Source organism: Gemmobacter caeruleus (assembly GCF_008271655.1).
Taxonomy (GTDB): Bacteria; Pseudomonadota; Alphaproteobacteria; order Rhodobacterales; family Rhodobacteraceae; genus Gemmobacter; species Gemmobacter caeruleus.
Genome location: NZ_VKKX01000051.1, coordinates 53,295 through 108,712, shown reverse-complemented (window position 1 = coordinate 108,712; position 55,418 = coordinate 53,295). Strand labels below are relative to the sequence as shown.

At 67.1% G+C, this 55,418-nt stretch carries 58 protein-coding genes (2 of these 58 cut by a window edge); 38 read left to right on the top strand and 20 right to left on the bottom strand.

Annotated features, from left to right (window positions below):
- Positions 1–476: the 3' portion of an ATP-binding protein gene (locus FOA17_RS16095; RefSeq protein ID WP_149142530.1), read on the top strand. The gene continues 370 nt to the left of window position 1, outside the view; only the last 476 of its 846 coding nucleotides appear in the window; its start codon lies beyond the left edge, outside the window; the stop codon is at positions 474–476.
- A gap of 156 nt (positions 477–632) precedes the next feature.
- Here FOA17_RS16095 and FOA17_RS16090 read toward each other — a convergent pair whose 3' ends face one another.
- The 3 genes from FOA17_RS16090 to surE form a co-directional block, all read right to left on the bottom strand.
- Positions 633–1,931 carry a peptidoglycan DD-metalloendopeptidase family protein gene (locus FOA17_RS16090; protein WP_149142529.1) on the bottom strand — a complete coding sequence of 433 codons (1,299 nt, stop codon included), beginning with the start codon at positions 1,929–1,931 and terminating at the stop codon, positions 633–635.
- Between the two features lie 68 nt (positions 1,932–1,999).
- Complete coding sequence (locus FOA17_RS16085) at positions 2,000–2,665, bottom strand: protein-L-isoaspartate(D-aspartate) O-methyltransferase (RefSeq protein ID WP_149142528.1); 666 nt, start codon at positions 2,663–2,665, stop codon at positions 2,000–2,002.
- Positions 2,662–3,450, bottom strand: coding sequence for a 5'/3'-nucleotidase SurE (gene surE, locus FOA17_RS16080; protein ID WP_149142527.1), 789 nt, complete (start codon positions 3,448–3,450; stop codon positions 2,662–2,664). Before surE ends, FOA17_RS16085 begins: the two co-directional genes overlap by 4 nt.
- 219 nt (positions 3,451–3,669) lie before the next feature.
- Here surE and glpD point away from each other — a divergent pair, with 219 nt between their 5' ends.
- From glpD to glpK, 8 genes are all read left to right on the top strand, one after another.
- Entirely contained in the window at positions 3,670–5,265 is a 1,596-nt protein-coding gene (gene glpD / locus FOA17_RS16075) for a glycerol-3-phosphate dehydrogenase (protein WP_149142526.1), read from the top strand.
- Positions 5,266–5,275: 10 nt separating this feature from the next.
- Positions 5,276–6,364, top strand: a complete 1,089-nt coding sequence (locus FOA17_RS16070; protein ID WP_149142525.1) for an ABC transporter ATP-binding protein — start codon at positions 5,276–5,278, stop codon at positions 6,362–6,364.
- 9 nt (positions 6,365–6,373) lie between these two features.
- Positions 6,374–7,471: an ABC transporter ATP-binding protein gene (locus FOA17_RS16065; RefSeq protein WP_149142524.1), complete on the top strand. Its 1,098-nt coding sequence runs from the start codon at positions 6,374–6,376 to the stop codon at positions 7,469–7,471.
- Positions 7,471–8,343: a carbohydrate ABC transporter permease gene (locus FOA17_RS16060; RefSeq protein ID WP_149142523.1), complete on the top strand. Its 873-nt coding sequence runs from the start codon at positions 7,471–7,473 to the stop codon at positions 8,341–8,343. Before FOA17_RS16065 ends, FOA17_RS16060 begins: the two co-directional genes overlap by 1 nt.
- On the top strand, positions 8,343–9,146 hold the full coding sequence (locus FOA17_RS16055; RefSeq protein ID WP_149142522.1) for a carbohydrate ABC transporter permease: 804 nt from the start codon (positions 8,343–8,345) through the stop codon (positions 9,144–9,146). The genes FOA17_RS16060 and FOA17_RS16055 overlap by 1 nt, the downstream gene beginning before the upstream one ends.
- Positions 9,146–9,574 (top strand): DUF2160 domain-containing protein, encoded by a 429-nt coding sequence (locus tag FOA17_RS16050; RefSeq protein WP_162528286.1) that lies wholly within the window; start codon positions 9,146–9,148, stop codon positions 9,572–9,574. Before FOA17_RS16055 ends, FOA17_RS16050 begins: the two co-directional genes overlap by 1 nt.
- An 80-nt stretch (positions 9,575–9,654) precedes the next feature.
- Complete coding sequence (locus FOA17_RS16045) at positions 9,655–11,379, top strand: ABC transporter substrate-binding protein (protein WP_149142521.1); 1,725 nt, start codon at positions 9,655–9,657, stop codon at positions 11,377–11,379.
- Between the two features lie 100 nt (positions 11,380–11,479).
- Entirely contained in the window at positions 11,480–12,964 is a 1,485-nt protein-coding gene (gene glpK, locus FOA17_RS16040) for a glycerol kinase GlpK (RefSeq protein ID WP_149142520.1), read from the top strand.
- Here glpK and FOA17_RS20335 read toward each other — a convergent pair.
- From FOA17_RS20335 to FOA17_RS16015, 7 genes are all read right to left on the bottom strand, one after another.
- On the bottom strand, positions 12,961–13,092 hold the full coding sequence (locus FOA17_RS20335; protein WP_275260157.1) for a hypothetical protein: 132 nt from the start codon (positions 13,090–13,092) through the stop codon (positions 12,961–12,963). The genes glpK and FOA17_RS20335 overlap by 4 nt on opposite strands.
- 14 nt (positions 13,093–13,106) lie before the next feature.
- Positions 13,107–13,277, bottom strand: a complete 171-nt coding sequence (locus tag FOA17_RS19785) for a hypothetical protein (RefSeq protein ID WP_162528285.1) — start codon at positions 13,275–13,277, stop codon at positions 13,107–13,109.
- A 152-nt stretch (positions 13,278–13,429) separates the two neighbouring features.
- Positions 13,430–13,807: a hypothetical protein gene (locus FOA17_RS16035; protein WP_149142519.1), complete on the bottom strand. Its 378-nt coding sequence runs from the start codon at positions 13,805–13,807 to the stop codon at positions 13,430–13,432.
- Between the two features lie 14 nt (positions 13,808–13,821).
- Positions 13,822–14,514, bottom strand: coding sequence for an ABC transporter ATP-binding protein (locus FOA17_RS16030; protein ID WP_149142518.1), 693 nt, complete (start codon positions 14,512–14,514; stop codon positions 13,822–13,824).
- A gap of 3 nt (positions 14,515–14,517) precedes the next feature.
- Positions 14,518–15,651, bottom strand: coding sequence for an ABC transporter permease (locus FOA17_RS16025; protein WP_149142517.1), 1,134 nt, complete (start codon positions 15,649–15,651; stop codon positions 14,518–14,520).
- Complete coding sequence (locus FOA17_RS16020; RefSeq protein ID WP_238991852.1) at positions 15,648–16,730, bottom strand: efflux RND transporter periplasmic adaptor subunit; 1,083 nt, start codon at positions 16,728–16,730, stop codon at positions 15,648–15,650. Before FOA17_RS16020 ends, FOA17_RS16025 begins: the two co-directional genes overlap by 4 nt.
- A gap of 62 nt (positions 16,731–16,792) precedes the next feature.
- Positions 16,793–17,392, bottom strand: a complete 600-nt coding sequence (locus tag FOA17_RS16015) for a TetR/AcrR family transcriptional regulator (RefSeq protein WP_149142515.1) — start codon at positions 17,390–17,392, stop codon at positions 16,793–16,795.
- 12 nt (positions 17,393–17,404) lie between these two features.
- Here FOA17_RS16015 and FOA17_RS16010 point away from each other — a divergent pair, with 12 nt between their 5' ends.
- Both FOA17_RS16010 and dusA read left to right on the top strand, forming a co-directional pair.
- A complete protein-coding gene (locus FOA17_RS16010; RefSeq protein ID WP_162528284.1) occupies positions 17,405–17,578 on the top strand; it encodes a hypothetical protein in 174 nt (57 codons plus the stop codon).
- Positions 17,579–17,796: 218 nt separating this feature from the next.
- Positions 17,797–18,783 carry a tRNA dihydrouridine(20/20a) synthase DusA gene (dusA, locus tag FOA17_RS16005; RefSeq protein WP_149142513.1) on the top strand — a complete coding sequence of 329 codons (987 nt, stop codon included), beginning with the start codon at positions 17,797–17,799 and terminating at the stop codon, positions 18,781–18,783.
- On the opposite strand, the gene FOA17_RS16000 is transcribed toward dusA, so the two are convergent.
- Positions 18,759–19,967: a multidrug effflux MFS transporter gene (locus FOA17_RS16000; protein WP_149142512.1), complete on the bottom strand. Its 1,209-nt coding sequence runs from the start codon at positions 19,965–19,967 to the stop codon at positions 18,759–18,761. The genes dusA and FOA17_RS16000 overlap by 25 nt on opposite strands.
- Before the next feature lie 123 nt (positions 19,968–20,090).
- Here FOA17_RS16000 and FOA17_RS15995 point away from each other — a divergent pair, with 123 nt between their 5' ends.
- Together FOA17_RS15995 and FOA17_RS15990 are read left to right on the top strand one after the other, a co-directional pair.
- Positions 20,091–20,909: a sulfite exporter TauE/SafE family protein gene (locus FOA17_RS15995; RefSeq protein WP_149142511.1), complete on the top strand. Its 819-nt coding sequence runs from the start codon at positions 20,091–20,093 to the stop codon at positions 20,907–20,909.
- On the top strand, positions 20,903–21,646 hold the full coding sequence (locus FOA17_RS15990) for a hypothetical protein (RefSeq protein WP_149142510.1): 744 nt from the start codon (positions 20,903–20,905) through the stop codon (positions 21,644–21,646). The genes FOA17_RS15995 and FOA17_RS15990 overlap by 7 nt, the downstream gene beginning before the upstream one ends.
- 47 nt (positions 21,647–21,693) lie before the next feature.
- Here the strand turns inward: FOA17_RS15990 and FOA17_RS15985 are convergent, their stop codons facing one another.
- Genes FOA17_RS15985 through ccmI form a run of 3 tightly spaced genes read right to left on the bottom strand, consistent with a single transcriptional unit; the run spans position 21,694 to position 23,613 of the window.
- Positions 21,694–21,924, bottom strand: coding sequence for a DUF1289 domain-containing protein (locus tag FOA17_RS15985; RefSeq protein ID WP_149142509.1), 231 nt, complete (start codon positions 21,922–21,924; stop codon positions 21,694–21,696).
- Complete coding sequence (gene ruvX / locus FOA17_RS15980; protein WP_149142508.1) at positions 21,914–22,402, bottom strand: Holliday junction resolvase RuvX; 489 nt, start codon at positions 22,400–22,402, stop codon at positions 21,914–21,916. Before ruvX ends, FOA17_RS15985 begins: the two co-directional genes overlap by 11 nt.
- Complete coding sequence (gene ccmI / locus FOA17_RS15975; RefSeq protein ID WP_149142507.1) at positions 22,399–23,613, bottom strand: c-type cytochrome biogenesis protein CcmI; 1,215 nt, start codon at positions 23,611–23,613, stop codon at positions 22,399–22,401. Before ccmI ends, ruvX begins: the two co-directional genes overlap by 4 nt.
- Before the next feature lie 277 nt (positions 23,614–23,890).
- Here ccmI and FOA17_RS15970 point away from each other — a divergent pair, with 277 nt between their 5' ends.
- The 7 genes from FOA17_RS15970 to rarD all read left to right on the top strand — a co-directional run bounded on the left by FOA17_RS15970 (position 23,891) and on the right by rarD (position 31,266).
- Complete coding sequence (locus tag FOA17_RS15970; RefSeq protein WP_149142506.1) at positions 23,891–25,138, top strand: sarcosine oxidase subunit beta family protein; 1,248 nt, start codon at positions 23,891–23,893, stop codon at positions 25,136–25,138.
- Between the two features lie 81 nt (positions 25,139–25,219).
- Positions 25,220–25,543 (top strand): sarcosine oxidase subunit delta, encoded by a 324-nt coding sequence (locus tag FOA17_RS15965; RefSeq protein ID WP_149142505.1) that lies wholly within the window; start codon positions 25,220–25,222, stop codon positions 25,541–25,543.
- Positions 25,540–28,518, top strand: a complete 2,979-nt coding sequence (locus tag FOA17_RS15960) for a sarcosine oxidase subunit alpha family protein (RefSeq protein WP_149142504.1) — start codon at positions 25,540–25,542, stop codon at positions 28,516–28,518. Before FOA17_RS15965 ends, FOA17_RS15960 begins: the two co-directional genes overlap by 4 nt.
- Positions 28,511–29,062: a sarcosine oxidase subunit gamma gene (locus FOA17_RS15955; RefSeq protein WP_149142503.1), complete on the top strand. Its 552-nt coding sequence runs from the start codon at positions 28,511–28,513 to the stop codon at positions 29,060–29,062. The genes FOA17_RS15960 and FOA17_RS15955 overlap by 8 nt, the downstream gene beginning before the upstream one ends.
- 66 nt (positions 29,063–29,128) lie before the next feature.
- On the top strand, positions 29,129–29,563 hold the full coding sequence (locus FOA17_RS15950; protein WP_203232344.1) for a hypothetical protein: 435 nt from the start codon (positions 29,129–29,131) through the stop codon (positions 29,561–29,563).
- A gap of 99 nt (positions 29,564–29,662) precedes the next feature.
- Positions 29,663–30,265 carry a superoxide dismutase gene (locus FOA17_RS15945; protein ID WP_149142501.1) on the top strand — a complete coding sequence of 201 codons (603 nt, stop codon included), beginning with the start codon at positions 29,663–29,665 and terminating at the stop codon, positions 30,263–30,265.
- 65 nt (positions 30,266–30,330) lie between these two features.
- Positions 30,331–31,266 carry an EamA family transporter RarD gene (rarD, locus tag FOA17_RS15940; protein ID WP_149142500.1) on the top strand — a complete coding sequence of 312 codons (936 nt, stop codon included), beginning with the start codon at positions 30,331–30,333 and terminating at the stop codon, positions 31,264–31,266.
- Here the strand turns inward: rarD and FOA17_RS15935 are convergent.
- Complete coding sequence (locus tag FOA17_RS15935; RefSeq protein WP_149142499.1) at positions 31,203–31,757, bottom strand: LOG family protein; 555 nt, start codon at positions 31,755–31,757, stop codon at positions 31,203–31,205. The genes rarD and FOA17_RS15935 overlap by 64 nt on opposite strands.
- 94 nt (positions 31,758–31,851) lie before the next feature.
- On the opposite strand from FOA17_RS15935, the gene FOA17_RS15930 reads away from it, so the two are divergent.
- A complete protein-coding gene (locus FOA17_RS15930; RefSeq protein ID WP_149142498.1) occupies positions 31,852–33,069 on the top strand; it encodes a LysM peptidoglycan-binding domain-containing protein in 1,218 nt (405 codons plus the stop codon).
- Here the strand turns inward: FOA17_RS15930 and FOA17_RS15925 are convergent, their stop codons facing one another.
- Positions 33,070–33,444 carry an ArsR/SmtB family transcription factor gene (locus FOA17_RS15925; protein ID WP_149142497.1) on the bottom strand — a complete coding sequence of 125 codons (375 nt, stop codon included), beginning with the start codon at positions 33,442–33,444 and terminating at the stop codon, positions 33,070–33,072.
- A 106-nt stretch (positions 33,445–33,550) separates the two neighbouring features.
- Between FOA17_RS15925 and FOA17_RS15920 the strand changes: the two genes are divergently transcribed.
- On the top strand, positions 33,551–35,365 hold the full coding sequence (locus tag FOA17_RS15920) for an ABCB family ABC transporter ATP-binding protein/permease (protein WP_162528292.1): 1,815 nt from the start codon (positions 33,551–33,553) through the stop codon (positions 35,363–35,365).
- 15 nt (positions 35,366–35,380) lie between these two features.
- On the opposite strand, the gene FOA17_RS15915 is transcribed toward FOA17_RS15920, so the two are convergent.
- On the bottom strand, positions 35,381–36,292 hold the full coding sequence (locus FOA17_RS15915; protein WP_162528283.1) for a calcium-binding protein: 912 nt from the start codon (positions 36,290–36,292) through the stop codon (positions 35,381–35,383).
- A 179-nt stretch (positions 36,293–36,471) separates the two neighbouring features.
- Here FOA17_RS15915 and FOA17_RS15910 point away from each other — a divergent pair, with 179 nt between their 5' ends.
- The 3 genes from FOA17_RS15910 to der all read left to right on the top strand — a co-directional run bounded on the left by FOA17_RS15910 (position 36,472) and on the right by der (position 40,106).
- Positions 36,472–37,119 carry a hypothetical protein gene (locus FOA17_RS15910; protein WP_149142494.1) on the top strand — a complete coding sequence of 216 codons (648 nt, stop codon included), beginning with the start codon at positions 36,472–36,474 and terminating at the stop codon, positions 37,117–37,119.
- Between the two features lie 126 nt (positions 37,120–37,245).
- On the top strand, positions 37,246–38,577 hold the full coding sequence (locus FOA17_RS15905; RefSeq protein ID WP_149142493.1) for an outer membrane protein assembly factor BamB family protein: 1,332 nt from the start codon (positions 37,246–37,248) through the stop codon (positions 38,575–38,577).
- A gap of 59 nt (positions 38,578–38,636) precedes the next feature.
- Positions 38,637–40,106: a ribosome biogenesis GTPase Der gene (gene der / locus FOA17_RS15900; RefSeq protein ID WP_149142492.1), complete on the top strand. Its 1,470-nt coding sequence runs from the start codon at positions 38,637–38,639 to the stop codon at positions 40,104–40,106.
- 52 nt (positions 40,107–40,158) lie between these two features.
- Here the strand turns inward: der and FOA17_RS15895 are convergent, their stop codons facing one another.
- Together FOA17_RS15895 and miaA are read right to left on the bottom strand one after the other, a co-directional pair.
- Positions 40,159–40,953, bottom strand: a complete 795-nt coding sequence (locus FOA17_RS15895) for an AraC family transcriptional regulator (protein WP_149142491.1) — start codon at positions 40,951–40,953, stop codon at positions 40,159–40,161.
- Positions 40,954–41,066: 113 nt separating this feature from the next.
- Complete coding sequence (gene miaA / locus FOA17_RS15890; protein ID WP_420841719.1) at positions 41,067–41,990, bottom strand: tRNA (adenosine(37)-N6)-dimethylallyltransferase MiaA; 924 nt, start codon at positions 41,988–41,990, stop codon at positions 41,067–41,069.
- 150 nt (positions 41,991–42,140) lie between these two features.
- Here miaA and pyrH point away from each other — a divergent pair, with 150 nt between their 5' ends.
- Positions 42,141–42,878, top strand: a complete 738-nt coding sequence (gene pyrH / locus FOA17_RS15885) for a UMP kinase (protein WP_149142489.1) — start codon at positions 42,141–42,143, stop codon at positions 42,876–42,878.
- A gap of 51 nt (positions 42,879–42,929) precedes the next feature.
- On the opposite strand, the gene FOA17_RS15880 is transcribed toward pyrH, so the two are convergent.
- Positions 42,930–44,078, bottom strand: a complete 1,149-nt coding sequence (locus tag FOA17_RS15880) for a calcium-binding protein (protein ID WP_149142488.1) — start codon at positions 44,076–44,078, stop codon at positions 42,930–42,932.
- Between the two features lie 259 nt (positions 44,079–44,337).
- On the opposite strand from FOA17_RS15880, the gene frr reads away from it, so the two are divergent.
- From frr to lpxB, 12 genes are all read left to right on the top strand, one after another.
- Positions 44,338–44,901 (top strand): ribosome recycling factor, encoded by a 564-nt coding sequence (frr, locus tag FOA17_RS15875; RefSeq protein ID WP_149142487.1) that lies wholly within the window; start codon positions 44,338–44,340, stop codon positions 44,899–44,901.
- A gap of 110 nt (positions 44,902–45,011) precedes the next feature.
- On the top strand, positions 45,012–45,689 hold the full coding sequence (gene uppS, locus FOA17_RS15870) for a polyprenyl diphosphate synthase (protein WP_238991862.1): 678 nt from the start codon (positions 45,012–45,014) through the stop codon (positions 45,687–45,689).
- The gene (locus FOA17_RS15865) at positions 45,686–46,474 is read left to right on the top strand and encodes a phosphatidate cytidylyltransferase (RefSeq protein ID WP_149142485.1); all 789 of its coding nucleotides are present in this window, start codon (positions 45,686–45,688) and stop codon (positions 46,472–46,474) included. The genes uppS and FOA17_RS15865 overlap by 4 nt, the downstream gene beginning before the upstream one ends.
- 4 nt (positions 46,475–46,478) lie before the next feature.
- Positions 46,479–47,669, top strand: coding sequence for a 1-deoxy-D-xylulose-5-phosphate reductoisomerase (gene dxr, locus FOA17_RS15860; RefSeq protein WP_149142484.1), 1,191 nt, complete (start codon positions 46,479–46,481; stop codon positions 47,667–47,669).
- A gap of 12 nt (positions 47,670–47,681) precedes the next feature.
- Positions 47,682–49,019 (top strand): RIP metalloprotease RseP, encoded by a 1,338-nt coding sequence (rseP, locus tag FOA17_RS15855; RefSeq protein ID WP_149142483.1) that lies wholly within the window; start codon positions 47,682–47,684, stop codon positions 49,017–49,019.
- A 78-nt stretch (positions 49,020–49,097) separates the two neighbouring features.
- Positions 49,098–49,238, top strand: a complete 141-nt coding sequence (locus tag FOA17_RS19955) for a hypothetical protein (protein ID WP_203232343.1) — start codon at positions 49,098–49,100, stop codon at positions 49,236–49,238.
- Between the two features lie 208 nt (positions 49,239–49,446).
- Positions 49,447–51,834 carry an outer membrane protein assembly factor BamA gene (gene bamA / locus FOA17_RS15850; protein WP_149142482.1) on the top strand — a complete coding sequence of 796 codons (2,388 nt, stop codon included), beginning with the start codon at positions 49,447–49,449 and terminating at the stop codon, positions 51,832–51,834.
- 28 nt (positions 51,835–51,862) lie between these two features.
- Positions 51,863–52,468 carry an OmpH/Skp family outer membrane protein gene (locus FOA17_RS15845; protein WP_162528282.1) on the top strand — a complete coding sequence of 202 codons (606 nt, stop codon included), beginning with the start codon at positions 51,863–51,865 and terminating at the stop codon, positions 52,466–52,468.
- A gap of 44 nt (positions 52,469–52,512) precedes the next feature.
- Positions 52,513–52,974 carry a 3-hydroxyacyl-ACP dehydratase FabZ gene (fabZ, locus tag FOA17_RS15840; RefSeq protein WP_149142480.1) on the top strand — a complete coding sequence of 154 codons (462 nt, stop codon included), beginning with the start codon at positions 52,513–52,515 and terminating at the stop codon, positions 52,972–52,974.
- A gap of 4 nt (positions 52,975–52,978) precedes the next feature.
- Positions 52,979–53,767, top strand: a complete 789-nt coding sequence (gene lpxA / locus FOA17_RS15835) for an acyl-ACP--UDP-N-acetylglucosamine O-acyltransferase (RefSeq protein ID WP_149142479.1) — start codon at positions 52,979–52,981, stop codon at positions 53,765–53,767.
- Complete coding sequence (locus FOA17_RS15830) at positions 53,764–54,567, top strand: LpxI family protein (RefSeq protein ID WP_149142478.1); 804 nt, start codon at positions 53,764–53,766, stop codon at positions 54,565–54,567. The genes lpxA and FOA17_RS15830 overlap by 4 nt, the downstream gene beginning before the upstream one ends.
- Positions 54,564–55,418, top strand: the 5' portion of a protein-coding gene (gene lpxB, locus FOA17_RS15825; protein WP_149142477.1) for a lipid-A-disaccharide synthase. Its footprint extends 270 nt past the window's final position; 855 of the gene's 1,125 nt are visible here — the first part of the coding sequence; its start codon is at positions 54,564–54,566; its stop codon lies off the right edge, out of view. The genes FOA17_RS15830 and lpxB overlap by 4 nt, the downstream gene beginning before the upstream one ends.

The window sequence follows — 55,418 nt, the reverse complement described above, 5'->3', positions numbered from 1 at the left end:
GGCGGCTGCTTGCGGTGCTGCGCGCCGCGCCGTCGCGCTTTGTGCTGTTCTGCGATGACCTGTCCTTCAGCCATGACGACCAGCATTACAAAAGCCTGAAGGCCGTGCTGGATGGCGGGATCGAGGGGCGGCCGGACAATGTGATCCTCTATGCCACCTCGAACCGCCGCCACCTGATGCCGCGCGACATGATCGAGAACGAACGCTCCACCGCGATCAACCCGTCCGAGGTGGTCGAGGAAAAGGTTTCGCTGTCCGACCGGTTCGGGCTGTGGCTGGGCTTCCATCCCTGTTCGCAAGACGAATATCTGGCGATGATCGAGGGCTATTGCGCCGCCTGGGGCGTGAACGTCGCGCCCGAGACGCTGCGCGCCGAAGCGATCGAATGGCAGGCCACGCGCGGCGCGCGGTCCGGTCGGGTCGCCTGGCAGTTCTTCACCGATCTGGCGGCGCGTCACGGCGTGCGGGTTTCCTGAAACGGGGGCGGCTTGCCGGGGGCATCGAACCCCCGTCAAGCCGGCTGCCGCGGAAAGCCGGGGCCTTTGCCCCTTCATCTGTTCAAAAATATCCTGCGGGAAGGTCCGGAGGGGTGCAAAACCCCTCCGGCGCCTGCCACGGGCGCGCGGCGCGGATCATTGCAGATATTTCGTCGGGTCCACCGAATCAAAGCCCTTGCGGACCTCGAAATGCAGGAAGGCCGGGCTGCCCGCGCGCACCTTGGCGATGCTCTGGCCGCGTTTCACCGTGGCGCCCTTGCTCACCGACACCGCGTCGATGCCGCCATAGACCGTCAGCAGGTTGTCGGCATGGCGGATCACCAGGATCGGCACGCCTTCGGTATTCTTGGTGATGGCGGCGACGGTGCCATCGCCAGCGGCGGCGACCGAGGTGCCGGCGCTGGCGCCGATGTCGATGCCGTCATTGCGGCCCTTGGCATAGCCGCGGATGATATTGCCGGCGACCGGCATGCCCAGCTTTGCCCCCGAGGCATTGGTGCGCGTGGCGCCCAGATCAGCCACGGGTTTTGCCGCCGGCTCCGCCGGTTTGGCGGCGGGCGGCGTGGCGACCGGGGTCGCGATCGGTGTGGCGGCCAGCGGCTTGGCCCCGGCGGCGACCTGCGGTGCCGCGGTGGCGACCGGGGGTTCATCCTTGGCGGGCAGCGGTTTCGCGGCCGAGGGCGGCACCGGCGTCGGGCTGCCGGCACCGGGGGCGGTGACCGGATCGGGCACCCGCAGCGCGGCCTGCGGCGCGGCGGCGACGGGGATCAGCAGATATTGCCCTTCGCGCACCGTCAGATTGGCATCCAGCCCGTTCCATTCGGCCAGATCCTTGGCCGAGACATTATAGGCCCGGGCAATCGTATAGGCGGTTTCGCCACGGGTGACCTGATGGCGCGCGGGTTCCATCCCCGGCGCCTGCGAGGCCGAGGCCGCGCCGGCCTGCCAGCCATTCGGCGTGCCGGCGGGGGCGGCCTTGTTGATCGCGTTGCCGGCGATGGTGCTGACATCAATCGGGCCCGACTTGATCGGCCCGCCGGCGATGCCGCCCGCCGGAGGCGTGCCCTCCGCCACGCGGCGGGGCAGGGCCATGATCTCGCCCTCGCGCAGCGTGTTGCCGGGCTGCACGGCATTGTAGCGCGCCAGTTCCCCGGCATCGACACCGACCCGCGCGGCCAGGCTGCTGACCGTGTCACCGCGCCGCGCCACCGCGACCTGGTAACCGGGATAGGAGATCACGCCGCGCCCGTCCGGGGCCGGCCGATTGGCCGCGGCGCTGCGGGCCGCATCGGCGGTAGAGACGCCCTTGGGCCGGAAATCCCAGTCGAAAGGCTTGCCGCCCCCCATCGAACAGGCGCCCAGCAGCAGCAACGCGGAGCCGAGGCCCAAAAGGCGCAGCGCGGGGGCGGGACGGGGCGTGAAAAGGATGGACATGGCTCGACCTCTTGCCTGCCCGGTTGGCCCGGGTCGTTCAGATTACGCTTCATATTGTGCGCGGGAGACTACTCCGACGCAAGCCCTTCGACCAGAGGAACAAAGCGCACCGGGCGGAGTTCCTCGTATTCAAAGCCCTTTTCGCCGCGTGTGACCTTGATCAGGCTCTGCACCGCATCGGATTGGCCGACCGGCAGCACCATCACGCCGCCGGGTTTCAACTGCGCCAGCAGCGGCCCGGGCGGGTCTTCGGCGGCGGCGGTCACGATGATGCGGTCAAAGGGCGCCTGTTCGGGCCAGCCGAAACTGCCATCGCGGGCGACGGCGGTGATATTGGTCAGGTCCATGGCGCGGAACAGATCGACGGCCTCGCGCACCAGGCGGCGGTGGCGGTCCACCGTATAGACCCGCCGCGCCAGATGGGCGAGGATCGCGGCCTGATAACCCGATCCCGTGCCCACCTCCAGCACCACGTCGCGGGGCTGCACGTTCAGCGCCTGGGTCATCAGCCCGACGACCGAGGGTTGGGAAATGGTCTGCCCGCAGGAGATTGGCAGCGGCATGTCCTCATAGGCGCGGTCGGCGAACAGGCCCTTGACGAAGGCGCCACGGTCCACCCGCTCCATCGCGGTCAGCACGCGGCTGTCGGTCACGCCGCGCGAGCGCAGGGCAAAAAGAAAGCGCATCTTGCGTTCCGCCGGGTCGTCCTGGGGGTGATCCGGCGCCCCTGTCATGCCAGCCGCTGCTCCAGATCCGCCAGAAGGTCATGGGCGGTCAGGTCGGCGCGCATGGGGGTAACAGAGATCCAGCCCTCCAGATTGACCGCCGCGTCGCTGCCGGGCGCGGTCGGGCGATGCTGCGGTCCGCCCTTGATCCAGAGAAAGCGCCGCCCGGAGGGTGAGACCTGCGGTTCGGCGGAAAACGAGGTGTCGCGGCGAAAGCCCTGCGGCGCCACCTTGACGCCGCGCACGCCGGCGGCGGGCACGGGCGGGAAATTCACGTTGTAGAACAGACGGTAATCATCCTGCGCCTGCCACAGGCCGCGGTCGAGCAGGGCGCGCACGACCGCGGTGCCATGCTGGCGCGCGGCCTCGAACGTATCGTCCAGATCGGCGGTCGCGGGGCCCATATATTGCGACAGGGCGATGGCCGGCACGCCTTGCAGCGCCGCCTCCATCGCGCCGCCGATCGTGCCGGAATAAAGCGTGTTCTCGGCGGCATTATTGCCGCGATTGACGCCTGACAGCACCAGATCGGGCTTGGCGCCCTGCAACACGTCATAGATGCCGGCCAGCACGCAATCGGCGGGGCTGCCTTCGGCGGCATAGCGGCGCGGCGCCAGCTTGGCGATCATCATCGGGCGCGAATAGCTGATGCAATGGCCGACGCCCGATTGTTCAAAGGCGGGGGCGACGGTCCAGACCTCGCCCGCCGGGCCGGCGATGGCGGTGGCGATGCCCTCCAGCACCTCAAGGCCCGGCGCGTTGATCCCGTCGTCATTGGTGATGAGAATGCGCATGCCCGGCCCCGTTCAGTGTGATTTCCTGATTAGACGAGGCGGCGTGAGGCGGCAAGGGTCGGGCGGCAAAATGCCGTGCCGCAGGTTGTGCATGCGCAGCAAAATGTTCGCTTATGCGGAAAAGCGAACCAAAGAGAAAATAGATGATTGACGAGTCGGTTCGTTTGCGCGCATCGTCTGCGGGTCCGACGGGTGGACACTGCGGGGGAGGGCAGCAAGGTGAAAGGCGCGGGACGGCCCGGGGTCGTCGATCTGTTCATCATTGGCGGCGGCATCAACGGCTGCGGCATCGCGCGCGATGCCAGCGGCCGGGGCCTGAGCGTCATGCTGGCCGAGCAGGGCGATCTGGCGCAGGGCACGTCCTCGGCCTCGACCAAGCTGTTTCATGGCGGCCTGCGCTATCTGGAATATTTCGAATTCCGTCTGGTGCGCGAGGCCCTGGAGGAGCGCGAGACCCTGCTTGCCGCCATGCCGCATATCAGCTGGCCCATGCGCTTTGTGCTGCCCTATTCGCCCGACATGCGCTTTGACAGCGATACGCCGACCTCACGCCTGCTGGGGCTGGTGATGCCCTGGATGAAGGGGCGGCGTCCGGGCTGGCTGATCCGGCTGGGGCTGTTCCTCTATGACACGCTGGGCGGGCGCAAGATCCTGCCGGCGACTCGCACGCTTGACCTGACCGCCGATCCGGCGGGGCGGCCGCTGAAGCCGAAATTCCGCAAGGCCTGGGAATACAGCGATTGCTGGGTCGAGGATTCGCGGCTGGTCGCGCTGAATGCCCGCGATGCGGCCGATCGGGGCGCGACGATCCTGACCCGGACCCGCGTCACCCGCGCCACGCGGCAGGGCGATCTGTGGCAGGTGGTGACCGAAGGGCCTGACGGCACGCAGACCCATGAGGCGCGCGCGCTGGTCAATGCCGGCGGCCCCTGGGTCGAGAATGTGATCCGCAATGTGGCCCATATCGACACGACCGAAGGGGTGCGGCTGGTGCGCGGCAGCCATATCGTGACGCGCCGCCTGCATGACGACCCGCGCTGCTATTTCTTTCAGGGCGAGGATGGGCGCATCATCTTTGCCATCCCCTATGAGCAGGATTTCACCCTGATCGGCACCACCGATCAGGATCACCGCGATGCCCCCGGCACCGCGCGCTGCACCGAGGTCGAGCGCGATTACCTTTGCGCCTTCGCCTCGCAATATTTCGCGCGGCCGGTGACGCCGGCCGATGTGGTCTGGTCCTATTCCGGGGTGCGGCCGCTCTATAATGACGGGGCGAAATCGGCCACGGCGGCGACGCGCGATTATGTGCTGCGCCTCGATGCCGCCGGGGGGGCGCCGCTGCTCAATGTCTTTGGCGGCAAGATCACCACCTATCGCCGTCTGGCGGAAAGCGCGCTGGAAAAGCTGGCGCCGCATTTCCCGGGGCTGGCTGGCAAATGGACCGCGCGGGTGCCGCTGCCGGGGGGCGATTTCCCGGTCGATGGCGTGGCGGCGCTGCAAGCGGGCCTGCGGGCGCGCTATCCGTTCCTGACGCCCTATTGGGCGGCGCGTCTGGTGCGTGCCTATGGCACCGAGGCGGAACAGATGCTCGGCTCTGCGCGTGACGTGGCGGATCTGGGCGAGGATTTCGGCGCGACTTTGACCGCGCGTGAGGTAGACTGGCTGATATCGCGCGAATTCGCGCGGGGCGCCGAGGATGTGGTGTGGCGCCGCAGCAAGCTGGGATTGCGGCTGACGCCCGGCCAGGTGGCGCGCATCGCGGCCTATATGGCTGCCGCCCAGGGGGCCGATGCGGCCCCGGCGGCAGAGTGAGGGGAGAGAGATGGCACTGGAACTCAGGGGGGTATCGCGCAGCGTCGGGGGCAAGGTGCATATCCACCCCACCGACCTGACGCTGCAAAAGGGCACGATGAACGTGCTCCTGGGCCCCACATCGGCGGGGAAGACCTCGCTCATGCGGCTGATGGCGGGGCTGGATGTGCCCAGCAGCGGGCGCATCTTCTGGGACGGGCAGGATGTGACCGGCATGCGCGTGCAGGATCGCCGCGTCGCCATGGTCTATCAGCAATTCATCAATTACCCGGCGATGAGCGTCTATGACAACATCGCCTCCCCACTGCGGCTCATGGGCCGACCGCAGGGGGAAATTCACCGCGCGGTGCAGGAAACCGCCGAAATGCTGAAGCTGACGCCGATGCTGTCGCGCAAGCCGCTGGAGCTTTCGGGCGGCCAGCAGCAGCGCTGCGCGCTGGCGCGGGCATTGGTCAAGGGGGCGGGGCTGGTCTTGCTGGACGAGCCGCTGGCCAATCTCGACTACAAGCTGCGCGAGGAATTGCGCATCGAGATCCCCCGCATCTTCGAGGCGTCGGGGGCGATCTTTGTCTATGCCACGACCGAACCCGAGGAGGCGCTGTTGCTGGGCGGGCAGACCGCCTGCCTGTGGGAAGGCCGCGTGACCCAGTTCGGCCCGACGCCGCGCGTCTATCGCGCCCCGGCCGATGCGACCACGGCACGGGTGTTCAGCGACCCGCCGATGAATTTCGTCAGCTGCTTCAAGGATGGGCATCGCCTGAATTTCGGCGATACCGTCAATGCCCCGGCCGAGGGCGCCTTTGCCGATCTGCCCGACGGGCGCTATCTGGCAGGTTTCCGGGCCAACCATGTGGAACTGAACAAGCATTCCGGCCAGGCGGTCGAGTTTCGCTGCACGCTGGGCGTGACCGAGATCACCGGATCGGAGACCTTTGTCCACCTGCATCACGGGCCCGACAAATGGGTGGGGCTGGTGCATGGCGTGCATGATCTGGCGCCGGGATCGGCGGTGTCGATCTGGCTCGATCCGGCCCATGTCTATCTGTTCGACAGCGCGGGCCGCCTGGCGGCGCCCGCTGCCTATGCGCAAGCGGCCTGAGGGGGGACCATGGCACAGATCACCCTGCAAAACCTGGCGCACAGCTATTACCCCAATCCGCAGTCCGACAAGGATTATGCGCTGAAGGAGATGGACCATGTCTGGCAGGACGGCGGCGCCTATGCGCTTCTGGGTTCGTCAGGCTGCGGCAAGACCACGCTTCTGAACATCATCTCGGGCCTGTTGCGGCCCAGCCATGGCCGGGTGCTGTTTGGCGACCGCGACGTGACCGATGCCGAAACGGCGGCGCGCAACATCGCGCAGGTGTTCCAGTTCCCGGTTGTCTACGACACGATGACGGTGCGCGACAACCTCGCCTTTCCGCTGCGCAATCGTGGCATGGAGGCGGGTTATATCAAGGCGCGCGTCGATCAGATCGCGGCGATGATCGGCATGGAGGAGATGCTGTCGCGCAAGGCGCGCGGGCTGACCGCCGATGCCAAGCAGAAGATCAGCCTGGGGCGCGGCATGGTGCGCGAGGATGTGAACGCCATCCTGTTCGACGAGCCGCTGACCGTGATCGACCCGCATATGAAATGGGAATTGCGCACGCAGCTCAAGCAGTTGCACCGCCAGTTCGGCCATACGATGATCTATGTCACCCATGACCAGACCGAGGCGCTGACCTTCGCCGACAAGGTGGTGGTGATGTATGACGGGCGGGTGGTGCAGATGGGCACGCCCGAGGAGCTGTTCGAGACGCCCGCGCATACTTTCGTGGGCTATTTCATCGGCTCGCCGGGGATGAATTTCCTGGATGCCCGGATCGAGGGCAGCCGTGCCTTGCTGGCGGGCGGCGGTGTGGTGGATCTGGGCGCGGGCTATGGGCCGGTCTCTGGTCACAGCCAGATCGGCATCCGCCCCGAACATGCGCTGCTGACCGATGAGGAGGGCCTGCCGGTGACGATCCGCCGCGTGGAGGATGTGGGCCGCCACCGCATCATCCGGGCCGAGCTGAACGGCCATGCCTTCAACCTGACCGCGCCCGAGGGGCTGGCGATCACGCCCGACATGACGCGCGTCGTCTTCGCCCCCGGCAAGGTCAATGTCTATGCCGATGACTGGCGCGTGACGCCGCGCGCCGCAGCCGCGGGGAGGGCGGCCTGATGGACAAGACCGTCAACAACAAGGCCTGGTTCCTGGTCCTGCCGGTGCTGGTGCTGGTGGCGTTTTCGGCGGTGATCCCGCTGATGACGGTGGTGAACTATTCGGTCAACGACACCTTCGGCAACAACCAGTTCTTCTGGGCCGGGCTGGAATGGTTCGAGGAAATGGTCACCTCGTCGCGGCTGCATGATGCGCTTGGCCGGCAGGTGCTGTTTTCCGCCATCATCCTGGCGATCGAGGTGCCGCTGGGCATCTTCATCGCGCTGAACATGCCGAAAAAGGGCTTCTGGGCCAGCCTCTGCCTGGTGCTGATGGCGCTGCCGCTGCTCATTCCGTTCAACGTGGTGGGCACGATCTGGCAGATCTTCGGCCGGGTGGATATCGGCCTGCTGGGTCGCGGTCTGGCCGCGATCGGGATCGACTACAACTATACCAATGACGCGCTGGATGCCTGGATCACGGTCATCGTGATGGATGTCTGGCACTGGACCTCGCTGGTGGCGCTGCTGTGCTATGCCGGGCTGCAATCCATTGCGCAGGCCTATTATCAGGCCGCACGCATCGACCAGGCATCCCGTTGGGCGGTGTTTCGCTACATCGAATTGCCCAAGATGCAGGGCGTGCTGCTGATCGCGGTGCTGCTGCGCTTCATGGACAGTTTCATGATCTATACCGAACCCTTCGTGGTGACGGGCGGCGGGCCGGGCAATTCGACCACCTTCCTGTCGATCGACCTGGTGAAGATGGCGGTCGGGCAGTTCGACCTTGGCCCCGCCGCGGCCTTCTCGATCATGTATTTCCTGGTGATCCTGCTGGTGAGCTGGGTATTCTACACGGTGATGACCAATCTCGACAAGGCGGAGGGGCAATGATGCGGGTGAAATCCTCTGCCATCGTGATGACGATCTATCTTCTGTTCCTGCTGGTGCCGATCTACTGGCTGGTGAACATGAGCTTCAAGACCAATGCCGAGATCACCGGCGCCTTCACCCTGTTCCCGCATGAGCTGACGCTTCGGAACTATGCGGTGATCCTGACCGATCCGAGCTGGTATATGGGCTATGTCAACAGCCTGATCTATGTGGTCATGAACACGGTGATTTCCATTACCGTGGCGCTGCCGGCGGCCTATGCCTTCAGCCGCTACAGCTTCATGGGGGACAAGCACCTGTTCTTCTGGCTGCTGACCAACCGCATGTCGCCGCCGGCGGTTTTCGCGCTGCCATTCTTTCAGCTTTATTCCAGCGTCGGGCTGTTCGACACCCATATCGCGGTCGCGCTGGCGCATTGCCTGTTCAACGTGCCGCTGGCGGTCTGGATCCTCGAAGGCTTCATGCGCGGCGTGCCGAAGGAAATCGACGAGACCGCCTATATCGACGGCTATGGCTTTGGCCGGTTCTTCATCAAGATCTTCATGCCGCTGATCGCCTCGGGCATCGGGGTGGCCGCCTTCTTCTGCTTCATGTTCTCCTGGGTGGAACTGCTGCTCAGCCGCACGCTGACATCGGTCAACGCCAAGCCGATCGCGGCGACGATGACGCGCACGGTTTCGGCCTCGGGGATGGATTGGGGCGTGCTGGCGGCGGCCGGGGTGCTGACCATCATCCCGGGCGCGCTGGTGATCTATTTCGTCCGTAACTACATCGCCAAGGGCTTTGCCCTGGGGAGGGTGTGATGACCACGACCACCACCACCACGACCGCAAGCCGCGCGAACTGGACGCTGATTTCGGCCCTGACGGGCGGGGTCTGGCTGGCGGCCCTGGCCGGGCTGATCGCGCTGGCGCCGCGCAAGGACGGGGCGATCGACTGGACCGGGCAGATGATCCCCGGCGGCTGGATGGCCTGGAGCCTGCCTGTCGCGCTGTTCTTCCTGATCATCGCGGGGCTGCTGATGCTGTTCACCATCCTCGCCATCCGCTTTCCCGAAACACCGCGGCTGGGGCTGCTGCGGATCGAGACGACCCGGGGCGACCGGCTGTTCATCAGCCTGCTCGGCTCGGCCTTCATCTGCCTGACCTGGCTGTTTTTCCTGGGCGGGCCGCTGTGGTGGGCGCTGGCGCTGTGCCTGGCCTATGCCGCGGCGGTGTTCCGCTGGGTCTGAGACAACCCGCGCCGGGGCGGCCCGACCGGCCCGGCGCACCGAAAACCAAGCAAATCTCGCATAATTCTGGGAGGAAAGACATGAGATTGCGTCACACCACCACCGCCATGGCGCTTGCGCTGCTGGCCATGGGCGCGGCCCCGGCCTGGGCCGATATGGAGGCCGCCAAGGCATTCCTCGATGCCGAAATCGGCGACATGTCGGTGCTGAGCCGCGCCGATCAGGAGGCCGAACTGCAATGGTTTGTCGATGCCGCCAAGCCCTTTGCCGGCATGGAGATCAAGGTCGTCTCCGAAACCATCACCACGCATGAATACGAATCCAAGGTGCTGGCCCCGGCCTTTACCGCGATCACCGGCATCAAGATCACCCATGACCTGATCGGCGAAGGCGATGTCGTCGAAAAGCTGCAAACGCAGATGCAGTCGGGCGAGAATATCTATGACGCCTATATCAATGACAGCGACCTGATCGGCACCCATTGGCGCTATCAGCAGGCCCGCAACCTGACCGACTGGATGGAAGGCGAGGGCAAGGCCGTCACCAACCCCAATATCGACCTGGCCGATTTCATCGGGCTGAAATTCGTGACCGGCCCCGATGGCAAGGTCTATCAGCTGCCCGACCAGCAATTCGCGAACCTCTACTGGTTCCGCTATGACTGGTTCAGCGATCAGAAGACCAAGGACGATTTCAAGGCCAAATACGGCTATGACCTCGGCGTGCCGGTCAACTGGTCGGCCTATGAGGATATCGCCGAATTCTTTACCGGCCGTGACATGAGCTACCTGGGCGGGCCGGCCTCGGGCGTCTATGGCAACATGGACTATGGCAAGAAAGACCCCTCGCTGGGCTGGCGCTATACCGATGCCTGGATGTCGATGGCCGGCATGGGCGACAAGGGCGAACCGAACGGTCTGCCGGTCGATGAATGGGGCATCCGCGTGGACGAGAATTCGCGTCCCGTCGGGTCCTGCGTGGCGCGCGGCGGTGCGACCAACGACGCGGCCGCGGTCTATGCCGTGACCAAGGCGATCGAGTGGCTTCAGAAGTTCACCCCGCCGGAAGCCCAGGGCATGACCTTCGGCGAGGCCGGGCCGGTGCCGGCGCAGGGCAATATCGCCCAGCAGATGTTCTGGTATACCGCCTTCACCGCCGACATGGTCAAGGCCGGCACCCCGGTCATGAACGAGGACGGCACGCCGAAATGGCGCATGGCCCCCAGCCCGCATGGCGCCTATTGGAGCGAAGGCACCAAGATCGGCTATCAGGATGCCGGGTCGTGGACGCTGATGAAATCGACCCCGGTCGATCGGGCACAGGCGGCCTGGCTCTATGCCCAGTTCGTCACCTCGAAGACGGTGGACCTGAAGAAATCCGATGTCGGCCTGACCTTCATCCGTCAGTCCACCATCGACAGCCAGCACTTCACCGACCGCGCGCCGAAACTGGGCGGTCTGGTGGAATTCTACCGCAGCCCGGCCCGGGTGCAGTGGTCGCCCACCGGCACCAACGTCCCGGACTATCCCAAGCTCGCGCAGCTCTGGTGGCAGAATATCGGCGATGCCATGTCGGGGGCGAAATCCCCGCAGGAAGCGCTGGACAGCCTCTGCGCCGAGCAGGAAAAGGTGCTGGAACGTCTGGAACGCGCCGGCGTGCAGGGCGATATCGGTCCGAAGATGAACGAACCGAAAGACCCGCAGGAATGGCTCGATGCCCCCGGCGCGCCGGTGGCCAAGCTGGAAAACGAAAAGCCGCAGGGCGAAACGGTTTCCTATGACGAGCTGATCAAGTCCTGGCAGTGATCTGCCGGGCTCGGGGGGCGGGCGCTGTCCCGCCCCCTGTCGCCTTCGGGCCGAGCGCTCTGACACCGTCGGAGCGTTCCGCCAGGAGGAGACGCGCCGCATGACCCATATCCTTGCCATCGACCAGGGCACCACATCCAGCCGCGCCATCCTGTTCGACGCCGACCGCCGGGTCGTCGCCGTCGCGCAGGAGGAATTTGCCCAGCATTACCCGCAATCGGGCTGGGTGGAGCATGACCCGTCGGATCTGTGGTCCACCGTCGCGGGCACCGCGCGGGGCGTGATCGAAAAAGCCGGGCTGGATGTGGCCGCCATCACCGCCATCGGCATCACCAATCAGCGCGAAACCACGCTGATCTGGGATCGCCGCACCGGCGAGCCCATCCATAACGCGATCGTCTGGCAGGACCGCCGCACCGCCGAGCTTTGCGCCAGCCTGCGCGCGGCGGGGCATGAGCCGATGATCACCGCCCGCACCGGGCTGCTGCTGGACCCCTATTTCTCGGGGACCAAGGTGAAATGGCTGCTCGATCATGTGCCGGGCGCGCGGGCGCGGGCCGAGGCGGGCGACCTGGCCTTTGGCACGGTGGACAGCTTTCTGATCTGGAAGCTGACCGGCGGGCGGGTCCATGCGACCGATGCCACCAATGCCGCGCGCACGCTGCTGTTCAACATCGCGACGCAGGAATGGGATGCCGAGATCTGCGCGTTGCTGGATGTGCCGATGGCCCTGCTGCCCGAGGTCAGGGATTGCGCCGCCGATTACGGCGTGACGCGCGCCGATCTGTTCGGGCGCGAGATCCCGATTCTGGGCGTGGCGGGCGATCAGCAGGCGGCGACGGTGGGGCAGGCCTGTTTCCAGCCCGGCATGATGAAATCGACCTACGGGACGGGCTGTTTCGCGCTGCTCAATACCGGGGCCGATATGGTGCCGTCGCGCAACCGGCTGCTGACGACGGTGGCCTATCGGCTGAACGGTCAGGTGACCTATGCGCTGGAAGGGTCGATCTTCATCGCGGGCGCCGTGGTGCAATGGCTGCGCGACGGGTTGAAGATCATCCGCGAGGCGCGCGAGACGCAGCCGCTTGCCGAGGCGGCGGATGCGGGGCAGGGCGTGGTCATGGTGCCGGCCTTTACCGGGCTGGGGGCGCCCTATTGGCGGCCCGATTGCCGGGGCGCGGTCTTTGGCCTGACCCGCAATTCCGGCCCGGCGGAACTGGCGCGCGCGGCACTGGAAAGCGTAGGTTTCCAGACCCGCGACCTGCTGGAGGCGATGCGCGCCGATTGGCAGGGCGCCGCCGATGGGGTCTTGCGCGTGGATGGCGGCATGGTGGCGAGCGACTGGGCCATGCAGTTCCTGTCCGACATTCTGGGCGCCCCGGTGGATCGCCCCGTGGTGACCGAGACGACGGCGCTTGGCGCGGCCTATCTGGCCGGGTTGCAGGCGGGGCTTTACCCGCCGCCCGAGGCTTTCGCCCGGGCCTGGGCGCTGGAGCGCCGCTTTGCCCCCGCCTTGCCCGAGGCCGACCGTGCCGCAAAATATGCCCGTTGGCAAAGGGCGGTGCAGGCGACGCTGGCCTTCTAGGGGTGCAGCGCGCTGCGCAAGTCGCGGATCATGTCCTTGCGGGCGACAAGGTTGGAAAACCTGACAATGCCCTTTGCCTCGATCGCCTCCAGCACGAAGGGCTGGTTCCATCGCGGCCTGGCTGCCACGCCCCCAAGCGCCGTCAATGAGACCGGTAGTCGCCTGACAGCGCCAGTGCCGCCTGAAGAAATCGCTTCTCATCATCGGTGAGGATCCGTGCATCAAACTCCTCGTAGAGCTGCGCTTCCGTATCGGCATCGCCCTGCGAGGGGGCGGCGGTGAGGATCAAGAGGAATGCGACAAAGGATTTCATGTATGCGGGTTCGTCTGAGGCTGTGACGCAAGCTTGACACCCCCTCGGCGCATGTCAAGGAACGCGGCGGCGTGGCGCTTTGGGCCGTCCATTTCGCCTTGAAACGCTTACCGCTGCAAGCGACCCCAGATGTGCCCGGGTGCTAGCGACGTTCATTTCGCCCGGCGGCCACGCAGGGCGACCGTCGCGATCCCTGCCCAAACAGAAAGGCGCAATGCCATCGCGCCCATGGTCCGCATCTCGTAGCTGCCGCCCGTCAGGACATGCCAGAGAAACACCCCGAAGACGGTGGCCGTCGCCAGTGCAATACCCAGTGACAGGGCAGGGGCCCAGCCGGCGCCGCGCCAAAGGCCAAGGCCCGCCATGACATAGGCGAAGCCCGCCAGGAAGTTGAACCAGAGGACAAAGGGCACGACGGCCCCCATGTTCGCCCCGCCGAACAAGGCGCGACCACCGGAGATGATGGTCAAGACACCGAAGATCACGGCCACGCCGGCGGCGATTGACAAGCTGCGGGATCTGACGGTCATTTCGCTCTCCTGCATCAGGCGTCGACCAGATGGCCATCGCGCAGATGGATCAGCCGGTCGAAGCGGTCAAAGATCTTTTCGTCGTGGGTCACGGTGATGATGCAGGCTTCCTGCTCGGCCGCCAGCTTGCGCAGAAGGTCCATCACCAGTTGCGCGCGGCTGCTGTCCAGGGCCGCCGTCGGCTCGTCGGCAAGGATGATGCGGGGGCGGTTGGCCAATGCGCGCGCAATCGCCACCCGCTGCGCCTCGCCGCCCGAGAGAAGGGCAGGCTTCACCTTGGCGCGGTGGCCAACCTCAAGATAATCCAGCAATTCGCGCGCGCGTGCGCGGCCCTTCTCGGCGGGCCATCCGGCCAAATCCAGCACAACCGCGACGTTTTCCTCGGCCGTGAGGAACGGCAGCAGGTTATGCGCCTGAAAGATGAAGCCGATCTTGTCCAGCCGCAGGCGCCGCAGGTCGTTGCGCAGCCATTTGCCGTCGAATACCGGATCACCATCCAGCGCCACCCGACCTGCCGAGGGATCGAGAATGCAGCCGATCATGTTCAGAAGTGTCGTCTTGCCCGAACCCGACGGTCCCAGTAGGGCGATCACCTCGCCGGCCCTTACCAGCAGATCGACGGATCGCAACGCATCGACGCGGGTCTCGCCGTCGCCGAAATGTTTTGCCAGGCCCTGAACTTCGACCAGGACATCACCAAGGGCCATGGCTCAGCTCCCCAATGCGGTGGCGGGGTCCACCTTCAGCGCGGCCCTTACCCCAAGACCGCTCGCCGCAAGGCAGACGACAAAGATGATCGCGGCCAGAACGCCCACGTTGAACGGCTCCAGCACGACGCGCCGGGGGAAGACGTCCTTGACCAGCAGGATCAGCACCAGGCCGATCCCCCACCCCGAGGCGCCGAGGATCAGTGCCTGCTGCACGATCAGGCCCACGATCGTGCGGTCTGGTGCGCCGATCAGCTTCAGCGTGGCGATCTGCTTCAGCTTTTCCATCGTCATCGTATAGATGATCAGCGCGATGACCACCGCCGAGACGGTCAGCAGGATGCCAAGGAAAAGCCCGATCTGCCGTCTGGCCTTATCGACCACCGAGGCCAGAAGGATCGTCTCCTGCTCTGCTTGCGTGAGGGCGGCCAGATGTTTCCACTGCCGCAGGGTCGCGGTCAGCAGGCTGACATCGGCCCCTGGGGTGACGCGGACGATGACGGCCGCGACAGAGGCCGATTTCACCGCGCCACCGCCACGGGCGACCTGCACGCGCTGGTCCGCCGGGGCGAGTTCGGTCTGCAAGTCCATCGCATCGGCCAGGGCCATGAAGACCGCGGGGTCGCCCCCCGAATTCATCGCCCCTTCGACCAGTCCGACGACGGTGAAGTGGTTGCGACCCAGCCGGATTGTGTCACCTGGTGCAAGGCCGGTCTTGCGGTCGGCCACCAATTCGAAATGACTTGTGCCAATGCCGCGCCCCGCGACGATGGTTTGCGGGCCGCCCGGCCGACCCCGTTCATATCCGATGACATAGAGCCGCAGGGTGCGGCCCTGAAACGGCGCCTCGATATTCTGGTAGTTGATCGCGCCCGCCTCGGCCACGCCGGGCATCCGCGCAACGGCGTTGCGGGTGTCGGCCGGAATGGACGAGGCTTCGGCAAAGGGGCCCTGCGTTCCCGCCTCGACGACCCAGACATCGGCCGCGGGGGCCTTCACCACGGCCAGCGCATCCGAGACGAGGCCGTTGTAGATGCCGATCATCGCCAGCACGACGGTCATCAGCAGCCCCAGCCCGAAGCAGGTCAGCACAAATCGGAAAAGCCCGTGGCGAATGTCCTTGAGCGCGAGGTTCATGGGCTGCCCCCGATCCGTGCGCGCCGACCTTCGTCCGCGCCTTTGGCGGGCTGGGCCACGATCTGCGCGCCGTCCGGCAGTCCGCCCGTCACTTCCGCGCGGCCCAGGTCGTCGCGCGCGCCAAAGGTCAGATCGGCGCGCTGCAACCGGCCGTCTTGCACCACCCAGACCGTGCCGCGATGGCCGTCAAAGCCGGTGATCGCCATCTCGGGCACCATCAGCGCGCGGTCGCGGGTGCCGGTCAGGATGCGCGCCTCGGCCTGTTCGCCCAGATACATCTCCGCCGGGCAGTCGGCGCAGGTCAGCCAGACCCGGCGTTCTTCGTTCACCCGGTCGCTTTCCAAGCCGATCCGGGTCACGGTGCCATGAAATTCGGCTGTGGGCTGCGAGCGCAGGCGGATCGTGCCGGGCTGACCGAGCGCGAGCTGGCCTGCGCGCTCTTCGTCGATATAGGCCTGAATCCAGATTGTCGTCGGGTCGATCAGCGTGAAGATCGGATCGCCCGCCTTGACGACCGTGCCAGGCTCGGCATGCCGGGCCACCACGATGGCGTCATAGGGCGCGATCAGGCGGTGATGTGCAAGCAGCGTTTCTTCCAGCCGCAGCGCGCCTGCCGCATCCTCGGCCTGCGCCGCGATCACGGCCAGATCCGCGCGGGCCAGTGCCACGTCGGCGCGGGCAACATCCTCGTCCCGCTGCGCTTCCTCGGCCCGCTGGATCGAGGCGATGTCCTGCCGCGCCAGTTCCTTCTGCCGACGGTTCGCGGCTTCACGCTCATTCAGAACCGCCAGCGCCCGCTGGACGGAAGCCTCGGCGCGCGACTGGCTTGCGATGTTCGCGGCCACTGCCGCCCGCGCGCGCGCCACACGCGCCTCTTGCTCGGCGGGGTGCAGCGTTGCCAGGGCCTGCCCCTTGGTCACCGTGTCGCCTGCATCGGCCGACAGGGAGATGAGCGCCGCGCCCACCTCGAACCCGACGCGCGAAAGCACCCGTGCCTCGACCGTGCCCAGACCGTATAGACGAAGCGGCACGTTAGTTTCGGGCTGCACCACCTGAACTTCGAGAGGGCGCTCGGTCAAAAACAGAGCGCCCGCCCCAATTGCGACCACCGCCAGCGCGCCAATGACCCAGCCTTTGCGCATCACCGTATCCCCTTCGTTGCAAGCAGGTGCAACTGCACCGCCAGAAGACGCTCGCCTTCGTCCTGTAGCGCGAAGTTGCGCGACCCGAGCGACCAGCGGATCGCCACGCCCTGCACCAGTGAGATCAGCAGGACCGCAATGTCAGATGCGGTAACGTCGTCGCGAATTTCACCCTGCTGCTGGCCATGGGTGATTTCCTGTAACAGAAGGGCATGAAAGGCCGAGAGCCGATCACGGAAGGCCGCACGCAGGTCCGCGTTGTCTACGTTCAGTTCGCGTGAAAAGAGCAGCATTGGCATTGCCGGTGTCGCTGCGATCTGGTGCAGTTGTGCGGCGATCAGCGCCGCGATGCGGTCGAGCGGCTTCGTCCCGGATGACAGCGCGCTTGCCCATGCACGGCCAAGCCAGTCCGATACCTGTTCAGCCACTGCCGTCCACATTGCAGACTTGGTCGGAAAGTGCCGGAACAAGGCGGCCTGCGTAATGCCGATCTCGGTCGCCACCGCGCCGGTCGTGACACGGTCGGGTCCGATCCGGTCGGCGAGATCTAGCACCTTGGCCACGATCTCTGCTTTGCGATGATCGGCAGGTTTGCGCATGATGTCCCTGAAGTGATCAGTTACTCACTTAATCAATTGCATCTTGTTGAGCTGAAATTCAAGCCTTTTGTCCAGATCAAAGCGCTGATGTCGATGGCCGCGCACGACCCGCATCGCCCAACTTCAGAGGCACGGGTTGATGGGTGGCCAAATTTCAGCGCGATTTCAGCGGCCTTTCAGGACTGAACCAGACCTCTGCCGTCTTGCGCTTGTCGGACGAGCGCGATTCCTGCGGGGCGTGGCGCCTGCGCGTGATTTGTGCGAAACAGGACCCTTGCGTCTGCTCTCGGTGGTCGTTGCCATGATATGACTCGAGTCATGCAGCGTGACGGAGCGGGCGGAAATCATAGCTGAATCCTCTGGGATGTGTCGTGACCGAGACTGAAAAAAACACTTTGGTATCAATGCCAAACGAGGCACATCGCCTTTCTGTCGCCCCCATGATGGACTGGACGGACCGGCATTGCCGGTTCTTCCACCGCCTCATGACGCGGCGCGCGATGCTCTATACCGAGATGGTGACGGCGCCGGCGATCATTCACGGGCCGAAGGCGCGGCTGCTGGATTATTCGGCCGAGGAACACCCGGTCGCGCTGCAACTGGGCGGGTCCGACCCGCGCGAACTGGCGCAGGCGACGGCACTGGCGCGCGGGTGGGGCTATGATGAGGTGAACCTCAATTGCGGCTGCCCGTCTGACCGGGTGCAATCGGGCTGTTTTGGCGCGGTGCTGATGGAAAACCCGCCGCTCGTGGCCGATTGCCTGCGTGCCATGGCGGGCGAAACCGACATGCCGGTCACGGTCAAATGCCGTATCGGGGTGGATGATCAGGAACCGGCCGAGATCCTGCCGCGCTTCATCGAAACCGTGGCGGCGGCAGGGATCCGCCATTTCGTGATCCATGCCCGCAAGGCCTGGTTGCAGGGCCTGTCCCCCAAGGAAAACCGCGAGATCCCGCCGCTGGATTATCCGCTGGTTCTGGCGATGAAACAGCGCTTTCCCGAGCTTACCATCTGTCTCAATGGCGGGGTGGCGACGCTGGATCAGGCGCGCGCGCTGCTGGATCAGGGGCTGGACGGGGTGATGATCGGCCGCGCTGCCTATCACGATCCCGGCCATGCGCTGATCGGCGCCGATGCGCTGTGGGGCGACGATTTCGCCCCCGATGCGCATGCGGTGGTGCAGGCGATGAAGCCCTATATCGACGCGCATCTGTCCGGTGGCGGGCGGCTCCATCAGATCACCCGGCACATGCTGGGCCTGTTCACCGGCCGCCCCGGCGCGCGCGGCTGGCGGCGGGTCTTGTCCGAGGGGGCCAGCCGCCCGGGCGCGGGACTTGCGCTGATCGACCGCGCGCTGGCCGAGGTTCAGGCCGCGCCCGTCACCGCCTGATCGGGCGCGGGCAGCCGCGCCACGACCAATGCCAGCAGCAGCGCCAGCACCGCGCACAAGGCGATGGCCGCCAGCATCGGCAGCACCGTGCCGTCAAAGAACGGCCCCGACAGCGCGATCATCACGCCGCCCGCCAGCATTTGCAGCGTGCCGCCCAGCGACGAGGCCAGGCCCGCGATCGGCCCGTGTTCGTCCAGCGCCATCACCATGGCCGTGGGGATCACCAGACCCAGGCAGGCATTGGCCAGGAACAGCCCCGCCATCGTGACCCAGAGATCGGCCAGCCCCAGCAGGCCCAGCCCGAACAGCCCGACCGCAAAGGCGGCAAAGCCGCAGGTCGCGCGCACCATCACCACGCGGGCGCCATAGCGCATCCCCAGTTTCGCCGCGACCTGCGACGACGAAAAGAAGCCAAGCGCATTGACCGCGAAAGCCAGTGAAAATTGCGTGGGGCTCAGGCCGAAATCCTGCGCATAGACGAAAGAGGCCGAGGCGAGAAAGACGAAAAAGCTCGCCATGCCGAAGCCGCCCAGAAAGGTCAGCGCCATGAAGCCGCGATGCGTGAGCAGATGCCGCGCCCCCGCCAGCGTGGCCGCCACCGAAACCGGCTGGCGGTTTTCGGGTGCCAGCGTCTCGGCCAGCAGGAAGCGGGTCATGAGCATCGAGACGATCGTGGCCGCCACCAGCGCGCCAAAGATCGCCCGCCACCCCGCCAGCGCCATCAGACCCGCCCCCGCCAGCGGTGCCAGAAACGGCGAGACCGAGATCACCAGCATGATCATCGCCATCATCCGCGTCGCCTCATGCCCGGTTGACAGGTCGCGGATCACCGCGCGCGGCACCACCATCACCGCAGCCCCACCCAGGCCCTGCACGAAGCGCCCGGCGATCAGCGCTTCGGTCGAGGGGGCAAAGGTGCAGATCAGCGTGCCCAGCAGGAAAATGGCCAGGCCCACATGGATCGGCAATTTGCGCCCGGCCTGATCGGCCCAGGGGCCATAGATCAGCTGCGCCAGACCGAAGGCGATGAAATAGCTGGTGATCGTGCCCTGCATCGCCGGAATGCCCGCGCCCAGATCGGCGCCGATCTCGGGCATGGCGGGCAGATACATGTCGATCGCAAAGGGGCCAACGGCGGAAAGCAGCCCAAGCACAAGCGCCGGGCGCAACAGGGAATTCGTCATGTCGGGAACCAGTCAGAAAAAGTGACTCCCTGATTACCCTTTTGTGCGGCGGGGTGCAATCGGGCACTGGCCCCCCGGCGCGGGCCGGTCTAGCTTGGCGGAAAATCGCTGCGGAGTAGCCCGATGCCCGACCTTGTCAGCCTGTTGCCCATGCTGCTTTTGCTGATCGTGATCGGCGGTTTTGCCGGGGTGATCGCCGGGCTTCTGGGGGTCGGGGGCGGCATCGTGCTGGTGCCGGCCTTCTTTTACACCTTCGCGCATCTGGGCTATGACGGGCCGCAACTGATGCAGGTCTGCCTTGGCACCTCGCTGGCCACGATCATGGCGACGGCGATGCGCTCGGTCCGGGGGCATGACCGCAAGGGGGCGGTGGATTGGGGCTTGCTCAAGGGCTGGGCCCCGGCGATCGCGCTTGGCGCGGTGGCGGGGTTCTTTCTGGCCACGCGGCTGAAATCGGTAACGCTCCAGATCGTGTTCGGGGTGCTGGGGCTGATCGCGGGGCTGTGGATGGCCTTCGGGCGTGCCGATCTGCGGCTGGGCGATCACCTGCCGACGGGCCTGGGCAAATGGGCCATGGGCGGGGGATTGGGCTTTCTGTCGGTCCTGATGGGGATCGGCGGCGGCACATTCGGCGTGCCGATGATGACGCTGTTCGGCATGCCGATCCATCGCGCGGTCGGCACGGCCTCGGGCTTTGGGCTGATCATCGCGATTCCCTCGGCGCTCGGTTTCCTGACGATGCGGATCGACCATGCGCCGCCGCTGACGGTGGGGGCGGTGAACCTGCCGGCCTTTGCGGTGATCGTGGCGATGACGCTGCTGACCACGCCGCTGGGGGTGCGGCTGGCACATGCGATGGACCCCAAGCCGCTGAAGCGCGCCTTCGCGGTGTTCCTGCTGATCGTCGCGCTGAACATGCTGCGCAAGGCCGCGGGATGGTAGAGCGGGGGTGGCGCCAGATCGGGCCGGATGCGGGGCTGGCGGCCTGGGCCGCGGCGGCGCTGCCGGCGGCGCAGGCGGTGCTGGCCCGCAGCGCGGAGCCCTGGCGCTGCGGCGGCACCTGGTTCGTGGGGGTTGACGCGCTGCCCAATGATGCCGAGGGCGGGATCGGCGGCGTGGAACTACCCTGGCGCGTTCTGGGTCTTGCGCCCGAACCGCTGCACCGCGCGCAGCTTTCGGTCATCCGCCCGGGCTATCCGCAGCCCTCGGCGGAGGAAAGCGCTGCGGCCTTTGCCTTTCGCCGTGATCGCGATGCGGCGCATCTGGACGGGCTGATCGCCGATGCCGACAAACGCCGCCGGATCGCGGAGCCGCATGGCTGGATCCTCGGCCTGCCGCTGAACGCCGCCAGCCGCGATGCCGCGCCCCTGGTGGTATGGGAGGGCAGCCATCTGATTCTGCGCGCGGCGCTTGCCGCGGCACTGGCGCCCTGGCCCCGGCAGGATTGGGAAAATGTCGATATCACAGATGCTTATGTTGCGGCGCGGCGGCGCTGCTTTGCCGAGTGTCGGCGGGTGGAACTGCCGGTGGTGCCGGGTATGGCCACGCTGATGCACCGCCACCTGCTGCATGGGGTGGCGCCCTGGGGCCGCACCGCCACCGCCGCGCCCGAGGGCCGGATCATCGCCTATTTCCGCCCGCAACTGGCCAGCGTGGCCGAGTGGATCGCCGCGCCCTGACCCGGGCGCGCGGGGGGCGATTTTTCGATGAAAAATCGGGCGCGGCGTCAGTCGGCCAGACGCCCGGCGCGGCCGCCCCGGCGGCGGCCCAGCAGAGCCGCGCGGCCCGGCAGTTCGGCCATCACGGCCCGGCGTGCCTCGGGCGTCATGGCGGACCAGGCGCCGATTTCGGCCAGGGTGCGGCGGCAGCCCACGCAGATCTTCGCCTCGGGATGCACCACGCAGATCTTCACGCAGGGGCTTTCCACCTCGGCGCGTTTCCAGACCTCATCCGTCACGTTCAGCCTCCCGCCGCAGATGCGCCAGCCGGTCCAGCGCGCCTTGCAGGATAAACCCGGCCGCCACATGGTCGATCACCTCGGAGCGACGTTTGCGCGACGTATCCGCCTCCAGCAGGGCGCGTTCGGCGGCGACGGTGGAGAGGCGTTCATCCCAGAACAGCACCGGCAGGGGGGTAAGCTTTTCCAGATTGCGGATGAAGGCGCGGGTCGATTGCGCGCGCGGGCCTTCGCTGCCATCCATGTTGCGCGGCAGGCCAATGACGATGCCGGTGGCCGGGCGGCTGGTCAGCAGTTTCAGCAGCGCCTCGGCATCCAGGGTGAATTTCTCGCGCCGAATGGTGCGGTCGGGGGTGGCCACGCCGCGCATCACATCGGAAAAGGCCACGCCGATGGTCTTGGTGCCGAGATCGAGCCCGGCCAGCGCGCCCATCCGGGGCAGGGCGGCGGCGAATTCCTGCGCGTCCTCAAAGCTCATGGCGCCACCCCGGCCTGATCGGCCGCCGCGCGCAGCGCCGCCAGATCGTCCGCGCGCCCGGCGAATTTTCCCTGTGCCTCGGCATAGATGGCGCGGGCGCGGTCGGTCTGGCCCAGCACGCCCAGCGAGGTGATGAGCCGCGCCCATTCCTCCACGCTGCCGCCTTCGGCGGCGAGGCGTTCGTTCAGCTGTTCCACCATGCCGGCGATCATCGCCTGACGGTCGCCGGCCTCCATGCCGGCCGCGGCCTGCATCGCGGCCGCATCGGGGCCTTTCAGCCCGTCGGGCAACTGGTAGCGCACGCCGGCCAGTTGGGCCACCTGTTCGATATCCTGCCGGATCGGCGCGACCCAGGGCGCATCGGGCGGCGAGGTTTCCAGCAGCGCTTGCCAGATCGGGAAAGCCAGATCGGGCCGCCCGTTCTGAAGCAGCATCAGCCCGGAATAGAACCGGGCCGATCCGTTCATCCGGTCGCGGATCAGCGCCTCTTTCAGCGCGGCCTCGGCCTCGGGCGAGACATAGCCGCCAGTGGCATAGATCATCATCTCGGCCTGCACGGCGTAATCCTCGGCGGTGGCGGCTTCGCCCTTGGCCTTGATCAGCGCGGCCTGCGCCGCCCAGGCGGCGGGGTAGCGGCCCAGCCGGGCTTCGTTCTGCGCCAGCAGGTCCAGCCCGCGGACATCGTCGGGGCGGGCAGTGACGGCGGCGCGCAGCTTGTCCATCAGCGCCATGAACTCCGCATCGGCGGCGGGGGGCGCGGGCAGGGCGGGCTGCGCGGCCTCCATCTCGGCCTGGCCCTTGCGGGTGGCGCGGGCGCTTTCGGCGGCGGCGATGCGGGCGCTCAGCGGCATGTCGGGATAGCCGGGCGCGCCCAGCCAGCCGGCATAGACCCATACCGCGCCGCCCAGAAGTGCCGCCACCAGAACCAGCGTCAGCCCGAGGCCCGGCCCGCGGCCCAGGCGCGCGGTGGTGCCGGGCTTGTGCGCCTCCAGCAGGCGGCGCGAGATCTCGATGCGCAGGCGTTCGGCCTCATCCGGGGCGATCACGCCGCGCGCGGCGTCGCGGGCCACCTCGGCCAACTGGTCGCGATAGACGGCGACATCGCTGCGCGGCTCGGCGGACACAAGGTCGCGGCCCCGCCAGAGCCCGAGGAACAGCGCCACCCCGGAGGCCAGGATCAGCGCGCCCGCCGTCAGCCAGAACATTCCCATCCGCGCCCCCGTTTCCTGTCGCGTCTCCGATGTAACCGCTGGGAGGCCCGGGCAAAAGGGGCGAAAGGTCGAAAGCCCGCCTGCGCCCGCCCGGCAAATCGCCGCAGCCGGACGGGGCTGAAGGGCGGGGTGCCGAGGGGCGATCCGACGCCATGTCGCAATTTTCCCCATTGTGCCGCTCCGCGCGGCGGAACATTTTGGCCTTCGGGGCATGAAGGATCACAAGGCGATCCGCCGCAGCGACCCGCACTGAACCGACCCCGGGGAGAGGACATCCATGAAACGCTATTCGGTCTTCGCCATCGCCCGAGAGGCCCTGCGCTATCACCAGGGGTGGGAGCGGGCCTGGCGCTCTCCCGCGCCGAAGGCCGCCTATGACGCGATCATCGTGGGCGCTGGCGGGCATGGCCTGGCAACCGCCTATTATCTGGGCAAGAATTTCGGCATCACCAATGTCGCGGTGATCGAGAAGGGCTGGCTGGGCGGCGGCAATACCGGCCGCAACACGACCATCATCCGCTCGAACTATCTGCAAGACCCGTCGGCGGCGATCTACAACAAGGCGCTCAGCCTTTACGAGGATCTGAGCCAGGATCTGAACTACAACGTGATGTTCAGTCCGCGCGGGTTGCTGATGCTGGCGCAGACCCATCACGAGGTGCGCGGCTATCTGCGCACGGTGCATGCCAACAACCTGCAAGGCGTCAAGACCGAATGGATCGGGCCGGAGCGGGTGAAGGAACTGGTGCCGATCATCAATATCGACGGGCCGCGCTATCCGGTGCTGGGCGCGCTGTATCAAGCGCGGGGCGGCACGGCGCGGCATGACGCGGTGGCCTGGGGCTATGCACGGGCCTGTTCGGCCATGGGGATGGATATCCTCCAGCAGACCGAAGTGACCGGCGTGCGGTCGGAAAACGGCCAGGTGACCGGGGTCGAGACCTCGCGCGGGTTCATCGGCTGCAAGAAGCTGGGCATGGTGGTCGCCGGCCATTCGGGCCAGCTGGCCGAAATGGCGGGCTTCCGCCTGCCGGTCGAATCGCTGGCGCTTCAGGCGCTGGTGTCAGAGCCGATCAAGCCCTGCATGGATGTGGTGGTGATGGCCAACACCGTGCATGGCTACATGTCGCAATCCGACAAGGGCGAGATGGTCATCGGCGGCGGCACCGACGGGTTCAACAACTTCACGCAGCGCGGGTCGTTCCATCATATCGAGGAGACCCTGCGCGCCCTGGTCGAGACCTTCCCGATGATCTCGCGGCTCAAGATGCTGCGGCAATGGGGCGGGATCGTGGACATGACCGGCGACCGTTCGCCCATCATCTCCAAGACGCCGCTGGGCAATTGCTTCATCAATTGCGGCTGGGGCACCGGCGGGTTCAAGGCGATCCCCGGCTCGGGCTGGGCCATGGCCGAACTGATGGCCAAGGGCGAACCGGGGCCGCTGGCCGCCGAATTCAACATGTGGCGCTTCCGCGAAGGGCAGTTCATCGACGAGTCGGTGGCCGCCGGGGTGGCGCATTGATGCAAGGCGCCGATTTTTCGCAGAAAAATCGAAAGCGGCAATTCTTCGTCGAAGAATTGCGTTTCGCGAAGGGATGGACCGATGCTGCTTCTTGAATGCCCCTATTGCGGCGTGAAGGCCGAGGAAACCGAACTGACAGCGGGCGGCGAGGCGCATCTGAAGCGCTTCGGCCCCGGCTCCTCGGGCGAGGAGTTCGAGGCCTATATGTTTGCCCGCAAGAACCCCAAGGGCGTGCATTTCGAACGCTGGCGCCATGCCTATGGCTGCGGCAAGTGGTTCCTCGCGGCCCGCTGCACCGCCACGCTGGAGGTGTTCGGCACCTATCCGGCGCAGACCACCGAACCGCCGGCGGACCTCGTCGAGAAGATCAAGGCCAAACGGCCGGACTGGAAGGGCACCAAATGAGCACCCGGCTTTCCAAGGGCGGCCGTCTGATCGACCGCACCGCACCCCAGGAATTCACCTTCAACGGCAAGCGCATGCGCGGCTTTGGCGGCGATACGCTGGCGGCGGCGCTGCTCGCCAATGATCAGATGCTGGTCGGGCGCAGCTTCAAGTATCACCGCCCGCGCGGCATCGTGGCCTCGGGCGCCGAGGAGCCGAACGCGCTGGTCAACATGGGCGAGGGCGGCCGGTTCGAGCCGAACCAGCGCACCACCACGACCGAATTGTTCGACGGGCTGACCTGCACCTCGCAGAACCACTGGCCGAGCCTGGAATTCGACGTGGGCGTGGTGAACAACTATGCCAGCCGTTTCCTGCCGGCGGGGTTCTATTACAAGACCTTCATCCATCCGCGTTTCGCCTGGAAACATGTGTTCGAGCCGATCGTCCGGCAATCCGCCGGTCTCGGCAAGGTGCCGAAGGACCGCGACGCCGACCGCTATGAACAGGCCTATGCGTTTTGCGATATCCTCGTGGTCGGGGGGGGCGTGGCCGGTCTTCAGGCGGCGCTGACCGCCGCGAAGGCGGGCAAGTCGGTCTGGCTGATCGAGCAGACCGCGCATTGGGGTGGCCGCGCCGTGGTCGATGGCGCGGTGATCGAGGGCCAGCCCGCCGAAGCCTGGGTGAACGCGGCGCTGCAAACGCTGGAGCGGATGGAGAATGTCACGATCCGCAGCCGCTGCATGGCGGCGGGGTCCTACGACCATGGCTATGTGCTGTGCGACGAAAAGGTTGCCGATCACACGCCGGGCGACGGGCGTCCGCGCCACCGGCTGTGGCGTCTGCGCGCCGGCCAGATCATCGCCGCGACCGGCGCGATCGAGCGGCCGCTGTCCTTTGCCGGCAATGACATTCCGGGCGTGATGCTTGCAGCGGCTGTGCGCGACTATCTGGTCAACTGGGCGGTGGCCGCGGGCGACCGGACCGTGGTCGTCACCAATAATGACGACGCCTATCGCACCGCCATCGCGCTGAAGGAAGCGGGGCTGGAGGTGCCGGTGGTGCTGGATGCCCGCGCCAGCGTGTCCGGCGAATTGCCGGCCCGCGCCCGTGCCCTGGGCATCCGGGTCGAGACCGGCCGCGCCATCGCCAAGGTCAAGGGCGGCAAGCGCGTCACCGGCGTCGCCATCTGTGCGCAGGCCGGCCAGGGCGCGGTGATCGAGGAGATCGACTGCGACGCCGTGGCCATGTCGGGCGGCTGGTCGCCGGTCGTCCATCTCTGGAGCCATTGCGGCGGCAAGCTGAAATGGGACGATGCGCAGGCGCAATTCGCCCCTGACAAGGCCCGCCCGCCGATCAACCATGATGGCGGCGCGCTGGTGCTGACGGCCGGTGCGGCCTCGGGCGTGCTGTCCACGGCGGATGTGCTGGCCGATGCGACCGAAGCGGCCGGCGGTGGCGCGGTGCCTGCCGCGCAGGATGCGGCCGAGGGCGCGATGGAGCCGGTCTGGGTCATGCCGCAGGGCGCCCCGGTCGCGCTGCGCATGAAGATGTGGCTCGATTATCAGAACGACGTGAAGGTCAGCGACGTGCAGCTGGCCGCGCGCGAGGGCTATACCTCGGTCGAACATACCAAGCGCTATACCACGCTGGGCATGGCGACCGATCAGGGCAAGCTGAGCAATATCAACGGTCTGGCCGTGCTGGCCGACAGCTTGTCCGCGCCGATCCCGCAGGTTGGCACCACCACCTTCCGTCCGCCCTACACGCCCGTCACCATCGGCGCGCTGGCGGGCGAGGCCCGGGTCGACATCTTCCAGCCGCTGCGCCGCACGCCGATCCATGACTGGCATGTCGCGCAGAACGCCTATCTGGAGCCGGTGGGCCTGTGGCAGCGCCCCTATTGCTATCCGCGCGCCGGTGAGACCCACGAACAGGCGGTCCACCGCGAGGTGAAGAACACCCGCAGCAATGTGGGTCTGCTCGACGCCTCGACGCTGGGCAAGATCATCGTCAAGGGCCCGGATGCGGGCAAGTTCCTCGACATGCTCTATACCAATGTCATGTCCAATCTGGCCGTGGGCAAATGCCGCTACGGGCTGATGTGCAACGAACAGGGCTTCCTGTCGGATGACGGCGTGGTCGCGCGCATCGACGAAGACACCTGGCTGTGCCACACCACCTCGGGCGGGTCGGATCGCATCCACGCCTGGATGGAAGACTGGCTGCAATGCGAATGGTGGGATTGGCAGGTCTATACCGCCAATGTGACCGAGCAATATGCGCAAATCGCCGTGGTCGGCCCGAAGGCGCGTCAGGTGCTGGAAAAACTGGGCGGGATGGATGTCTCGAAAGAGACGCTGCCCTTCATGCAATGGGCCGACGGCACGCTGGGCGGCTTCAACGCGCGGGTCTATCGGATCTCGTTCTCGGGCGAGCTGTCCTATGAGATCGCGGTGCCGGCCAGCGAAGGCCGTGCCTTCTGGGATGCGCTTGTCGCGGCGGGGGCCGAGTTCGGCATGATGCCCTATGGCACCGAGGGGCTGCACGTCCTGCGGGCCGAAAAGGGTTTCATCATGATCGGCGACGAAACCGATGGCACGGTGATCCCGCAGGATCTGAACCTCGGCTGGGCGATTTCCAAGAAGAAGGCGGATTATCTGGGCAAGCGCGGGCAGGAACGGCCCTATCTGGCCAGCCCTGACCGCTGGAAACTGGTGGGGCTGGAGACGCTGGATGGCAGCGTGATCCCCGACGGTTCCTACGCGCCGGCGCCGGGCATGAATGCCAATGGCCAGCGCAACACCCAGGGGCGCGTCACCTCGACCTATTTCTCGCCCACGCTGGGCAAGGGCATCGCCATGGGTCTGGTGAAGGGCGGCCTCAGCCGTCTGGGCGAAACGATCGAGATGACCAGGCTCGACGGTTCGACCATGCAGGTCAAGATCGTGGACCCGGTCTTCTACGACAAGGAAGGGGAAAAGCAGAATGTCTAAGGTTGCAAGCGCCCTGGGCGGTGCCCGCTTCGACGGCTTTGCCTCGGTGTCGGAGATCGGCCCGCTGGGCATGATCACCCTGCGCGCCAAGCCCGATGTGAAGGGGCTGGCGGCGGCGGTCAAGGCGGTGACGGGCACCAAGCTGCCCGCGCAGCGCCGGGTCGAACGGGCCGGTGACAAGGTTGCCGCCTGGATGAGCCCCGACGAATATCTGCTGATCCTGCCCTATGCCGAGGTCAAGGCCGCGCTGGCCACCCTGGCGGACAAGCTGGCAGGCCAGCACCATCTGGCGGTCGATGTCTCGGATGCCCGCGCGGTGTTCCGCATCGAAGGGGCCGAGGCGGCGCAGGTGCTGATGAAACTGGCCCCGGCCGATCTGACCGCGCTGGAACCGGGCGAGATCCGCCGGACCCGCATCGCCCAGGTGGCGGGCGCGTTCTGGGCCGATGAGACCGGCTTCACGCTTGTCTGTTTCCGGTCGGTCGCGGGCTATGTGATGGGGCTTCTGTCGCATTCCGCACAGCCGGGCAGTGAGTTGTTCTAGGCGTTCCTTTCTTCTCCCTCAGGTTGTCCTATCCTCCCGGCAGAATCATCTGTCGGGAGTTTTTTTATGATTTGCAGCATGTTGCGTGGTGTCGCGCTGGTCGCGGCTCTTGGCAGCGGTATGGGGGCGGCGGGGGCGGCGCAGGCCAAGACCACCCTTGATGCCCTGGAATGCAGGCTGTCGCCCAGCAATGCGCAAAAGGGCTGGATCGCGCGCGACTATCTGGTGGCGCGCAAGGGCGGGGGGATCGTGGTCGCCGATGGCATCACGCTGGCCCTGAACAAGGGCAAGCCGGCCGAGGTGGAAATCGTCGAGGACACGGAGAAACGGCTGACGATCCGCTGGCGTCTGGCCACTAGCGACTCCTCGGGGCAGGGGGCGATCATGGATTACCGCCTGACCTATCTGCCGCCGATGGGCAAGGTTATCGTGGGGGCGCGACCCGGTGGTTACATGGACAAATTCGAGGCCCGCGGAACCTGCAAGCCGTTAAAGGGTTGACCTAGGCGGGGCGGCTGCTTTTCTGCGGCCGTCCCCTTGACCTTACCCGCCTGCGGTCGCTTAGTGGGGCCGAAGGAATCCCGAACAGGAGTGACGAAAATGGCTTTCACGCTGCCCGATCTGCCCTATGCCCATGATGCGCTGGCCTCGCTGGGCATGTCGAAGGAAACGCTGGAATATCACCACGACCTGCACCACAAGGCCTATGTCGATAACGGCAACAAGCTGATTGCCGGCACCGAATGGGAATCAAAGTCGCTGGATGACATCGTCAAGGGCACCTATCAGGCCGGGGCCGTGGCGCAGAACGGCATCTTCAACAATGCCAGCCAGCACTGGAACCACAACCTGTTCTGGGAGGTGATGGGCCCGGGTGAAGACAAGAAGATCCCCGGCGCGCTGGAAAAGGCGCTGACCGAGGCCTTCGGTTCGGTCGCCAAGTTCAAGGAAGATTTCGCCGCCGCCGGCGCGGGCCAGTTCGGTTCGGGCTGGGCCTGGCTGGTGAAGGACAAGGACGGGTCGCTGAAGGTCACCAAGACCGAAAACGGCGTCAACCCGCTCTGCTTCGGCCAGACCGCGCTTCTGGGCTGCGATGTGTGGGAACACAGCTATTACATCGACTTCCGCAACAAGCGTCCGGCCTATCTGACCAACTTCCTCGACAAGCTGGTCAACTGGGAAGCCGTCGCCGCGCGCCTGTGATGCGGCTGCGCGGGTGATTTCGGGCCTGCCGGGCATTCCGGCAGGCCTTTTTCTTGGGGGTGGCAATGTCCGAGGCGGCGCGCGGCGTCCTGGCCATGATCGTGGCCTGTGTGATCTGGGGGCTGTCGGGCCTCTATTACAAGCTGCTGGCCGATGTGCCCCCGCTGGAGGTGCTGAGCCACCGCACGCTGTGGTCGGCGGTGCTGTTCACCGGCGTCGTGCTGGCCCAGGGGCAGGGTGGCGCGTTGCGGGCCTTGCTGCGGGCCGCGCCGCTGCGGGTCGGGCTGGCGGCGGCGCTGATCTCGTTCAACTGGTTCCTGTTCATCTTTTCGGTGCAGGCCGGCCATGCGGTCGAGGCGGCGCTTGGCTATTACCTGTTCCCGCTGGTGGCGGTGCTGCTGGGCGTGCTGGCTTTGGGCGAAAGGCTGGGCCGGGTGCAGGCGCTGGCGATCGGGCTGGTGGTCGCGGGCGTCGCGGTGCTGAGCCTGGGCCTGGGCGTCGCGCCCTGGATCGCGCTGCTGATCGCGGGATCGTTCGGGATTTACGGGCTGATCAAGAAACGGCTGGGCGCGCCGCCCGTCGCCTCGGTCACGGCCGAGGTGCTGGTGCTGACGCCGCTGGCGCTGATCTGGCTGGGGCTGACGGGCAGCGGCGCGGTGCAGGAATTCGGCCGCCCCGGCGGGCATTTCTTCGATTCCGTGCCGACCGCGCTGCTTCTGATGTTTTCGGGCGTGCTGACGGCGGGGCCGCTGATGCTGTTCACCTATGCCACGGCGCGGGTGCGGCTGGCGACGGTGGGGGTGATGCAATACATCAACCCCAGCCTGCAATTCCTTGTGGCGACACTGATTTTCGCCGAACCGCTGACGGTCTGGCACCTGCCGGCCTTCGGGCTGATCTGGGCGGGGCTGGCGCTTTACAGCCTGGGCGGGCTGCGTCAGGACAGCGCCGCGCGCAGCCCGGCCCGCAGCGCCGCGACATCGGCCACGGCGGTAAAGTGATCGCGCAGGCTGGCATCGGCAAAACCCTCGGCGATGACATGGTTCAGAAGCTGCATGAGGGTTTGCCAATAACCGTCTGTATCCAGAAGGAAAATCGGTTTTCTATGCAGGCCGATCTGCGCCCAGGTGACCACCTCGAAGAATTCGTCCAGTGACCCCGCGCCGCCGGGCAGCACCACGATCGCGTCGGAATTCATGAACATCACCTTCTTGCGTTCATGCATGTCCTCGGTGATCACCAGCTGCCCCAGATCGCGCTTGCCGACCTCCCGCTGCATCAGATGGGTGGGGATCACCCCCATCGTGGCCGCGCCGGCCGCCTGGGCGGCGCGGGCGACCTCGCCCATCAGACCGATATCGCCGGCGCCATAGACCAGGCGCCAGCCCTCTTCGGCGAGCATGGCGCCGGTGGCGCGGGCGGCGGCGGCATAGGCCGGGCGCTGGCCGGGGCGCGCGCCACAAAAGACACAGACAGAGCGGGAGAAGGTCATGGGGGCCTCGGAAAAGAGTTGCCATTTGTGGTCTATCGGGCTTCCTGTGAATTGGAAAGCGCCGCCGGCAAGAGCGCGCGCAGGGGACGGTGTCATGACGGAAAAGCGGGGCTTGGGTGCCTTGGGCTGGGCGGCGGCGGCAATCGGGGCGGCCGCGCTGGCGGGGCTGGTTTGGTATCTACAAGGCGAAGATGCAGCGCCCGAGCCCGTCGCCGCGGTGTCGCGCCTGCCGGAACCGGCGCCTGCCACCTCTGCGCCAGAGCCCGCCGCCTCTGCGCCCGCCGCCCCTGAGGCGCAGCCCGAACCCGCCATCGTCGCCACGCCCGCGCCGGTTCCCCCTGCCGCCACCACGCCCGAGCCGCCGCGCTTTGACACTGTGCGCGTGACGCCCGAAGGGGCGGCGCTGGTGGCCGGGCGGGCCGATCCCGGCGCCACGGTCGCGGTGCTGGTCGATGGGGCAAACCTGGCCGAGGCGGTCGCCGATCCGCAGGGCGCCTTTGTCGTGCTGTTCGATCTGGCGCCCTCGGATCAGCCGCGCCTGTTGTCGCTGCTGCAAAAAGGCACGCCAGAGGTGGCCTCGGTCGAGACGGTCGCCCTGTCGCCGATCGCGCCCCCCGCGACGCCGGTCGCGCAGGCCGCGCCGGCGGCGGAACCTGCCCCCGAGGCAGAGCCGCCGGTTGCGCTTTTGCTGACCGAACAGGGGGCGCAGGTCTTGCAGGGCGATGCGCCCATGGGCGGGGTGAGCATCGGCAGTATCGCCTATACGCCCGATGGCGCGGTGCAACTGGCCGGTCAGGGGCAGGGCGGCGCGATGGTGCGGCTTTATCTGAACGCGGCGCCGCTGGCCGAAGTGCTGGTCGCGGCCTCGGGGCAGTGGTTTGCCACGCTGCGCGACATCGCGCCCGGGCTGTACACGCTGCGCGCGGATCAGATCGGCCCCGATGGTGCGGTGACTGCGCGGTTCGAGACCCCGTTCCAGCGCGAGACACCCGAGGCGCTGGCCGCCGTGCTGAAGCCGCGCGCCAGCAGTGGCACGCCGCTGCCGACCCCCGCCGCACCGCCGGCGCCCGAATCGGCCCCCCTTGTCGTGGCGCCTGCTGTCACGCCCGCCGCCGCGCCTGCCGATACGCCTGATGCCGCCCCGGCGCCACTGACCGTGACGGTGCAGCCGGGCTTCACGCTCTGGCGCATCGCGCGCGAGAATTTCGGGGATGGCGTGCTTTATGTGAAGGTGTTCGAGGCGAACAAGGGCCAGATCCGCAACCCGGATCTGATCTATCCCGGGCAGGTCTTCACCATTCCCGACCGCTGATCAGGGGCCTTCGCGCGGCGCCAGATCGCCCTCGGCCACGCGATGCAGCGCATGGCGGGCCGAGGCGCCGCAACAGGCCAGCACCTCGGGGTGATCCATGCAGCAATCGGCCAGCAGATAGGAAATCGCCCCGCCGATGCCTGCCAGATCGGCGGAATAGATCACATTACGCGACACCCGGCGCGACCGGATCAGCCCGGCCTGTTCCAGGGCCGCTAGATGGAAGGACAGGCGCGAGGCCGAAAGGCCAAGCGCGCGCGCGATCTCGCCCGCGGCCAGACCCTCATCGCCCCGGGGCACCAGCAGGCGCACCAGATCGAGCCGGGCTTCGTGCGCCAGCGCCGACAGGGCCGAGAGGACTTTACTTCGCTCCATCCTTCAACTACTCGTGAAACGTTGAATTGTCCCTGCTTACCCCAGCCCGCCCCCGCGATCAACCGGGAAGGGCAAGGAACCCCAGATGCGCCGTCCTTCCGATTCCATGACCTCCGCCGATCCCGATGTCAGCGCGACCAGCGGTTTTGACACCATCCGCCGCGTGGCGCCCTATCTCTGGCCCGAGGGCGAGAGCTGGGTGAAACGCCGCGTGGTGATCGCGCTGACCATGCTGGCCTTTGCCAAGATCGTCTCGGTTTCCACGCCGTTCTTCTACAAGGCGGCGGTGGACAAGCTGGCGGGCGACGCGCCCTCGGGCGCCTGGCTGATGGGGCTGACGGCGGTGGCCTTGACGCTGGCCTATGGGCTGGCGCGGCTGGGGGCGGTGGCCTTTGGCGAATTGCGCGACGCGATCTTTGTGCGGGTCGGTCAGCGGGCGTTGCGCAAGCTGGCGCTGGAGACCTTTACTCATATCCACCGCCTGTCGATGCGCTATCACATCACCCGCAAGACCGGCGGTCTGAGCCGGATCATCGAGCGCGGGGTCAAGGGCGTCGATTTCCTGCTGCGCTTCCTGCTGTTTTCCATCGGGCCGCTGATCCTGGAACTGACCATGGTCTCGGTCATCTTCGCGGTGCTGTTCGGCTGGCAATATATGGCGGTCGTGGTGATCACCATTGCGATCTATGTGACCTTCACCTTCAAGGTCACCGAATGGCGCGTGGCGATCCGGCGCAAGATGAACGACCAGGATACCGACGCCAACCAGAAGGCCATCGACAGCCTGCTGAACTTTGAAACCGTGCGCTATTTCGGCGCCGCCAACCGCGAGGCCGCGCGCTATGACCGCGCGATGGAGGGGTATGAATCGGCGGCGGTGCGCACCGGGCAATCGCTGGCTTTCCTGAATGCGGGGCAGTCCTTCATCATCACCACCGGCCTTGTGATCGTGATGGTGATGGCGGCCATGGGCGTGCAGGCGGGGGCGCTGACCGTGGGCGATTTCGTCATGGTCAACGCCTATATGATCCAGATCACCATGCCGCTGAATTTTCTCGGCACCGTCTATCGCGAGATCCGGCAGGCGCTGGTCGATATGGGGCAGATGTTCGGCCTGCTGGCCCAGCCGGCGGAAATCACCGACAAGCCCGGCGCGCAGCCGCTGCGCGTCACCGGCGGCCATGTGCGGTTCGAGGATGTGCATTTCGCCTATGATGCGGAGCGCCCGATCCTCAAGGGCGTCACGGTGGATGTGCCGGCGGGGCAGACGGTGGCGCTGGTCGGGCCGTCGGGGTCGGGCAAATCCACTATCGGGCGGTTGCTGTTCCGCTTTTACGATGTGACCGGCGGCGCGGTGAAGATCGACGGGCAGGATATTCGCGACATCACGCAAGACAGCCTGCATGGCGCCATCGGCGTGGTGCCGCAGGATACGGTGCTGTTCAACGACACGATCTATTACAACATTGCCTATGGCCGCCCCGAAGCCAGCCGGGCCGAGGTCGAGGCGGCGGCGAAGGCCGCGAAGATCCATGATTTCGTGCTGTCCCTGCCGCAGGGTTATGAAACGACCGTGGGCGAACGCGGGCTGAAGCTTTCGGGCGGCGAGAAGCAGCGCGTGGGCATCGCGCGCACGCTGTTGAAGAACCCGCCGATCCTGCTGCTGGACGAGGCGACCTCGGCGCTCGATACCCAGACCGAGGCCGATATTCAGCACAGTCTGCGCGAGATGGGGCAGGGCCGCACGGTAATCACCATCGCGCACCGGCTTTCGACCATTGCCGACAGCGACCGGATCGTGGTGCTGGAGGCGGGCCGCGTGGTCGAGGAGGGCACCCATGACGCGCTGCTGGCGCGGGGTGGGCGCTATGCCGCGATGTGGGCGCGCCAGGCCGCCGAGGATGAGGCCGAGGCCGCCTGACGCCCGCGCCGCGCGTCAGGCGTCGTCGGCTACCTCGCGGGTCAGGACCAGGTCGTCGGTGGTCAGGTTCTGACCGCCGATCACCTCGGCCACCACCACATCGTTGAAGCGGATGACGCCCGAAGTGCCTTCGTCATTGGCTGTGACGGTGATCTCGGGCGCGACCTCCTGGCCGTCATCGTCATAGGCGGGACGATAGAGCAGTTCGACCCGGTCGCCCGCGCCGTAATCGGTGACCTGGGCGATCTGGCCGAAGGAATCTTCGCGGTGGTCGATCTGGAACAGGTCTTCGCCCTCGCCGCCGGTGCCACGATCGCCGGCGCCCATCAGCAGCGTGTCATTGCCGGCGCCGCCATCCAGCGAGTCAAAACCGTCCACCTCGGTCGCGCCATGGGCCTGGCTTGACCCCTCGTCCTTGCCCGACAGGAAATCGTCGCCCTCGCCGCCAATGATCAGATCGGCGCCGTTGCCGCCCAGCAGGGTGTCGTCGCCCTCTTGCCCGGCGATCGCGTCATTGCCGGCCTTGCCCAGAATGCGGTCATCGCCCAACCCGCCAATCGCCGAATCGTTGCCGTCGCCAAGCGCGATTACGTCATCGCCCTCTTGCCCGGCGGCGATGTCATTGCCGTCGCCCATCATCAGCGTGTCATTGCCGGCGCCGCCATCGGCGTAATCCGCCCCGGCCGATCCGATCAGCCCGTCATCGCCCGCATCCAGCAGCCAGGCGAGGTTTTCGGCCCCGTCCTCGGGCGCCATGCGGTCATCCTGCGGGGTGCCCGCGATCTCGTCGCCATAGGCGGCGGGATCATAGAGCGGATGTTCCGTCAGATCGGTGTCCTCGTCGCCGGAACTGCCCGAGAACAGGTCCAGCGAATTGGCCAGAAACAGCGCGAAAAGCGACATATAGAACAGGTAAGTGGTATCCATGGCACGGGTCCGGTCAGACGTTTGTCCCGGTATCTCGCCCAAATATGGTAAAGACGGGGTAAAATCGGGCCGCTTTGCGGTCATTTTTGCCCGGGGGTGATCAATCGTGGCAAAGGGGCGCAGGGCTTGGCAAGCCCTTGGCCTTGCGTGTAAGACGGGGCAAAGCAAGGAGAGCCCCTTTGAGCAACCCCGAAAGTTTCATCGACGAGGTCACCGAAGAGGTCCGCCGCGACAAGCTGTTCGCGGCTTTCCGCAAATATGGCTGGATCGGGGTGCTCTTGGTGCTGGCCATCGTGGGCGGCACCGCCTGGACGGAATGGCAAAAGGCCAGCCGCGCCGCCGAGGCGCAGGCCTTTGGCGATGCGATCCTGACGGCGAGCCGCGCCGCCAGCCCGGCCGAACGCCGCGCCGCGCTGGCCGCCGTGCCGGCGCAGGGCGAACAGGTTGCGCTGTTGCAGCTCTTGCTGGCCTCGGACCCGGCCGATGACCGTGCCGCCACGCTGGAGGCGTTGCGCAAGGTCGAGGGCGATGCCGGCCTGCCCGAGGTCTGGCGCGATCTGGCGGTGCTGCGCCGCGTGGTCCTGCAAGGCAAGGAACTGCCGCTGGCCGACCGCCGCGCCGTGCTAGAGCCGCTGGCCCAACCCGGCCGCAGCTTCCGCCCGCTGGCCGCCGAACAACTGGCCTATCTGCTGGTCGAAGAGGGCAAGACCGAGGAGGCGATCACCGCCCTGCGTGCCCTGACCCAGGATCAGGAGGCGACCGGGGGCTTGCGCAACCGCGCCCGCCAGATGATTGTCGCCCTTGGGGGCGATGTCGAGGCGGGCTGATCCGCCGACGGGCCTTCGGGCGGGGCGCGCATGGCGCCCGGCCTGCCAAGCGAATGCGGGGGCGGCCTGTCGGCAGATCGGCGGGTCCGGCCCCCCGGGACGAACGGAGTGTTGAGCGTGCCGCCGATGAAAACCGCGATCTCCTTCCTGGCGCTGACGGCGCTGCTGGCCGCCTGCGAAAAGGAAGTGATCCTGCCGGGAGAGCGTTTCGGCACCCGCACGCCGCTGGAAGACAGCATCCCCACCGAGGCGAACCCCGCCCCGCGTGATCTGGCGGCGGCGGTGAACCAGTCGGTGCCGATCGCGCTGCCGGCAGCCGTCGCCAATGCCGACTGGACGCATCGCGGCGGCAATGTCCGCCATCTGCCGCCGCATGGCACGCTGAGCGCCAGCCCCGCCCGGGTCTGGAGCGCGTCGATCGGTCAGGCCTCGACCCGGCGCAACCGCATCTCGGCCGCGCCGGTGGTGGCCGAGGGCCGCGTCTTCACGCTGGATGCCGAAATGGGCCTGCATGCCACCGCGCTGAGCGGCGCGCCGCTTTGGGGCAGCGACCTGACGCCGGCGGGCGACCGACCCTCCGACGTGTCGGGCGGCGGTCTGGCCTATGGCGCCGGGCGGGTTTTCATCGCCACGGGCTATGGCGAGCTGATCGCCGTCGATCCGGCCTCGGGCGCGGTGCAATGGCGCCAGCAGCTGGGGGCCGCGGTGGCCGGCGCCCCGGCGGTTGATGGCAATACCGTCTATGTCGTGGGGCGTGACAGCGCCGGCTGGGCGGTGAATGCCGCCGATGGCAAGGTGCTGTGGCAGATCAATGGCGCGACCGGCAAGCCCGGCATGGTCGGTTCCGCCGCGCCGGCGGTGACCGAGCGGCTGGTGGTCCTGCCCATGCCCTCGGGCGAGCTGCGCGCGGTGCTGAAGACCGGCGGGATCGAGGTCTGGGAGGCCGATATCGCCGGCGCCCGCCTGGGCCGCGCCTATGGCTTCATCGCCGATGTGACGGGCGACCCGGTGGTCGCGGGCGACACGATCTATGCCGGCAATGCGGCGGGGCGGACCTATGCGGTTTCCGGCACCGGCGAAACGCTGTGGACGGCGGCCGAAGGCGCGCTTGGCCCGGTGCTGCCGGTGGGCGGCTCGGTGTTTCTGGTGAATGACCAGGCCGAGCTGGTGCGGCTGGATGCCGCCACCGGCGCGGTGATCTGGCGCGCCGAAATGCCCTATTTCGACGCCGAAAAGCCCAAGAAGCACAAGGCGATCACCGCCCATTACGGCCCGGTTCTGGCCGGCGGGAGGCTGGTCGTGGCCTCGGGCGACGGGGCGCTGCGGTTCTTTTCGCCGCAGAATGGCGCGCTGCTTGGCCAGGCCGAGATCCCCGGCGGGGCGGCGGCACAACCCGCGCTGGCGGGGGGGCTTTTGCTGGTCGTGGGGCAGAACGGGCAACTTCACGCTTTCCGCTGAGCCGTTTTCGGTGTATCGGCCAGCGCTTGACCTGATGTGACGGCCCCCGGAGGGCATGGATGACCTTTACTCTCGCCATTGTCGGCCGGCCCAATGTCGGCAAATCGACGCTGTTCAACCGCCTTGTCGGCAAGAAGCTGGCGCTGGTCGATGACCAGCCCGGCGTTACGCGCGACCTGCGCGAGGGCGATGCGCGGCTCTTTGACCTGCGATTCACCGTGATCGACACCGCGGGGCTGGAGGAGGTCACCGATGACAGCCTGCAAGGCCGGATGCGGCGCCTCACCGAACGCGCGGTGGAAATGGCCGATATCTGCCTGTTCCTGATCGACGGGCGGATGGGGGTCACGCCCTCGGACGAGGTGTTCGCCGACATCCTGCGCCGCAAGAATGCCCATGTCGTGCTGGGGGTGAACAAGGCCGAGGGCAAGGCCGGCGATGCCGGCGCCATCGAGGCCTGGAGCCTGGGCCTGGGCGAACCCGTGCGCATTTCGGCCGAACATGGCGAGGGGATGGAAGACCTCTATCACATCCTCAGACCCATCGGCGAACAGTTCGAGGAACGCGCCGCCGCCGATGCGCCGGTCGTCGATGTGGACGTGTCGGAGGAGGAGGCCGAGCTTGAGGCCGACGAAGACGCCCACAAGCCGACCGAACGCCGCCCGCTGCAAATCGCCGTCATCGGCCGGCCGAATGCCGGGAAATCGACGCTGATCAACAAGATCATCGGCGAAGACCGCCTGCTGACCGGCCCCGAGGCCGGGATCACCCGCGACGCGATCTCGGTCCGGTCCAGCTGGTTCGGCACGCCCACGCGGATCTTCGACACGGCGGGGATGCGCAAGAAGGCGCGGATCAACGACAAGCTGGAAAAACTGTCGGTCGCCGACGGGCTGCGCGCCGTGCGCTTTGCCGAGGTGGTCGTGGTGCTGCTGGATGTGGAGATCCCGTTTGAACAACAGGATCTGCGCATCGCCGATTTCGCCGAGACCGAGGGCCGCGCCGTGGTGGTGGCGGTCAACAAATGGGATCTCGAGGGCGACAAGCAGGAAAAGCTGGCCGAACTGAAAGAGATGTTCGAACGGCTGCTGCCGCAGCTGCGCGGGGCGCCGCTGGTCACGGTTTCGGCCAAGACGGGCCGGGGCCTCGACCGGCTGCATGCCGCGATCCTCAAGGCGCATGACGTGTGGAACCGCCGGATCACCACGGCACGGCTGAACAGCTGGCTGGGCGCGATGACCGAGGCGCATCCGCCGCCGGCGCCGGGCGGCAAGCGCATCAAGCTGCGCTACATGACCCAGGTGAAGACCCGCCCGCCGGGCTTTGTGGTGATGTGCAGCCATCCCGACCTGATGCCGGAAAGCTATCGCCGCTATCTGGTGAACGGATTGCGCGACCATTTCGACATGCCGGGCACGCCGATCCGGGTGACGTTCCGGGGACAGGGCGACAAGAACCCCTTCAAGAACGCCAACAAGTTCCGCACGCCGTCGCGTCTGCGCAAGCATATCGAAGGGCGCAAGGACTGATCCCGCGCCCGATCTTTCGACGAAAGATCGGGGCACCGCTCCGGCGGTGTGCTCAGGCTTCGCGGCGGAAGGCGGTCGGCGATTTGCCGACCTGATGCTGGAAGGCGCGGGTGAAATACGCGGGCGAGGTGAAGCCGAGGCTTTCGGCGATGATGCCTACCGGCAGGTCGGTTTCCTTCAGCAGCCGCCGCGCCTCGAAGATCAGCCGGTCATGCAGCAGGGCCGAGGCCGGGCGCCCGCAGGCCTGTTTGCAGCAGCGCGTCAGGTGGGTGGGCGTCACGCCCAGCTGTTCGGCGAATTCCGCCACCCCCTGACCGGAGCGGAACTCGCGTTCCAGCAGCGTCGTATAGCGCGCGACCAGACGGCGGGCGGCATCGGGCCGCGCCTCGGGGCCGGCCTTGGCGATCTGACGTTCCAGCCAGACCCCCAGCAGCCCCAGATGCGCCTGTGCCGCGCGGTCATGCGCCGGGCTGTCCGAGGCCAGTTCGCGCCCGATCGCATCCAGCGTCACGTTCAGTTCCTGCGCGGCAAAGGTTTCGCGGATGCGCAGATGTTGCGGCGTTGCGGGCAGGGCGACCGTGCAATCGCGGCCAAAGAAGACGGCGGAGCCGAAGACCTGCGGCCCGACCTCGAATCCGTGCATCACGCCGGGCGGGATGAAGATCGCGTTATGGGCGGTATAGCCGCGGGTGACGCCGGCCACGGTGACGCGGCCCTGACCCTTGGTGAACCACAGCAGGCAGGGCTCGGAATAGGCGCGCATCGCCTCGACCCGCCAGCGGCCGCCAGCCGCGAGCCGCGGAATGGCAACGATGCGCAATTGGGACTGGGGGCTGTGGTCTTCCATCGGTGTCTTCCGGTCGTGGTCTTTCGGGGTCGGAACAGCATACTCGTCAGACCTGTCCAGATAAGACGCTTGAACCAGCCAACCCAAGCGAAAAAATGGCAGAAAATGGAAAATCAGCGGGTTCTGTCCGACTTGTCCACAAGCTTCTTTCTGCCTGTGGACAAGTCGGGCCGGACCTCTGTCCAGTCGGCCATGCGCGACCGGAACCAGCTGCGCTGGCGTTTGGCATATTGGCGCGAGGCCAGTTTCGCGGCGGCGATGGCGGCGTCCAGCCCGGTCTCGCCGCGCAGATGGGCCACCAGTTCGGGCGCGCCGATGGCGCGGTCGCCGGGGCGGGTCGGGTCGAAATCGGGCAGGGCGGCGCGCACCTCCTCCAGCGCGCCCTGCGCCATCATCTGATCGAATCGCCGGTCGATGCGGGCATTCAGCCAATCGGTGCCGGGGCGCAGCACCAGGGCCGCGCAGGCGTCGCGCGGCAGCAGCGGCGCCGGTGTGTCGCGCTGCCAGTCGGCGAGGCCGCGCCCGGTGGCGCGCAGCACCTCCCAGGCGCGCTGCACCCGGGCGAGATTGGCCAGATCGGTCTTGGCCGCCGTTTCGGGGTCGAGCGCGGCCACCATCGCCGCCGGATCATCGCGCCGGAGTGCATCGCCCTCGGCCCGCACCGCTGCGGGCACCGGCGGGATCTCGGCCAGCCCTTCGGTCAGGGCCATGAAATAGAGGCCCGTGCCGCCGACGATCACCGGGCGCGCGCCGTCATGCAGCAGCGCCGCCACCTCTCGCAGCCAATGCCCGACGGAATAGGGCTGGTCGCGGCGGATATGGCCATAAAGCCGGTGCGGCAGCGCGGCTTCCTCGGCGGGCGTGGGCCGGGCGGTCAGCAGGCGCCAACCGTCATAGACCTGAAGCGCATCGGCATTCACGATGACGCCACCTTGCGCCGCCACGATGGCGCTGGCCAGCGCCGATTTGCCGCTGGCGGTCGGCCCGGCGATCAGCACGGGGCGGTCCGGCGCCAGTCCTGCCGGCAGATGCTGCACGGGTGTCGTCCTTCCTGCACTTGCCCTGTCGTCGCGGCAGGCCATCGCCCTGACCGCAGACGGTTGAACCCCGCGCCGTTTTCCGACATTTTGCGCGGCAACAAAAGCCATAACGCAGCCAGCCACACCGAAGCCCGAGGGACAAACCCGATGACCGCAGCCGATACCGCCACCCCCGTCACCAAATACAAGCGCGTCATGCTGAAGATCTCGGGCGAGGCGTTGATGGGGGATCAGGGCTATGGCCTGCATCCGCCGACCGTCGCGCGCATCGCGCAAGAGGTGAAGTCGGTCCGCGACATGGGGGTCGAGGTCTGCATGGTGATCGGCGGCGGCAACATCTTTCGCGGTCTGGCCGGATCGGCGCAGGGGATGGAGCGGACGACCGCCGATTACATGGGGATGCTGGCCACGGTGATGAACGCGCTGGCCATGCAATCGGCGCTGGAGCAGCTGGGTGTGTTCACCCGGGTCATCAGCGCCATCCCGATGGATCAGGTCTGCGAGCCCTATATCCGCCGCCGCGCCGTGCGCCACCTTGAGAAAAAGCGGGTCTGCATCTTTGCCGCCGGCACCGGCAACCCCTATTTCACCACCGACACCGCCGCGACCCTGCGCGCCAATGAAATGGCCTGCGAGGCGATCTTCAAGGGCACCAAGGTCGATGGGGTCTATGACAAGGATCCCAAGAAACACGCCGATGCCAAGCGCTATGACACCGTCAGCTATGACGAATGCCTGGCCAAGCATCTGGGCGTGATGGATGCGAGCGCCATCGCCCTGGCGCGCGACAACGAATTGCCGATCATCGTGTTCAGCCTGGACGAGCCGGGTGGCTTCAAGACCATCCTCGCGGGCGAGGGCACCTATACGATCGTGCAGGACTGAACAGGAACGGCGCCGCGCGCGCACCAAGGGCGCGCGCGGCTGGTCTTCGCGTCAGATCAGGATGATGTCATCGGCCAGCACGCTTTTCGAGGTGATATCCTCGACCAGCAGGCGACCATTGGTGCCGAAATCGAACAGCACCCCGTCCGAGGTTACGGTGGCATGGTCGCGCAGCAGGCGGTCCACCGTCCTGGTGCCGCTGGTGATCAGGCTGGCCGAGATCTCGATCGTGTCCACATTGTTGCGGAAATCGGTGATGCGGTCGCGGCCGTCGCCGGTTTCAAAGACAAAGGTATCGGCGCCGACGCCGCCGGTCATGGTGTCGGCCCCGGTGCCGCCCGCCAGCCGGTCGCGCCCGCCGCCGCCCGACAGCCGGTCACGGCCGGCGCCGCCTTCCAGCAGGTCATTGCCATAGCCGCCGGTCAGGATGTCGCGCCCGCCAAGGCCATGCAGGAAATCCTTGCCGGCCCCGCCCGACAGCCGGTCCGACACGGCCGATCCGATCAGGATATCGCTGCCCGCATAGCCGAACACGCCCGAGCCATTGGCATCGGCGCGCAGCACGTCATCGCCGATCGTGCCGTTGATCCGCACCCCCGCCAGCGTGGCCGCGCCATAGAGCGTTCCGTCGATCTGCATGTCGCGGATATAGCTGACGCTGCCGGTCTCGGCGTTCAGCTCATACATCGCGCGGCCGGCAAAGCCATAAAGTCGGCCGCCCTCGGAATGCAGGCCATAAAGGGCGTTCACCCCGTGATAGACATCCTCCAGCACGCTGCCATTCGTCAGGTCGATGGTCAGCAGGTGGCGGTTCGAGGTGGTGTAGAACAGCTTGCTGCCCAGCACATGCATGTCGCCGGCCGAACTGGTGCCCGCGGGCAGCACGATGGTGCCGATCTGGTTGAAGCTGTTGGAGGAAAGGATGCTGATCACATTATTCCCGCCCGCGACATAGATCCGCCCCTCCGAATCCGACGCCATGCCATTGGCCGTGCCGTTCAGGCTGGCGCGAAAGCTCGCGATGCCGCTGGCGGTGTCGATCTCGTAAAGGCCGGAAAAGGTATTGGCAAAGATCCGACCGTTCCGCAGCACGGTGATATCGGTGAAGGTCAGCCCGAAATCGACAAGCTCTGCCGCGGCGCCGGTGCCGATATCGGCCCGGTAGATGGAGCCGGAATCGTTGATCAGTAGCATGGCCATGGAAGCCTCCCTCGAATTGGATTGGCGGCAAGCGCCGGAAATGGTTTTGACCTAACGGAAGGCATCAGAGTGCCAAGCTTTGTCCCCGGCGACAAGCGATGATGTGCGGCAGAGCCTTGCCGGCGGCGGCGGGGGCGGTGCGACCCGCCCTATACAGGGTCGCGCGGTTCGGTTTATAGAGACCTAGGCCGCATCCGGCGCCGGGCCCCGGCCCGCCGCGCCGCGCCGCCAAAGGAAAAATGACGGATAAGAGGACAGGATGGCTGAGGATCTCGAGATCGACCTCGATGGCATCGAGCGGCGGATGGACGGCGCGATGAACGCGCTGAAGATGGAATTTGCCTCGCTGCGCACCGGCCGCGCCTCGGCGCAGATCCTCGATCCGATCCAGGTCGAGGCCTATGGCCAGATGACGCCGATCAACCAGTTGGGCACCGTGAACGTGCCCGAGCCGCGCATGGTGGTGATCAATGTCTGGGACAAGGGCATGATCGGCAAGGTGGAAAAGGCGATCCGGGAATCGGGCCTTGGCATCAATCCGGTGACCGACGGGCCGCTGATCCGCCTGCCGATCCCGGAACTGAACGAACAGCGCCGCAAGGAACTGGCCAAGGTCGCCGCGCAATATGCCGAAAGCGCCAAGGTCGCGATCCGCAATGTGCGCCGTGACGGGATGGACCAGATCAAGAAGGCCAAGACCGCCGGCATGGGCGAGGACGACCAGAAGATGTGGTCGGACGAGGTGCAGGAACTGACCGACAAGCACATCGCCATGGTGGACAAGGCGCTGGAAACCAAGCAGCAGGAGATCATGCAGGTCTGACGGCCTGCATGACCCGCGCGGACAGGGGGGCGATCTTGGCCACCAGCGATACGCCATCAACCGCAGCCCCCGCCGGCTCTGGCCGCAGGGTGGAGCATGTCGCCATCATCATGGACGGGAACGGCCGCTGGGCCACCGATCGCGGCTGGCCGCGGCTGGTGGGCCACCGCAAGGGCGCCGAACGGGTGAAGGAGATCGTGCGCTGCGCCCCCGATCTGGGCATCCGCTGGCTGACCGTCTATGCCTTCTCGACCGAGAACTGGAAGCGTTCGACCGAGGAAGTGCTGGGCCTGATGGCGATCTTCGCGCGCTATATCGAACGCGAGGCCGACCGGCTGGCGGCGGAATCGGTGCGCATGCGCTTTATCGGCGACCGCAGCCGGCTGGACCCCAAGCTGCAAAAGCTGATGGCGGGGATCGAGGCCCGCACCGCCGCCTATGACCGGCTGAATTTCACCATCGCCATCAATTATGGCGGCCGGGACGAGATCGTGCGCGCCACGCGCGACATTGCCCGCGCGGTGGCGGCGGGGCTGGTGAAGCCCGAACAGGTGACCGATCAGCTGATCAGTCAGCATCTCGATACCGCCGATCTGCCCGACCCGGATCTGGTGATCCGCACCAGCGGCGAGACGCGGACCTCGAACTTCCTGCCCTGGCAGGCGGCCTATGCCGAATATGAATTCACCCAGACGCTCTGGCCCGATTTCACGCCGGATGAGCTGGGCCGGATCGTCGGCCGCTTTGGCCAGCGTGAGCGCCGCTTTGGCGGGGTGGTGGGCGCATGAGCGGGGGCAAATGGGGCGATCTGGCGCCGCGGGTGCTGTCGGCGGTGGTGATGCTGGCCGTGGGTGCGGCGGCGATCTGGGCCGGCGGGCTGTGGTTCAAGCTGCTGGTCATCGTCGCGGTGGCGGCGATGGTCTGGGAGCTCGCGCGCATGACCGAGGCGCCGGGATCGGTGCCCGCGCTCTGGCTGGGCGGGCTGGGCGCGCTGGCGATGACCGGCATCGCCTTCATCCCCGGTTTCGGCAAGCTGGCGCTGGTCTTGCTGCCGGCGATCATCGGCACCTTCCGGCCGCGCCGCGACGCGGGGGTCTTCGCCGCCTATGCGATCGTGATCCTGCTGACCGGGCTGGGGCTGGTGGTGCTGCGCGAAGGGTTTGGCCTGCTGGTCATCCTGTGGATCGTCGCGGTGGTCGTGGTGTCCGACGTGGCGGGCTATTTCGCCGGGCGCATTCTCGGCGGCCCGAAATTCTGGCCCGCCGTCAGCCCGAAAAAGACCTGGAGCGGCACCGTCGCCGGCTGGGTCGGGGCGGCCCTGGTGGGCTGGGCCTTTCACGCCGCAGGGCATGGCGGGGCGGGGCTGGTCTGGCTGTCGCCGCTGGTGGCCTTTGCCGGGCAACTGGGCGATATCGCCGAAAGCGCGATCAAGCGCCGGGCGGGGGTGAAGGACAGTTCCAACCTCATTCCCGGTCATGGCGGGGTGATGGACCGTTTCGATGCGCTGGCCTTCGCCGTGGTCGCGGTGCTGGTGCTGGTCAATCTGGTCAGTGTCCCGGTGATCGGGGGCTAGGGCGGTGCGGCGCATCTCCATCTTCGGGGTCACCGGGTCGATCGGCGAACAGACTGTCGATCTGATGCGCCGGCAGGGCGGTGCGGCGGCGTTCCGCACCGTGGCCCTGACCGGCGGGCGCAATGTGGCGCGGCTGGCGGAACTGGCGCGCGAATTGCAGGCCGAGATCGCGGTGACCGCGCATGACGAATGCCTGCCCGACCTGCGCGCCGCCTTGGCCGGCAGCGGGGTCGAGGCGGCGGCCGGCGCTGACGCACTGGTCGAGGCCGCCGACCGGCCGGCCGACTGGATCATGTCTGCCATCGTCGGCGCGGCGGGACTGGCGCCGGGGTTCCGCGCGCTGCGCCATGGCACGACGCTGGCGCTGGCCAACAAGGAAAGCCTGGTGACCGCCGGGCCGCTGCTTCTGGCCGAGGCGGCGCGGCATGGCGCGCGCATCCTGCCGGTGGACAGCGAACACAGCGCCATCTTTCAGGCCCTGGTGGGCGAGGACATGGCGGCGGTCGAACGCATCGTGCTGACCGCCTCGGGCGGGGCCTTGCGTGACTGGCCGCTGGAGCGTCTGGCGCGGGCCACCGTGGCCGAGGCGCTGGCCCATCCCAACTGGGCCATGGGGCAGCGCATCACCATCGACAGCGCCTCGATGTTCAACAAGGCACTCGAAGTCATTGAAACGCGAGAATATTTCGGTGTCGCGCCCGAGCAGATCGAGGTGATCGTCCACCCGGAATCGATCATTCATTCCATGGTCGGCTATCGTGACGGGGCGATCATGGCGCATCTGGGCGCGGCCGATATGCGTCATGCCATCGGCTATGCGCTGAACTGGCCGGCGCGGGCGGAACTGCCGGTGGCGCGGCTGGATTTCGCGACGCTGGGGCAACTGACCTTTCGCCCGGCGGACGAGGCGCGCTATCCGGCGCTGCGGCTGGCGCGGGCGGTGATGGCCACGCGCGGTCTGGCGGGTGCGGCCTTCAACGCCGCGAAGGAAATCGCTCTCGATCATTTCATTGGCGGCGGCCTCGGCTTTGCCGATATGGCTGGTCTGGTCGAGGAAACGCTTGCCGTGCTTTCGGGCGCCGGGGGCCTTGGAAATGCCCCAAAGAAGCTGGAAGACGTGTTGCAGATGGATACCGCCGCGCGGGCCGTGGCGTCGGAGCGGGTCGCCGGTTTCGCCGCGCGGCGCGCGGGCTGAGGAAAGAACAGGTTGGATATGGTCGGTTTGCTGCCGGATTTCGGCAATCTTGCCCTGACGGTGGTCGCGTTTGTCGCGGCGCTGTCGGTGATCGTGGCGGTGCATGAATATGGCCATTACATCGTCGGCCGCTGGTCGGGCATCCATGCCGAGGTGTTCAGCCTGGGCTTTGGCCCGCGTCTGGCAAGCTGGGTGGACAAGCGCGGCACGCGCTGGCAGATCGCCGCGCTGCCCTTTGGCGGTTATGTGAAATTCCTGGGCGACAGCAACGCGGCCTCGGGCAAGGATGGCGCGGCGATCCGTGCGCTCAGCCCGGCAGAGCAGCGCCATACCATGCACGGCGCCCCCCTCTGGGCGCGGGCGGCGACGGTGGCGGCGGGGCCGGTCTTCAACTTTCTGATGTCCATCGCGATCTTTGCAGGCTTCTTCTGGGTCAAGGGCATCGCGACCGATCTGCCGGTGGTCGGCAGCCTGACCGAGGTGCCGGGCGTGACGCAGGGTTTGCAGCCGGGCGACCGCATCACCGCGATCGAGGGCACGCCGACCCCCGATCTGGAAACCTTCTTTACAGTGGCCGATGCGCTGCCCCCCGCGCCGGTGGTGCGCTACGGGGTGGAGCGTGCGGGCAGCGCGACCGAGGTGTCGGGCCCCTATCCCTTTCCGCCGCTGGTAGGCCAGGTGCAGCCCCTGTCGGCGGCGGCCGAGGCGGGGATGGAGGATGGCGATTTCGTGCAGGCGATCAATGGCCAGCCTGTCGTTGCCTTCAACCAGCTGCGCGAGATCGTGGGCGGCTCGGACGGCAAGCCGGTTACGCTGACAATCCTGCGCGCGGGCGCGGTGCAAGAGGTGACGATCACCCCCAAGCGGGTTGATCTGCCCAAACGCGAGGGCGGGTTCGAAACCCGCTGGCTGATCGGTCTGTCGGGCGGGCCGATGTTCACCCCCGAAACCCGGGTGCCCGGCCCGGTCGAGGGGCTGTGGCTGGGCGTCACGCAGATGGGCGACGTGATCTCCACCAGCCTGTCGGGGCTGGGGCACATGATCGCGGGCAAGATCTCCACCTGCAATGTGCAGGGGCCGATCGGCATCGCCAAGACCTCGGGGGCCGCGGCCTCGATGGGGGTTTCCAGCTTCCTGTGGTTCATCGCGATGCTTTCGACCGCCGTGGGCATGATGAACCTGTTTCCCATTCCGGTGCTGGATGGCGGGCATCTGCTGTTCCACGCCTATGAGGCGGTGACGCGCCGCCCGCCCTCGGACCGGGCGATGCAGGTGATGATGGCGGCGGGGCTGACGCTGCTGCTGTCGCTGATGCTGTTCGCGCTTGGCAACGACATCGTCTTCTGCTGACGCGGCAGCGCCACGGAGGCGCCGCGCTTTTGCCACATTCGCCCGTCATACCCAGGGCAACAAGCAAGGGGTGTGACCATGCAAACGGTTGTCAAAGGCTATCGCGGGCTGAGCTATCTGGTGGGCCTGAACTGGGATGCGTTCTTTGTGCTGGGCACGCTGGCGGCCACGCTGGCCGTGGGGGCCGTGCTGGGCATGCAGGTGATGCCGCAGCCCTGACCGGGCCGCCCGCCGCACCGCACATTCACCGCTTTTCGACAGGGGCGTGCCGCAGGGTGTGCCCCTTTTGTCATGCCGCAGGGCGGCAGCACGGCAACACAGGGTTTGTGCCGGCGCGGCGGCGGGGCGCAAAGGCTGGTCTGCCTTTTGACAAGGCGCACCTTTCCCGGTAGTCAGGACGCAATGATTTGACGGGATGGGGCAGGCCATGATTCAGGCAGAGCGGGCGCTTTCGCAGCGCGGCAACGCAAGGGCGCGTTTGCTGCGCGGGGTGGCCATGGGGGTTTTCCTTGGCTGTGCCGGGCTTTCCACCGCCATCGTGACGCCGGCCTTCGCGCAGGGCTACAGCTTTTCGCAGGTCGAGGTGCAGGGCAATCGCAATGTCGATGCCGCGACCATCCTCAAGCTGACCGGAATCAGCCGGGGCCAGACGCTCAGCGCCGGGGCGCTGAACGACGCCTATCAGGGCCTTCAGAAATCGGGCCTGTTCGAAGAGGTCGCGATCGAGCCGCAGGGCACGCGCCTGGTGATCCGCGTCAAGGAATACCCGATCGTCAACGCCATCAACTTTGAGGGCAACAAGCGCCTCAAGGACGAATTGCTGGCCGGGGTGATCCAGTCCAAGGCGCGGCGCGTCTATTCGCCCGCCCTGGCCGAGGCCGATGCCGCCTCGATCGCCGAAGGCTATCGCGAACAGGGCCGTCTGGCCGCCACGGTGACGCCCAAGCTGATCCGCCGCAGCGAAAGCGCGGTCGATCTGGTCTTTGAAATCACCGAGGGCAAGACCGTCGAGGTGGAGCGTCTGTCCTTTGTCGGCAACCGCGCCTTTACCGACCGCCGGCTGCGTCAGGTGCTGGAGACCAAGCAGGCGGGCCTGTTGCGCAACCTGATCAAGAAAGACACGCTGCGCCCCGAACAGCTTGAGGTGGACAAGCAGCTGCTGCGCGATTTCTACCTGTCGCGCGGCTATGTCGATGCGCAGGTGATGGATGCCGCCGCCGAGGTGGCGCGCGAACGCGATGGCGTCTTTGTCACCTTCACCGTGAAGGAAGGCCAGCAGTTCCGGCTGGGCAACATCTCGGCGGTGAGCGAGATCGAGGGGCTGGACGCCGCCGATTTCGAGGCGGCGCTGCGGCTGCGTCCGGGCACGGTCTATTCGCCGGCGCAGGTGGAAAACAACATCACCCGGCTGGAGAATCTCGCGCTCAAGAAGGGGCTGAACTTCGTCTCGATCGAGCCGGTGGTGACGCGCAACGAACGCGAGCGCACGCTCGACATCGCCTTTACGCTGCGGCGCGGGCCCAAGGTCTTTGTCGAACGCATCGACATCGAGGGCAACACCACCACGCTGGACCAGGTGGTGCGCCGCCAGTTCCGCACGGTCGAAGGCGACCCCTTCAACCCGCGCGAGATCCGGCAATCGGCCGAACGCATCCGCGCGCTTGGCTATTTCTCGGATGCCAAGGTCAATGCCGAACCGGGCAATGCGCCCGATCAGGTCGTGGTCAATGTGGATGTGGAGGAACAGCCGACCGGGTCGCTGTCCTTCGGGGCCAGCTATGGCGCCGCGTCGGGCGTGGGCTTCAACGTGGGCCTGACCGAGGGCAACTTCCTCGGTCGCGGGCAGACCGTCGGGGTCAGCATCTCCACCGGGTCGGACAGCACCGACAGTTCCATCACCTTCATCGAGCCGTCGCTGCTGGGGCGTGATCTCAAGTTCAAGTTCAGCGCCTTCTACCGGGTGTCGGACAACCAGGATGCCAGCTATGACACCCGTCTGATCGGCATCATCCCGGCACTGGAATTCCCGGTCAGCGAAAGCAGCCGGCTGGAGGTGCGGGCCTTTGCCAAGGAATCCAAGCTGACCGACGTCTATGCCGGCACCGTGGACGACCCGGCCACGCCCGAGGACGAGACCGATCTGGCCACCACCCCGATCATCCAGCGTGACGCCGCGCGGGGCGGGCTGCTCAGCACCGGGCTGGGCATGACCTACAGCTATGACAACCGGCTGACCGGGCTGAACCCCAAGGGCGGCGTGCTGCTGCGCTTTGGTCTGGATTATGCCGGTCTGGGCGGCGATCTGGACAGCGTGACCGCGACCGCGCTGGCGGTGGCCGAAACGAAGGTCTGGAACGAGGAAGTGACCCTGCGCGCCATTTTCGAAGGCGGCGCGGTGCATATGCTCAATAACGAGAACAGCCGCGTGACCGACCGTTTCTTCGGCACGCCGAAGATTCGCGGTTTTGAACCTGCCGGTCTGGGGCCGCGCGATCTGGCCTCTGACGATCCGCTGGGCGGCAATCTGTTTGCTGTGGCGCGGTTCGAGGCCGATTTCCCGCTGGGCCTGCCCGAGGAATACGGCATCAATGGCGGCGTCTTTGCCGATTTCGGTTCGGTCTGGAGCCTGGATGACGTGGCCGGCCATAATGGCGCGACGGTAGATGACGGGTTCCACCTGCGGTCGGCCGTCGGGGTTTCGGTATTCTGGAACACGCCGATCGGGCCGCTGCGGTTCAACTTCTCCAAGGCCTTGTCGAAACAGGACTACGACAAGGAGCAGAGCTTCGACCTGACGATCTCGACCAAGTTCTGAGATGGGCGGGCCGGGCATAGCACGCCCGATGGCGCGGCGCGGGGCGGGGGCCGGACTGGCCCTTGCGCTGCTGCTTGTGGCATGGGCAGCCCCGGCGCAGACCGGCGCCGAGCCGGCGGGGCCGGCGGTCGCGCCGCGTGTCTTTTCGCAGATCGCCGTCATCGCGCGCGAGGAGCTGTTTTCCCGCACCGCCTTTGGCAAGGCCATGGCCGCCCGCGCCGAGGCCGAGCGGGACCGGCTGCTGGCCGAGAACCAGCGGCTTGATGCCGCGCTGGAGGCCGAGGAGCGCGACCTGACCGCCCGCCGCGCCACCATGCCCGCCACCGATTTCAGGACCGCCGCCGCCGCCTTTGACGAAAAGGTGCATGGCATCCGCGCCGCACAGGATGCCAAGGCCCGCGATCTGGCGCGCCAGACCGACGAGGACCGACAGACCTTTGCCCGCACCGCGACGCCTGTCCTGGCCGATCTGATGGCCGAGCTGGGCGCCGCGGTCCTGCTGGACAAGGCAAGCGTCGTGCTGTCGCTGGAGGCCGTCGATATCACCGACCGTGCGATTGCGCGGATTGACGCGGTGCTGGGCGATGGCAGTCAGCCGCCCGCCGACCCGCCATCCCCCGCGCCGCAACCCTGACCATCCCGCTGCCACAGAAGCAGCCCCGAAACCCGGAGATCCCGATGACCGACGCCGCCCCGCAATTCGCCGATATCGCGCTGATCCAGCGCATCCTGCCCCACCGCTACCCCTTTCTGCTGGTGGACAAGGTGCGCGACATCTACGTCAATGAAAGCTGCGTCGGCATCAAGAATGTCACCATGAACGAGCCGCAATTCACCGGGCATTTCCCCGGCATGCCGGTCTTTCCCGGTGTGATGATCATCGAGGCGATGGCGCAGACCTCGGGCATTCTGGTGGGCCTGTCGATGGATCTGGTGGACAAGAACGCCAATGTCTTCTTCATGGGCGTGGACAAGGTGAAGTTCCGCCGCAAGGTGGTGCCGGGCGACGTGCTGGAACTGCATGTCAAGGCGGTGCGCGGCGGTGGCCGGGTCTGGAAATTCGAGGGCCGCGCCATGGTGGGCGACGAGCTGGCCTGCGAGGCCGAATTCATGGCCATGTTTGACGTGCCCAAGGCCTGATGCGATGACAGCCCCGCGCATTCATCCGATGGCCGTGGTCGAACCCGGGGCCCAGATCGGCCCGGGCTGCGAGATCGGTCCCTTTGCCGTGATCGGCCCCGAGGTCACGCTCGGCGCCGGCGTGGTGGTCAAGCCTCATGGCGTGGTCACTGGCTGGACCGAGATCGGCGACGAGACGGTGATCTTTCCCGGCGCCGTGGTGGGCGAGGTGCCGCAAGACCTCAAGTTCCGGGGCGAGCGGACGCGCCTGACCGTCGGCCGGCGCTGCAAGATCCGCGAGGGCGCCACGCTCAATACCGGCACCGAGGGCGGCGGCGGGCTGACCTCGGTTGGCGACGATGTGCTGATGATGACCGGCAGCCATGTCGGCCATGACGCGATTGTCGGCAATCGCGTGGTGCTGGCCAATCAGGCCGCCATCGCCGGCCATTGCCATATCGGCGATGACGTGATCGTGGGCGGCCTGTCGGGCGTGCATCAATGGGTGCGCGTGGGGCGCGGCGCGATCATCGGCGCGGTGACCATGGTCACCAATGACGTGGTGCCCTATGGGTTGGTGCAGGGCCCGCGCGGTGTGCTGGACGGGCTGAACCTTGTCGGGCTCAAGCGCCGCGGGGTGGAACGGTCGGAGATCACCGCGCTGCGCGCCGCCTATCAGATGCTGGCCCAGGGCGAGGGCTCGTTCCTCGACCGCGCGCGCCGTCTGGCCGAGGAAACCGACAGCGACCATGTGCGCGAGATGACGGATTTCATCCTCTCCGCCTCGGATCGCAGCTTTCTGACCCCGAAATGAGCCGCACCGCGATCATTGCCGGCGCCGGGCGACTGCCGGCCGCGCTGGCCGCCGCGCTGGAGGCGCCGCTGGTCTGCGCGCTTGATGGCTTTGCGCCCGAGGGGCTGGCGGTCGATCAGATGTTCCGGGTCGAGCGGCTGGTGCCGTTCCTGCACGCGCTGGAGGATGCGGGCGTGACGCGCGTGGTCTTTGCCGGCGCGGTGCAGCGGCCCCGGCTTGACCCGTCGCTGTTCGACCCGGGCACGGCGCAGATGGTGCCGCGCCTGCTGGCGGCGATGCAGGCGGGCGACGATGCGACGCTGCGCGAGGTGATCGCGATTTTCGAGGAGGCGGGGTTTGCCGTGGTCGGCGCGCAGGACGTGGCGCCCGATCTGGTGCCGGGGCCGGGCGTGCTGTGTGGTGCGCCCTCGGCGGCGGATGAGCGCGACGCAGCGCGCGCGGCGGCCATTGTCGCGGCGCTTGGCGCGGTGGATGTGGGGCAGGGTGCGGTGGTGGCGCAGGGCCTGTGTCTGGCGGTCGAGACGCTACCGGGCACCGATGCGATGCTGGACTGGGTGGCGCAGACCGCCCGCCGCCCCGACCCCGCCGGGGCGCGCGGCGTGTTCTACAAGGCGCCCAAGCCCGGTCAGGATCGCCGCATCGACCTGCCGACGCTGGGGCCGGCGACGCTGGCCCGCGCCCATGCCGCCGGTCTGGCGGGCATCGCCTTTGAGGCCGGCGGGGTGATCCTGCTGGACCGCGCCGCCATGGTGGCCGAGGCCGCGCGGCTGGGCCTGTTTCTCTGGGCGCGTGAGCCGTGAAGCTGTTTCTTGTCGCCGGGGAGCCCTCGGGCGACCGTCTGGGCGCCGCCTTGATGGCCGGGCTGAAGACGCTGGCGCCGGGGGTCCGCTTTACCGGCGTCGGCGGGCCGCTGATGCAGGCCGAGGGCATGGAGAGCCTGTTCCCGATGGAGGAGCTTTCGGTGATGGGCATCGCCGAGGTGCTGCCGAAGTATTTCCACCTCAAGCGCCGCATCCGCGAAACCGCCGCCGCCATGCTGGAGAGCGGCGCAGAGGCGCTGATCACCATCGACAGCCCGGATTTCTGCCTGCGCGTGGCGCGGATCGTCAAGGCCGCGCGGCCTGACCTGCGGACGATCCACTATGTCGCGCCCTCGGTCTGGGCCTGGCGGCCCGGGCGGGCGGGGCGCATGGCCGAGGTGATCGACCATGTGCTTGCCATCCTGCCTTTTGAGCCGCCCTATATGACCGCCGTCGGGATGAGCTGCGATTTCGTCGGGCATCCGGTGGTGGCCGAACCGCTGGCCAGCCCGGCGGAACGCGCCGCCTTTGCCGGGCCGGGGCCGCTGATCCTGGCGCTGCCCGGATCGCGCCGGGGCGAGGTCAGCCGGCTGGCGCCGGTGCTGGGGCAGGTGATGGCCGAGGTGAAGGCCGCCCATCCGGCGGCGCGGGTGGTCTTGCCCACGCTGCGGGGCGTTGCCGATCTGGTGCGCGACCTGACGGCGGGTTGGCCGATCGCGCCGCAGATCGTGACCGATCCGGGCGCCAAGCGCGGCGCCTTCGCGGCGGCCGATGCGGCGCTGGCGGCCTCGGGCACGGTGTCGCTGGAACTGGCGGCGAATGGCTGTCCGATGGTCATCGCCTATCGGCTG

Bases quoted from the DNA above. Each gene is read 5' to 3' on its own strand.
- FOA17_RS15950 (WP_203232344.1), top strand. From the start codon at position 29,129: ATGATTTGCAGCATGTTGCGTGGTGTCGCGCTGGTCGCGGCTCTTGGC.
- FOA17_RS15955 (WP_149142503.1), top strand. From the start codon at position 28,511: ATGTCTAAGGTTGCAAGCGCCCTGGGCGGTGCCCGCTTCGACGGCTTT.
- FOA17_RS15965 (WP_149142505.1), top strand. From the start codon at position 25,220: ATGCTGCTTCTTGAATGCCCCTATTGCGGCGTGAAGGCCGAGGAAACC.
- FOA17_RS15845 (WP_162528282.1), top strand. From the start codon at position 51,863: ATGGCGCGGCGCGGGGCGGGGGCCGGACTGGCCCTTGCGCTGCTGCTT.
- FOA17_RS16060 (WP_149142523.1), top strand. From the start codon at position 7,471: ATGGACAAGACCGTCAACAACAAGGCCTGGTTCCTGGTCCTGCCGGTG.
- der (WP_149142492.1), top strand. From the start codon at position 38,637: ATGACCTTTACTCTCGCCATTGTCGGCCGGCCCAATGTCGGCAAATCG.
- ccmI (WP_149142507.1), bottom strand. From the start codon at position 23,613: ATGGGAATGTTCTGGCTGACGGCGGGCGCGCTGATCCTGGCCTCCGGG.
- FOA17_RS15990 (WP_149142510.1), top strand. From the start codon at position 20,903: ATGGTAGAGCGGGGGTGGCGCCAGATCGGGCCGGATGCGGGGCTGGCG.
- rarD (WP_149142500.1), top strand. From the start codon at position 30,331: ATGTCCGAGGCGGCGCGCGGCGTCCTGGCCATGATCGTGGCCTGTGTG.
- FOA17_RS15830 (WP_149142478.1), top strand. From the start codon at position 53,764: ATGAGCCGCACCGCGATCATTGCCGGCGCCGGGCGACTGCCGGCCGCG.
- FOA17_RS16050 (WP_162528286.1), top strand. From the start codon at position 9,146: ATGACCACGACCACCACCACCACGACCGCAAGCCGCGCGAACTGGACG.
- FOA17_RS15925 (WP_149142497.1), bottom strand. From the start codon at position 33,444: ATGGAGCGAAGTAAAGTCCTCTCGGCCCTGTCGGCGCTGGCGCACGAA.
- frr (WP_149142487.1), top strand. From the start codon at position 44,338: ATGGCTGAGGATCTCGAGATCGACCTCGATGGCATCGAGCGGCGGATG.
- glpK (WP_149142520.1), top strand. From the start codon at position 11,480: ATGACCCATATCCTTGCCATCGACCAGGGCACCACATCCAGCCGCGCC.
- FOA17_RS15905 (WP_149142493.1), top strand. From the start codon at position 37,246: ATGAAAACCGCGATCTCCTTCCTGGCGCTGACGGCGCTGCTGGCCGCC.
- FOA17_RS16070 (WP_149142525.1), top strand. From the start codon at position 5,276: ATGGCACTGGAACTCAGGGGGGTATCGCGCAGCGTCGGGGGCAAGGTG.
- FOA17_RS16000 (WP_149142512.1), bottom strand. From the start codon at position 19,967: ATGACGAATTCCCTGTTGCGCCCGGCGCTTGTGCTTGGGCTGCTTTCC.
- FOA17_RS15880 (WP_149142488.1), bottom strand. From the start codon at position 44,078: ATGGCCATGCTACTGATCAACGATTCCGGCTCCATCTACCGGGCCGAT.
- FOA17_RS15895 (WP_149142491.1), bottom strand. From the start codon at position 40,953: ATGGAAGACCACAGCCCCCAGTCCCAATTGCGCATCGTTGCCATTCCG.
- FOA17_RS16045 (WP_149142521.1), top strand. From the start codon at position 9,655: ATGAGATTGCGTCACACCACCACCGCCATGGCGCTTGCGCTGCTGGCC.
- FOA17_RS19955 (WP_203232343.1), top strand. From the start codon at position 49,098: ATGCAAACGGTTGTCAAAGGCTATCGCGGGCTGAGCTATCTGGTGGGC.
- surE (WP_149142527.1), bottom strand. From the start codon at position 3,450: ATGCGCATTCTCATCACCAATGACGACGGGATCAACGCGCCGGGCCTT.
- FOA17_RS15865 (WP_149142485.1), top strand. From the start codon at position 45,686: ATGAGCGGGGGCAAATGGGGCGATCTGGCGCCGCGGGTGCTGTCGGCG.
- FOA17_RS16030 (WP_149142518.1), bottom strand. From the start codon at position 14,514: ATGGCCCTTGGTGATGTCCTGGTCGAAGTTCAGGGCCTGGCAAAACAT.
- FOA17_RS15995 (WP_149142511.1), top strand. From the start codon at position 20,091: ATGCCCGACCTTGTCAGCCTGTTGCCCATGCTGCTTTTGCTGATCGTG.
- fabZ (WP_149142480.1), top strand. From the start codon at position 52,513: ATGACCGACGCCGCCCCGCAATTCGCCGATATCGCGCTGATCCAGCGC.
- FOA17_RS16090 (WP_149142529.1), bottom strand. From the start codon at position 1,931: ATGTCCATCCTTTTCACGCCCCGTCCCGCCCCCGCGCTGCGCCTTTTG.
- FOA17_RS15920 (WP_162528292.1), top strand. From the start codon at position 33,551: ATGACCTCCGCCGATCCCGATGTCAGCGCGACCAGCGGTTTTGACACC.
- dusA (WP_149142513.1), top strand. From the start codon at position 17,797: ATGCCAAACGAGGCACATCGCCTTTCTGTCGCCCCCATGATGGACTGG.
- pyrH (WP_149142489.1), top strand. From the start codon at position 42,141: ATGACCGCAGCCGATACCGCCACCCCCGTCACCAAATACAAGCGCGTC.
- ruvX (WP_149142508.1), bottom strand. From the start codon at position 22,402: ATGAGCTTTGAGGACGCGCAGGAATTCGCCGCCGCCCTGCCCCGGATG.
- bamA (WP_149142482.1), top strand. From the start codon at position 49,447: ATGATTCAGGCAGAGCGGGCGCTTTCGCAGCGCGGCAACGCAAGGGCG.
- FOA17_RS16015 (WP_149142515.1), bottom strand. From the start codon at position 17,392: ATGCGCAAACCTGCCGATCATCGCAAAGCAGAGATCGTGGCCAAGGTG.
- FOA17_RS16025 (WP_149142517.1), bottom strand. From the start codon at position 15,651: ATGAACCTCGCGCTCAAGGACATTCGCCACGGGCTTTTCCGATTTGTG.
- FOA17_RS15960 (WP_149142504.1), top strand. From the start codon at position 25,540: ATGAGCACCCGGCTTTCCAAGGGCGGCCGTCTGATCGACCGCACCGCA.
- FOA17_RS15915 (WP_162528283.1), bottom strand. From the start codon at position 36,292: ATGGATACCACTTACCTGTTCTATATGTCGCTTTTCGCGCTGTTTCTG.
- FOA17_RS15930 (WP_149142498.1), top strand. From the start codon at position 31,852: ATGACGGAAAAGCGGGGCTTGGGTGCCTTGGGCTGGGCGGCGGCGGCA.
- FOA17_RS16085 (WP_149142528.1), bottom strand. From the start codon at position 2,665: ATGACAGGGGCGCCGGATCACCCCCAGGACGACCCGGCGGAACGCAAG.
- FOA17_RS16035 (WP_149142519.1), bottom strand. From the start codon at position 13,807: ATGACCGTCAGATCCCGCAGCTTGTCAATCGCCGCCGGCGTGGCCGTG.
- FOA17_RS15970 (WP_149142506.1), top strand. From the start codon at position 23,891: ATGAAACGCTATTCGGTCTTCGCCATCGCCCGAGAGGCCCTGCGCTAT.
- lpxA (WP_149142479.1), top strand. From the start codon at position 52,979: ATGACAGCCCCGCGCATTCATCCGATGGCCGTGGTCGAACCCGGGGCC.
- FOA17_RS19785 (WP_162528285.1), bottom strand. From the start codon at position 13,277: ATGAAATCCTTTGTCGCATTCCTCTTGATCCTCACCGCCGCCCCCTCG.
- FOA17_RS16055 (WP_149142522.1), top strand. From the start codon at position 8,343: ATGCGGGTGAAATCCTCTGCCATCGTGATGACGATCTATCTTCTGTTC.
- FOA17_RS16065 (WP_149142524.1), top strand. From the start codon at position 6,374: ATGGCACAGATCACCCTGCAAAACCTGGCGCACAGCTATTACCCCAAT.
- FOA17_RS15945 (WP_149142501.1), top strand. From the start codon at position 29,663: ATGGCTTTCACGCTGCCCGATCTGCCCTATGCCCATGATGCGCTGGCC.
- FOA17_RS15935 (WP_149142499.1), bottom strand. From the start codon at position 31,757: ATGACCTTCTCCCGCTCTGTCTGTGTCTTTTGTGGCGCGCGCCCCGGC.
- uppS (WP_238991862.1), top strand. From the start codon at position 45,012: ATGGACGGGAACGGCCGCTGGGCCACCGATCGCGGCTGGCCGCGGCTG.